The 57,671-nt window shown below is 31.7% G+C and carries 58 protein-coding genes, 2 rRNA genes and 1 pseudogene (2 of these 61 cut by a window edge); 34 read left to right on the forward strand and 27 right to left on the reverse strand.

Features of this window, described 5'->3' with window-relative positions; translation table 11 throughout:
* Together HZC47_03965 and rrf are read left to right on the forward strand one after the other, a co-directional pair.
* Positions 1-164 (forward strand): 23S ribosomal RNA (locus HZC47_03965) (it extends 2,605 nt beyond the left edge of the window).
* 184 nt (positions 165-348) lie between these two features.
* Positions 349-467 (forward strand): 5S ribosomal RNA (gene rrf, locus HZC47_03970).
* Between the two features lie 334 nt (positions 468-801).
* On the opposite strand, the gene HZC47_03975 is transcribed toward rrf, so the two are convergent.
* The 5 genes from HZC47_03975 to HZC47_03995 all read right to left on the reverse strand — a co-directional run bounded on the left by HZC47_03975 (position 802) and on the right by HZC47_03995 (position 6,984).
* A complete protein-coding gene (locus HZC47_03975) occupies positions 802-2,298 on the reverse strand; it encodes a trehalose-6-phosphate synthase (protein ID MBI5680034.1) in 1,497 nt (498 codons plus the stop codon).
* Between the two features lie 61 nt (positions 2,299-2,359).
* Positions 2,360-3,661 (reverse strand): phosphomannomutase, encoded by a 1,302-nt coding sequence (locus HZC47_03980; protein MBI5680035.1) that lies wholly within the window; start codon positions 3,659-3,661, stop codon positions 2,360-2,362.
* Between the two features lie 29 nt (positions 3,662-3,690).
* Complete coding sequence (locus tag HZC47_03985; GenBank protein MBI5680036.1) at positions 3,691-4,845, reverse strand: NDP-sugar synthase; 1,155 nt, start codon at positions 4,843-4,845, stop codon at positions 3,691-3,693.
* Between the two features lie 97 nt (positions 4,846-4,942).
* On the reverse strand, positions 4,943-5,740 hold the full coding sequence (otsB, locus tag HZC47_03990; GenBank protein MBI5680037.1) for a trehalose-phosphatase: 798 nt from the start codon (positions 5,738-5,740) through the stop codon (positions 4,943-4,945).
* A gap of 104 nt (positions 5,741-5,844) precedes the next feature.
* Positions 5,845-6,984 carry a hypothetical protein gene (locus HZC47_03995; protein ID MBI5680038.1) on the reverse strand — a complete coding sequence of 380 codons (1,140 nt, stop codon included), beginning with the start codon at positions 6,982-6,984 and terminating at the stop codon, positions 5,845-5,847.
* Between the two features lie 193 nt (positions 6,985-7,177).
* Between HZC47_03995 and HZC47_04000 the strand changes: the two genes are divergently transcribed.
* A complete protein-coding gene (locus HZC47_04000; protein ID MBI5680039.1) occupies positions 7,178-7,822 on the forward strand; it encodes a VTT domain-containing protein in 645 nt (214 codons plus the stop codon).
* A 38-nt stretch (positions 7,823-7,860) separates the two neighbouring features.
* On the opposite strand, the gene HZC47_04005 is transcribed toward HZC47_04000, so the two are convergent.
* On the reverse strand, positions 7,861-8,337 hold the full coding sequence (locus HZC47_04005; protein ID MBI5680040.1) for a hypothetical protein: 477 nt from the start codon (positions 8,335-8,337) through the stop codon (positions 7,861-7,863).
* 336 nt (positions 8,338-8,673) lie between these two features.
* On the opposite strand from HZC47_04005, the gene HZC47_04010 reads away from it, so the two are divergent.
* Both HZC47_04010 and HZC47_04015 read left to right on the forward strand, forming a co-directional pair.
* Positions 8,674-9,369 carry an FtsX-like permease family protein gene (locus HZC47_04010; GenBank protein MBI5680041.1) on the forward strand — a complete coding sequence of 232 codons (696 nt, stop codon included), beginning with the start codon at positions 8,674-8,676 and terminating at the stop codon, positions 9,367-9,369.
* A complete protein-coding gene (locus HZC47_04015) occupies positions 9,366-10,022 on the forward strand; it encodes an ABC transporter ATP-binding protein (GenBank protein MBI5680042.1) in 657 nt (218 codons plus the stop codon). The genes HZC47_04010 and HZC47_04015 overlap by 4 nt, the downstream gene beginning before the upstream one ends.
* Before the next feature lie 25 nt (positions 10,023-10,047).
* Here the strand turns inward: HZC47_04015 and HZC47_04020 are convergent, their stop codons facing one another.
* Together HZC47_04020 and HZC47_04025 are read right to left on the reverse strand one after the other, a co-directional pair.
* Positions 10,048-10,749: a hypothetical protein gene (locus tag HZC47_04020; GenBank protein MBI5680043.1), complete on the reverse strand. Its 702-nt coding sequence runs from the start codon at positions 10,747-10,749 to the stop codon at positions 10,048-10,050.
* Positions 10,750-10,930: 181 nt separating this feature from the next.
* Positions 10,931-12,826, reverse strand: a complete 1,896-nt coding sequence (locus HZC47_04025) for an endonuclease MutS2 (GenBank protein MBI5680044.1) — start codon at positions 12,824-12,826, stop codon at positions 10,931-10,933.
* Between the two features lie 298 nt (positions 12,827-13,124).
* On the opposite strand from HZC47_04025, the gene HZC47_04030 reads away from it, so the two are divergent.
* Entirely contained in the window at positions 13,125-13,934 is an 810-nt protein-coding gene (locus HZC47_04030) for a sulfite exporter TauE/SafE family protein (GenBank protein ID MBI5680045.1), read from the forward strand.
* Positions 13,935-14,048: 114 nt separating this feature from the next.
* Complete coding sequence (locus HZC47_04035) at positions 14,049-14,477, forward strand: response regulator (protein MBI5680046.1); 429 nt, start codon at positions 14,049-14,051, stop codon at positions 14,475-14,477.
* Between the two features lie 46 nt (positions 14,478-14,523).
* On the opposite strand, the gene HZC47_04040 is transcribed toward HZC47_04035, so the two are convergent.
* Positions 14,524-17,145 (reverse strand): U32 family peptidase, encoded by a 2,622-nt coding sequence (locus HZC47_04040; protein ID MBI5680047.1) that lies wholly within the window; start codon positions 17,143-17,145, stop codon positions 14,524-14,526.
* A 121-nt stretch (positions 17,146-17,266) separates the two neighbouring features.
* Between HZC47_04040 and tmk the strand changes: the two genes are divergently transcribed.
* Positions 17,267-17,842 (forward strand): dTMP kinase, encoded by a 576-nt coding sequence (gene tmk / locus HZC47_04045; protein ID MBI5680048.1) that lies wholly within the window; start codon positions 17,267-17,269, stop codon positions 17,840-17,842.
* Positions 17,843-17,967: 125 nt separating this feature from the next.
* On the opposite strand, the gene HZC47_04050 is transcribed toward tmk, so the two are convergent.
* The 5 genes from HZC47_04050 to HZC47_04070 form a co-directional block, all read right to left on the reverse strand.
* Complete coding sequence (locus HZC47_04050; protein ID MBI5680049.1) at positions 17,968-18,177, reverse strand: hypothetical protein; 210 nt, start codon at positions 18,175-18,177, stop codon at positions 17,968-17,970.
* Positions 18,178-19,137, reverse strand: coding sequence for a tyrosine--tRNA ligase (locus tag HZC47_04055; GenBank protein MBI5680050.1), 960 nt, complete (start codon positions 19,135-19,137; stop codon positions 18,178-18,180).
* Between the two features lie 154 nt (positions 19,138-19,291).
* Positions 19,292-20,347 (reverse strand): NMD protein affecting ribosome stability and mRNA decay, encoded by a 1,056-nt coding sequence (locus HZC47_04060; GenBank protein MBI5680051.1) that lies wholly within the window; start codon positions 20,345-20,347, stop codon positions 19,292-19,294.
* Between the two features lie 52 nt (positions 20,348-20,399).
* A complete protein-coding gene (locus HZC47_04065; protein ID MBI5680052.1) occupies positions 20,400-20,807 on the reverse strand; it encodes a translation initiation factor IF-2 subunit beta in 408 nt (135 codons plus the stop codon).
* Between the two features lie 122 nt (positions 20,808-20,929).
* Positions 20,930-22,930, reverse strand: a complete 2,001-nt coding sequence (locus HZC47_04070; protein MBI5680053.1) for a minichromosome maintenance protein MCM — start codon at positions 22,928-22,930, stop codon at positions 20,930-20,932.
* Between the two features lie 166 nt (positions 22,931-23,096).
* On the opposite strand from HZC47_04070, the gene HZC47_04075 reads away from it, so the two are divergent.
* Complete coding sequence (locus HZC47_04075) at positions 23,097-23,531, forward strand: hypothetical protein (protein ID MBI5680054.1); 435 nt, start codon at positions 23,097-23,099, stop codon at positions 23,529-23,531.
* A 118-nt stretch (positions 23,532-23,649) separates the two neighbouring features.
* Here HZC47_04075 and HZC47_04080 read toward each other — a convergent pair whose 3' ends face one another.
* Complete coding sequence (locus HZC47_04080) at positions 23,650-24,255, reverse strand: 23S rRNA (uridine(2552)-2'-O)-methyltransferase (protein MBI5680055.1); 606 nt, start codon at positions 24,253-24,255, stop codon at positions 23,650-23,652.
* Between the two features lie 33 nt (positions 24,256-24,288).
* Positions 24,289-24,816, reverse strand: a complete 528-nt coding sequence (locus HZC47_04085; protein ID MBI5680056.1) for a metallophosphoesterase — start codon at positions 24,814-24,816, stop codon at positions 24,289-24,291.
* Between the two features lie 382 nt (positions 24,817-25,198).
* Here HZC47_04085 and topA point away from each other — a divergent pair, with 382 nt between their 5' ends.
* The 21 genes from topA to HZC47_04190 all read left to right on the forward strand — a co-directional run bounded on the left by topA (position 25,199) and on the right by HZC47_04190 (position 43,534).
* A complete protein-coding gene (gene topA, locus HZC47_04090; protein ID MBI5680057.1) occupies positions 25,199-27,331 on the forward strand; it encodes a DNA topoisomerase I in 2,133 nt (710 codons plus the stop codon).
* A 154-nt stretch (positions 27,332-27,485) separates the two neighbouring features.
* A complete protein-coding gene (locus tag HZC47_04095) occupies positions 27,486-30,044 on the forward strand; it encodes a peptide transporter (protein ID MBI5680058.1) in 2,559 nt (852 codons plus the stop codon).
* A 348-nt stretch (positions 30,045-30,392) separates the two neighbouring features.
* Entirely contained in the window at positions 30,393-31,487 is a 1,095-nt protein-coding gene (locus tag HZC47_04100; protein ID MBI5680059.1) for a GTP-binding protein, read from the forward strand.
* A gap of 71 nt (positions 31,488-31,558) precedes the next feature.
* Positions 31,559-32,338: a thiazole biosynthesis protein gene (locus tag HZC47_04105; protein ID MBI5680060.1), complete on the forward strand. Its 780-nt coding sequence runs from the start codon at positions 31,559-31,561 to the stop codon at positions 32,336-32,338.
* Between the two features lie 20 nt (positions 32,339-32,358).
* Complete coding sequence (locus HZC47_04110) at positions 32,359-32,901, forward strand: adenylate kinase family protein (protein ID MBI5680061.1); 543 nt, start codon at positions 32,359-32,361, stop codon at positions 32,899-32,901.
* Positions 32,902-33,168: 267 nt separating this feature from the next.
* Positions 33,169-33,540 (forward strand): ribonuclease P, encoded by a 372-nt coding sequence (locus HZC47_04115; GenBank protein ID MBI5680062.1) that lies wholly within the window; start codon positions 33,169-33,171, stop codon positions 33,538-33,540.
* Entirely contained in the window at positions 33,533-33,763 is a 231-nt protein-coding gene (locus HZC47_04120) for a YhbY family RNA-binding protein (protein ID MBI5680063.1), read from the forward strand. Before HZC47_04115 ends, HZC47_04120 begins: the two co-directional genes overlap by 8 nt.
* A gap of 14 nt (positions 33,764-33,777) precedes the next feature.
* The gene (locus tag HZC47_04125) at positions 33,778-34,215 is read left to right on the forward strand and encodes a 30S ribosomal protein S19e (GenBank protein MBI5680064.1); all 438 of its coding nucleotides are present in this window, start codon (positions 33,778-33,780) and stop codon (positions 34,213-34,215) included.
* A 39-nt stretch (positions 34,216-34,254) separates the two neighbouring features.
* A complete protein-coding gene (locus HZC47_04130) occupies positions 34,255-34,590 on the forward strand; it encodes a DNA-binding protein (protein MBI5680065.1) in 336 nt (111 codons plus the stop codon).
* A complete protein-coding gene (locus tag HZC47_04135; GenBank protein ID MBI5680066.1) occupies positions 34,587-35,183 on the forward strand; it encodes a hypothetical protein in 597 nt (198 codons plus the stop codon). Before HZC47_04130 ends, HZC47_04135 begins: the two co-directional genes overlap by 4 nt.
* A 32-nt stretch (positions 35,184-35,215) precedes the next feature.
* Positions 35,216-35,371 (forward strand): 50S ribosomal protein L39e, encoded by a 156-nt coding sequence (locus HZC47_04140; GenBank protein ID MBI5680067.1) that lies wholly within the window; start codon positions 35,216-35,218, stop codon positions 35,369-35,371.
* Between the two features lie 12 nt (positions 35,372-35,383).
* A complete protein-coding gene (locus tag HZC47_04145; GenBank protein MBI5680068.1) occupies positions 35,384-35,629 on the forward strand; it encodes a 50S ribosomal protein L31e in 246 nt (81 codons plus the stop codon).
* A 10-nt stretch (positions 35,630-35,639) separates the two neighbouring features.
* Positions 35,640-36,314 carry a translation initiation factor IF-6 gene (locus HZC47_04150; GenBank protein MBI5680069.1) on the forward strand — a complete coding sequence of 225 codons (675 nt, stop codon included), beginning with the start codon at positions 35,640-35,642 and terminating at the stop codon, positions 36,312-36,314.
* Positions 36,311-36,535 carry a 50S ribosomal protein L18a gene (locus tag HZC47_04155; GenBank protein MBI5680070.1) on the forward strand — a complete coding sequence of 75 codons (225 nt, stop codon included), beginning with the start codon at positions 36,311-36,313 and terminating at the stop codon, positions 36,533-36,535. The genes HZC47_04150 and HZC47_04155 overlap by 4 nt, the downstream gene beginning before the upstream one ends.
* A gap of 12 nt (positions 36,536-36,547) precedes the next feature.
* The gene (pfdA, locus tag HZC47_04160) at positions 36,548-36,982 is read left to right on the forward strand and encodes a prefoldin subunit alpha (GenBank protein MBI5680071.1); all 435 of its coding nucleotides are present in this window, start codon (positions 36,548-36,550) and stop codon (positions 36,980-36,982) included.
* Between the two features lie 65 nt (positions 36,983-37,047).
* On the forward strand, positions 37,048-38,247 hold the full coding sequence (gene ftsY, locus HZC47_04165; GenBank protein ID MBI5680072.1) for a signal recognition particle-docking protein FtsY: 1,200 nt from the start codon (positions 37,048-37,050) through the stop codon (positions 38,245-38,247).
* Positions 38,248-38,312: 65 nt separating this feature from the next.
* Positions 38,313-39,149 carry a UbiA family prenyltransferase gene (locus HZC47_04170; GenBank protein ID MBI5680073.1) on the forward strand — a complete coding sequence of 279 codons (837 nt, stop codon included), beginning with the start codon at positions 38,313-38,315 and terminating at the stop codon, positions 39,147-39,149.
* 41 nt (positions 39,150-39,190) lie between these two features.
* The gene (gene tsaA, locus HZC47_04175) at positions 39,191-39,586 is read left to right on the forward strand and encodes a tRNA (N6-threonylcarbamoyladenosine(37)-N6)-methyltransferase TrmO (GenBank protein ID MBI5680074.1); all 396 of its coding nucleotides are present in this window, start codon (positions 39,191-39,193) and stop codon (positions 39,584-39,586) included.
* A 59-nt stretch (positions 39,587-39,645) separates the two neighbouring features.
* Complete coding sequence (locus HZC47_04180) at positions 39,646-40,365, forward strand: CDGSH iron-sulfur domain-containing protein (GenBank protein ID MBI5680075.1); 720 nt, start codon at positions 39,646-39,648, stop codon at positions 40,363-40,365.
* A 276-nt stretch (positions 40,366-40,641) separates the two neighbouring features.
* A complete protein-coding gene (locus tag HZC47_04185) occupies positions 40,642-42,063 on the forward strand; it encodes a hypothetical protein (GenBank protein ID MBI5680076.1) in 1,422 nt (473 codons plus the stop codon).
* 97 nt (positions 42,064-42,160) lie between these two features.
* On the forward strand, positions 42,161-43,534 hold the full coding sequence (locus HZC47_04190) for a hypothetical protein (GenBank protein MBI5680077.1): 1,374 nt from the start codon (positions 42,161-42,163) through the stop codon (positions 43,532-43,534).
* Positions 43,535-43,631: 97 nt separating this feature from the next.
* On the opposite strand, the gene HZC47_04195 is transcribed toward HZC47_04190, so the two are convergent.
* The 5 genes and pseudogenes from HZC47_04195 to HZC47_04215 form a co-directional block, all read right to left on the reverse strand.
* Positions 43,632-44,123, reverse strand: coding sequence for an HD domain-containing protein (locus HZC47_04195; GenBank protein ID MBI5680078.1), 492 nt, complete (start codon positions 44,121-44,123; stop codon positions 43,632-43,634).
* Between the two features lie 42 nt (positions 44,124-44,165).
* Positions 44,166-44,820 (reverse strand): annotated as a pseudogene (locus tag HZC47_04200) (ABC transporter ATP-binding protein).
* A complete protein-coding gene (locus HZC47_04205; GenBank protein ID MBI5680079.1) occupies positions 44,813-45,901 on the reverse strand; it encodes an ABC transporter permease in 1,089 nt (362 codons plus the stop codon). The pseudogene HZC47_04200 and the gene HZC47_04205 overlap by 8 nt, the downstream one beginning before the upstream one ends.
* Positions 45,902-45,992: 91 nt before the next feature.
* Positions 45,993-46,199: a helix-turn-helix transcriptional regulator gene (locus HZC47_04210; GenBank protein ID MBI5680080.1), complete on the reverse strand. Its 207-nt coding sequence runs from the start codon at positions 46,197-46,199 to the stop codon at positions 45,993-45,995.
* 34 nt (positions 46,200-46,233) lie between these two features.
* The gene (locus HZC47_04215; protein ID MBI5680081.1) at positions 46,234-46,665 is read right to left on the reverse strand and encodes a hypothetical protein; all 432 of its coding nucleotides are present in this window, start codon (positions 46,663-46,665) and stop codon (positions 46,234-46,236) included.
* 201 nt (positions 46,666-46,866) lie between these two features.
* Between HZC47_04215 and HZC47_04220 the strand changes: the two genes are divergently transcribed.
* On the forward strand, positions 46,867-47,784 hold the full coding sequence (locus HZC47_04220; GenBank protein MBI5680082.1) for a DMT family transporter: 918 nt from the start codon (positions 46,867-46,869) through the stop codon (positions 47,782-47,784).
* A gap of 2 nt (positions 47,785-47,786) precedes the next feature.
* Here the strand turns inward: HZC47_04220 and HZC47_04225 are convergent, their stop codons facing one another.
* The 3 genes from HZC47_04225 to HZC47_04235 form a co-directional block, all read right to left on the reverse strand.
* Positions 47,787-48,359, reverse strand: coding sequence for a thymidylate kinase (locus tag HZC47_04225; GenBank protein ID MBI5680083.1), 573 nt, complete (start codon positions 48,357-48,359; stop codon positions 47,787-47,789).
* A gap of 3 nt (positions 48,360-48,362) precedes the next feature.
* Positions 48,363-48,959: a DUF1211 domain-containing protein gene (locus HZC47_04230; GenBank protein ID MBI5680084.1), complete on the reverse strand. Its 597-nt coding sequence runs from the start codon at positions 48,957-48,959 to the stop codon at positions 48,363-48,365.
* A gap of 101 nt (positions 48,960-49,060) precedes the next feature.
* Positions 49,061-49,717 (reverse strand): phosphatidate cytidylyltransferase, encoded by a 657-nt coding sequence (locus HZC47_04235; protein ID MBI5680085.1) that lies wholly within the window; start codon positions 49,715-49,717, stop codon positions 49,061-49,063.
* 106 nt (positions 49,718-49,823) lie between these two features.
* On the opposite strand from HZC47_04235, the gene HZC47_04240 reads away from it, so the two are divergent.
* On the forward strand, positions 49,824-50,312 hold the full coding sequence (locus HZC47_04240) for a trypsin-like peptidase domain-containing protein (GenBank protein ID MBI5680086.1): 489 nt from the start codon (positions 49,824-49,826) through the stop codon (positions 50,310-50,312).
* Between the two features lie 126 nt (positions 50,313-50,438).
* On the opposite strand, the gene HZC47_04245 is transcribed toward HZC47_04240, so the two are convergent.
* A complete protein-coding gene (locus tag HZC47_04245) occupies positions 50,439-51,626 on the reverse strand; it encodes an ATP-binding protein (protein ID MBI5680087.1) in 1,188 nt (395 codons plus the stop codon).
* A gap of 635 nt (positions 51,627-52,261) precedes the next feature.
* Between HZC47_04245 and HZC47_04250 the strand changes: the two genes are divergently transcribed.
* Positions 52,262-53,749, forward strand: coding sequence for an MBL fold metallo-hydrolase (locus HZC47_04250; protein ID MBI5680088.1), 1,488 nt, complete (start codon positions 52,262-52,264; stop codon positions 53,747-53,749).
* 41 nt (positions 53,750-53,790) lie between these two features.
* Positions 53,791-54,696, forward strand: coding sequence for an HD domain-containing protein (locus HZC47_04255; GenBank protein ID MBI5680089.1), 906 nt, complete (start codon positions 53,791-53,793; stop codon positions 54,694-54,696).
* A gap of 84 nt (positions 54,697-54,780) precedes the next feature.
* Here HZC47_04255 and HZC47_04260 read toward each other — a convergent pair whose 3' ends face one another.
* A complete protein-coding gene (locus HZC47_04260; GenBank protein MBI5680090.1) occupies positions 54,781-56,508 on the reverse strand; it encodes an ATP-dependent helicase in 1,728 nt (575 codons plus the stop codon).
* A protein-coding gene (locus HZC47_04265; protein ID MBI5680091.1) for an AAA family ATPase crosses the window boundary here: on the reverse strand, positions 56,495-57,671 show its 3' portion. It continues 845 nt past the right edge of the window; 1,177 of the gene's 2,022 nt are visible here — the last part of the coding sequence; its start codon lies beyond the right edge, outside the window; its stop codon occupies positions 56,495-56,497. The genes HZC47_04260 and HZC47_04265 overlap by 14 nt, the downstream gene beginning before the upstream one ends.

The raw sequence follows: 57,671 nt of genomic DNA on the forward strand, positions 1-57,671 counted from the left end.
ACTAGAAGTGTTGGTTGCTTGAGGGGAAGGTGGCTCCAGTACGAGAGGAACGAGCCGTCGGCGCCACTGGTCTACCGGTTGTCTGACAAGGCACTGCCGGGCAGCTACGCGCTAGATGATAAAGGCTGAAAGCATCTAAGCCTGAGGTATCCCCCGAAAATAAGCAACTTAGGACATGGGTAGAAGACCCGATTGATGGGGTAGGAGTGTAAGCTTCGAGGCTTCGGCCGAGTTGTTCAGCTCGCTATTTCCAACGTCCGTTTGTATGATTTCAATTCTAGTTAGGTGTATTCAGTTAGGGTGAAAAGTGCATGGAAATTAATATTCATTAGATTATCTGATCATTGGCACGGCGACCATAGCGGAGGGGCTACACCTGGACTCGTTTCGATCCCAGAAGTAAAGTCCTCCAGCGATTTGAGCTGTACTATAGTGTTTTCTATGGGAACCTCAAGACGTCGCCGGCCTTTCTACTTATATTATTTATTTTAAATTATATTATAAAATTAGATTTTTGTAATAATTTCACTAAAGTGAGTGTTATAGTGATCTTAATTAACATCTTTCAAATTAAATAACAAAAAAGTTATCTTCATATATTTACAATATAATTATTGTCATATCATTATTTGACTGATGCCTACGGTCCTTCTATGAGGTTGGCTTAGCCTTCTGTGATTAGGAGAAACCCAGCATTGGACAGACTGCCTGCTTCGAGGGTTGCTCGGGGAGGAAAGGGTTATCTACCAGTGAACCAGTGAGTTAGTATGCAGGCAAAATCACTTTTACTATTAAAAAAGGTTATTTGTTATCCATTAATTTTTCAAAATCAGTGAATTGTTCACTAATCCAGTGATATATTGTTCTTTGAGCCGTAATTTCTTTTAAATTCTCTAATCTTTGAGTTCTTTCATTTTTACTCATTTCTATGGCCTGATGATACGCCTCAGCAGTTTGGCTAACATCATAAGGGTTTACAGCCAGAACATGTTCTTTAAGTTCTTCAAAACACCCTGCTTTTTCCGATAAAATTACGGTTCCTTGGCTTTCATTGACTGCGGAAGATTCTTTAGGAACGATATTCATACCATCAGCGATGGGATTTACAATTATACAGTCATAGTTTTTAAAAGCAGCCACTACAAGATTATAATCTGCTTTGAATATCCATTCTATGGGTTTCCAATCATCCGTAGCGTATTTAACATTAATATTTTCTATTATGTCAATAACATCGTAGTAATAATTATGGTACTCTCTAATCTGTTGCCGGGTGGGTTTTCCAGTGGTCAGGAATTTAACTTTTCCGTGATACTGAGGATATTTATGCAAAAAGAGTTCGTAAGCTTCGAATCCCCTAATAATATTTTTACTCAAATCTATCCGGTCGGTACGGTAGAAAAGAAAGTATTCACCCTTTATTTCTTTTATCAATTTTTCTTTTTCTAATACTTTTGGTGAATTTGCAAGTCCTTTAATTCCTTCATGATCTACTGAAATTGGATAGCTCTTTACATGAGTAGCTTGTCCATTGTGCCAGATTATTCCATTATCATAATCCACTTCATCTGTATACTCTTCACAGGTTTGAATGAAGTTAGTTACATATCGAGGAAGATGGAACCCAAGGATGTTAGTGGATAGAAGCCCTTCAATAATTGCTTTTCTCATATATTCAGGTATGATGCTGAAATATTCTGATTGGGGCCATGGTATATGGATAAATTGGCTAAGGAATATGTCTTTCATTTTTTTCCGGATATAGGTAGGACATAAATATAGGTGATAGTCTTGTAGCATTATCAATGGTTCTTTTTCATTTTTTTTACTTTCTGCCACAACCTTTTCAGCGAATTTCTTATTCATATGCACGTAACCGTGTTTCCATGATTGATGGGTTTTATCATCGATAGTTGGAGTATAAGGACTGTTCCACATATAGTGTTGGATGAACCAGAGAAGTGGGTTGCTTATTACACTGTAATAGCATTCATATCGGTCAGAGTCAACCACAACAAAGGGCACCCAAAACTTTGGATCTTCATTTGGAATGGGTACTTTATTATCAGGGAATCGCTTAGCTATTTCCACATCTCCAGGAGTCATAACACTGGCTATCCATATGCCATTCAAATTTTCCATTAATGGTAGTAATGTAGATACAAGACCTCCAGCTCCTCTTTTCATCTCTATTTTGCTATTGTATTTATGGAACTCAACTGGACCTCGGTTGGAAGCTACAATTAAATTTTTATCATTTAAAAACTCTAAAATTTTATTTTGTTGTGGATAACTCATATTATTGCACCTCTAAAAAAAATTCAGGATTTTTATACTAATTTCAAAGGAATTGTAATTACTAAACATTTTCAATCATTTTTTTTACAGATTCTGTTAATTCTTGTAATTTTTGGGCAGATTTAGATTCAATATAGACTCTTATCAGCGGTTCGAAGCGGGAAGGTCTAATTAATATGAAAGAATCTTCTAAACCGACTCTAATACCATCTATGGTGTTAATATTATTTCCGGATTCAAATTTAGTCATGAAAGTTTCTATAACTTCATCTTTTTTCTCATGTTCACATTCTATAGTGAAACCAGTTCTGTTATATTCTTCTATTCCTCCTGCCAGGGTAGATAAAGTGGTATCTTCCTTGGCCAGTATTTCAAGCATTTTCATAACTGCAAAAATAGCATCGAAGCATGTCTGGAATTCAGGGAAAACATACATACCAGGTTCATCTCCTCCGAAAATTGCATTATTAGCATCTATTTCATTCAAAACAGTATCTATAGATGTTTTTATAAGATCTCCACCTTTATCTGACACTATTTCATCCAAAGACTGTGATGCAACTATGGATGAGACTATGGTGCGCCCAGGTTCCTTATTAAGTGCATATTTGGCAAAAATGCTCAATATGGTCTGATCTCGGATAATATTTCCATGCTGGTCAATGAAAACTGCCCTATCACGGTCATTATCCAATACAATACCGATATCAGCACCTAATGCGGTTGTAAGCTCAGATATTAATGATATTCTTTTAGGGCTGGGTTCAGGAAAATCAATATCGCATTCACTATCTTTGCATCGTATAAGAACAGTCTCACAATCAAGTTCATCTAATATTTGGGGGACCAAAGGTATGTTAACACCTTCTTCACAGTCTAAAACCACTAAAAATGCTTTATTTTTTATAATTTCATTATTTATGTGTTTAAGAACGCCTTTTATATAAGGTTCTTGATATTCATGAACATATTTTAATTGACCTATCTGGTTCCAAGGTACTTTTTCAGCATGTCTATGCTCTAAAGGAATTTCATGTTCACTTAATATTTTAATATCAATATCTTCTGGTCTCAGATGGGATTTACTTATTGTAATCATGACACTGGCGTCGTAAAGGCCCATCCCGTAATGTATAACTGGTATTGGCGCAATCCCTAAGTCAATAACATTTACGCCAGATGACATTAAGCCAGTGGTTAAAGATCTTTTGATCATCTGAGAAGGAACATTTAAGTCTCTGCCTACCATAACATTCTTTCCAATACCAACATGATTACCTACTATGGTTCCTAAATGTGATGCAAATTTGTTGGTAATCTCTACGTTTACTACTCCTCTAATGTTTTGGATGTATTTAGACATTTAACTCCTCTAATTTATTAAAAATTGATTTAAGTTACAAAAGGATAATCAGAGTCTACAATGGAGTCAGGTAAAATTACTGCACTGTTGTATATTGTTCTTTTAGATCTTACTCTACTGAATGATCCTAATTGCACGGAACTTCCAAGTATTGCACCTCTTTCAATAAAACTTCCTTTTTCAACACAACATCCTGAATCTACAATGCATTCTTTCAAGCACGAACTAGCTTTTATTGTACTGTCTGGAAAAATAACAGAACCTTTAATTGTTGAACTTTTTTCTAAATATGTATTTTCGCCTATGACTGTATTTTTTCCCAGAGTACATCCTCGTTCTATAACAGAACTATCTCCTATGGCTACAGGTCCGATTATTCTAACTTTTTCATCAATTTCAACATTTTTACCGATCCATATGTCTCCTAATCTTCCAACACCTTCTTTTAGTTTTTTCCCTGAAGGTTCATACCCGGTTTTTTTGTTAAGGACATCATAATTTGCTTGAAGATAAGTTTTAGGTCTTCCCACATCATTCCAATAACTTTTTAGCACGTATCCATATATTCTGGCGTGTTCTTCGATTAATTGAGGAAATACGTCCTGAGAAAAGTCGACTTCGCTTTTTTTAGTATCTATGTAGTCGAATATTTCTGGTTCTAATATATAAGTGCCTGTGTTGGCGATTTTACTAAAAACTTCTTGGGGAGATGGTTTTTCTAAAAATTTAATAATCTGATTATTATCATCAAGAACTGCGATTCCAAAATGGCTGGGGTTATCAACAGGAGTTAGTAGCATAGTGGCAAGGGCTTTATTTTTCTTATGAAAATGTAAGAGTTCATTTAAATCCATGTCAACTAACACATCTCCGCTTAAAACAAAAAAAGTATCATCAATATATTTTCCTGCATTCTTAACGCCCCCTGCAGTTCCCAAGGGCTGTTTTTCTACAGAATAATTTATGTTTAATTCAGGGTAATCTTTTTCAAGCAAGCTTTTAATTTGATTTTTTAAATAACTTAAAGTTACTACTATGTCATTATATCCGCTGATTTTGAGTTTTTCAATTATGTACTCGATCATGGGACGGTTAGCGATAGGAATAAGGGGTTTTGGTCTTGATAATGTTAAAGGACGTATACGATTTCCTTTTCCACCCGCCATTATGATGGCTTTTATCATATTGTATTATAATATAAAGTTTACATTAAATAAAGTTTTTCCTAAAAAATAAATATCTGCCCTTTATTTGTTTATTTAAGTTTTAATTGTTCTTTAATTAGCCTAATAACCATCTAAAGAATTTAAGAACTTCATTTACATTGTACACAAAAAATGATGAACTGTTTTTAACGTAGTTTGGTATTTCTGAGGATAACACAAGTATACTGGTTCCTTGTATTTTACCTTCTTTTTCCAATTCTTTAAGTTTTTTAAAAGCATCAAAATCAGTGATATCATCACCTAAATAAATAACTTTTCTTAAGTTATGGTCTTCAATGATTCTATGAATAATGGTGCCCTTGTCATAACTTGAAGGTGGTTTTAGCTCCACTAGTTTACGACCTTCTGAAATTTGAAGATTTTTTGATTCAGGAGATTTTTTTATAGCATTTATTATTTCTTCACGCACATGCTCTGGTTCATTACACTGTCTAAAATGTATGGAATAGCAAATTTCTTTATCTTCAAATAATATACAGGGAATATTGTACAACTCTTCATTTATTTTTTGAGCGCTCTTTTTGATTTGCGGGAGGTATTTTTTAACTTCATCTGCCACTTGGTACTCTTCATTGAATATATATTCTAAACCATGGTTTCCAACATATAAGATATCTTCAATTCCAACCATTTTTTTAGCGTTATTTGCAGAGCGGCCGCTGATAACTGCCAGCAAACCAAACTTTTCTTTGAGTTTTATAAGTTTTCTGCGCATGGGTTCAGTAACAACTGCTTCTTCAGGAGTAGGGGCGATGGCACTGATAGTACCATCTATATCTGTTATAATTGCCGTGTTATTATCATTTTTGAATTTATTCATGTCTTCTAAATTATCAAAAAGATATTTAACCATGTCAAATCACGTTTAATCATTAAATTATGGATTTAATTTGTTTATTTTTTCAAAATATTTTTATATTTTTCTTTTTTTAAATTTTGAGTCATTAATCTAAAACTTTAGAAATATTCTTTAATGTTATGAATTAAGTTATAGGGATCCTCAGCTATTACTGTACTTCCATAAAGTTCCATACCGCCAATATCTGCAGTGGGTTTAAGAATAGTTCCTCTATCAACAATTTTTATTAAATAGGGAAAGTAAGAGTTATTGTTTAAAGGAGGGCAATATATGGCCATGTTATAACTATGTACTCCTAAGGCATCAATGAAATATCTAAGAATATTAAAAATAACTTTTTTTGCATTTTTACTGGTGAAAGGTGATTCTAATGGGTTAATTATAATTTCTTTTTCTTTAGTAGGAGTAATAGGAGCATATAGTTTTACATCACCTATTTCATGGACAAGACCTAGAGAATCATGAATTTTGTATATATCCTGGAAATAATCTGTGTTGTTCTTGTTTTGATATGTTTCATGGGTTTTTTTCATAGATTCTGTTTTAGCGTAAGAAATGTCTTTACTCATAAGTATTTGGGCGTGGCCGTGTATCTGGGATGCACCTGCTTTGTAGAGGCAATTCCAAACAAAAAAAGGAAATTTATACTCTTCATTTTCTAAAAACACTTTTTCAAACCATTTAAAACCAGTATTAATATAATCACTTAGCTCTTCTAAATTAAATTCAAGAGGATTATGGTTATTAAAAACCACTAAACTGCTCCATACATCATATTTAGCAATATTAGCTGCAGTTACAGAATGTTCTCCTATAACTCTGCCGAAAACATCTTCTGGTGTGTATTTTTCCGCGTTACAAAAATCGCAGTTTGCTTTAGAATCAATAATTAATTTATTAATTTGATCTTTTTGGGTTTTAATATCTAATTTGTCCATACCTGGCCGTTGAGTACGTATATGATTGAAAAGAGCCCCTTCACCGCTCCACTTATTAAAGATTTTCACTATTTTCTGGTTTTCAATTCTATTTACTACTTGATCTATGGTTTCAATAAATTCTCCAGACTCATTTTTTTGGCCAAAATATCCTAAAATCTTATTTTTCATTCCATCAGGAATTTTCATAGTCCCAGTTTCAAAATAAACTTTATAAACTCTCTTAAAAAGCTTATATGATTGAGAGTCATGTTCCTTTAAATATTTTATGCGATCTCCCAGTTCTATTATGGAAGCCATAAATATTCACCTCTAATTAATATTTAGTTTCGGAATATTTATATTGACCGAATTGAATTATTTGACTTTAACTCAGTGAATAATCTGATTCAGTTAATTTAATTTGATGATCAAATGAAAAAATATAAGAGAAAAAGAAGACTAATTTTTAAGAGATCAATATAATAAATAATATATTCAAATAAGGAGCATTATGTCGATAATGTCTATTATTGAAGGATTTTTCCTAAATTATGGCTTGTTAGGAGTTTTCTTGGGTTCTATTACTGAACAGGTAATTGCACCTATTCCATCAAGCATCGTTGTTTTGGGTTCAAGTTTCATAGTTATGAAAGGAACCTCTTTAGCTTTAGGAAGTTTAAGCACATTATTTTTTATAGTTTCGATTCCTGCAGCTGCAGGAGTAACAATAGGGTCATTAGTATATTATTTTATTTCTTATAAAGTGGGAATGCCCTTTGTAGAGCGTGCAGGGAAATATTTAGGAGTTTCTGTTGAAGATATTCAGAATGTAGAAAAAAGAGTTAAAGAAAGTCGTTATGATCATTTTTTCCTTTTTGGAGCTCGTTGTTTGCCAATAATTCCAAGTATTGCCGTAAACCTTTTTTGCGGTTTAATAAAATATCCTCTTAGAAATTATTTAGTTATAACATTTTTTGGAGCATTGATACAGGCAACTATTCTTGGAATTGTCGGATGGCAGGTTGGGAATTTTTACATAAGCTTGGCAGATAATATATCCTTTTTAAATGATATAATAGCAATATTAATCGTTTTAATTGTTGTATTGTATGTTATTAAGAAGAGAAGAGAAAAAGGGAGTAAAAAAGAGGAATGATTGTTTATTAGTATGCATTTTACCGGTTTTTAGATTTACTAAGTATTAGCGCGTGTTAGTCCTTCCTGATTTATAGCTTCATCTAACTCTTTTTTCATTTCGGGTTTAAATCCAGGTAGATTAATAACCCAGTCCATCCATCCATATCTATAGTTAGTATAACTATAGGAACCTGCAGTTCTGGTGCCATTTGCAATTGCTGGAATGTTATAATGTCCTGCTATTGTTTTTTCTGGCCAGTATACTACCCAAACTGAAGTATTACTTGGAACCATAATGACACTATATGTATTTGTGCCACTGTAAACAAGCCCAGTAGATTTTTCGTTGTTTAAAATATAGAATATGGTGATGTTTTCATTTCTGGGAAAGTATTTCTGTGAAAAATATTTGATCCCAGTAAAATCATCTAAAGCACTTACAAAAAGTACATGATTTCCTTTTATGGGGATAGCCTCATTTTCAGGCGCATTTAATGCTTGTTCTGTTAATTTTGCTCCAGTAGCTGGACTCATGTGACTATTGCTACTTGAAGGAAAATCATTTATTAACGGTGAAGTTTCATTAATTATTTCTAAAGCTGAAATATCTGAATCTGAGGAAAATCATTGCACCCGCTTATTGATAAGATTATAATAAGTACAAATATTGTTCCAAAATGCCCAATAAACTCAATTTTTTTCAATTAAACACCTTTATATGGTTTTTATATTTGACTTAATTTGTGAATATATAAATATTTGTACATTTAATGAAATATTATCCTTTTTAAAAATAGAAAAGATATTAATAAAGTGGGCTAATACTTTCAATATAAATTATTATGTTTCAACAGTAATTGATGGGTAATTATGGCTATTTACAGTCTTTCCTACAAAAATTTACGTAGAAATTGGTGGAGAAACACTTCTACAGTTTTAAGAATAGCATTTGGAGTAATTGTACTTTTAATACTGATTAGTTCTGGCATTGGGATCACTACCGTCCTTGGTCAAACCACAGGGTCTAGTGGAAATGAAACTTCCAATTTGACAGATAGTGGAAATATGGGATTTAATAATTTCATAAATTCACTAAATGATTATGTAAATTCACTATTAGGTTCAAATACTTCTAATTCACAATTAATAAAGGGAGTAAGGTCTATTTTAGGAAGTATTATCTCTTTTTTAGATATAATAGCAAGTATTGTGTTTTTAGTGGGGATTTTTGGAATTACATATGCTATGGATCTTAATTTACTTGAAAGAAGAAGAGAAATAGGTTTATTAAAGTCTTTGGGTTTTACAGAGCTCCAGATAATGTTCAGCCTTCTTTTGGAGGCAGGTTTATTAGGTTTTATCGGAGCTATGATTGGCACAGTACTTGTGGTCATTGGAATAACTATTTTATCCAGTGTGATTAACATAGCACTTTTTTCTATTGTTATGCCAGTTTGGTTGCCTTTTTGGGCGATATTTATAACTACTATATTAAGTGCTTTGATTGCAGCATTTTCCATATGGTATTATGTTAAAAAGGATCCTGTGGAGGCTTTAAGAATATGAATGCTCCTATTTTGGAATTTCAGGATGTATGGAAAACATTTGGAAATGATAAAACAAAATTAGATGCATTGAAGGAGATTGATCTTGAAATTGAAGAGAACTCGGTAAATCTTATTTTAGGCCCATCAGGCTCGGGTAAAAGTACTTTATTAAATCTTATAAGCTTAATGGATACTCCAACAAAAGGAAAAATATTTATAAAAGGAAAAAACACTTTAAACATGTCTAAATCTGAAAGGAGCAAATTCAGAAGGGATGAGATAGGGATTATTTACCAGCGAGATAATCTTTTCCCATATTTAAACATTCTTGAAAATGTTATGGTTCCAATGATAGTCAAAGACAAGGAAAAAGCAATTAAACTACTCAAAATTGCAGGTTTAACTAAGATAACTGAATTTCCAGATGAAATTCATATAGTGGAACAACAACAAACTGCTCTTGTGAGGGCTGCAATTAATAATCCTTCTATTTTAATAGCGGATGAACCTACTGGGGAATTAAATTTAGAGGCTGCAGATAAACTTATGAACTTAATAAAATCTGTTGGAAATAAGTCTACAGTTCTAATTGCTTCAAATAATCAGGATTTAGATAAATACTGTGATAATATATTCTATATTAAAGAGGGGATGATATTGGAAAATAAATAAGATTAAAAAAGGATTTGGGGAGTATTTACTTTATCAATTCTCCAACTTCGTCAGCTACTTTCCAGTGGCTACCTCTCTTTTCGTTTCTACGAATTAACAATACTCCAAGTGCTGCACCAACAATACCTCCAGCAGTATCTGTGAATAGATCATTCATTGTATCATCTAAAGGATCTTGAGTTGGAGAGCCTTGCATTTGGGTGTTACCTGTAATTTGTCCTAAAGGACCTTTTGATAAATATGTATCATAGGTGTATTCTCCCATTTCAAGCATACCTCCAAATCCAATAGTTACTATTACAATAAGCACTGCCATGGTGGTATATGATGCTTTCAATTTACCATAGAAATACATTGTGTAAACAACCATCATTCCTATTAAAGCAATGTATAGAGGGAGCATGAAATGCATGAAATTGTCGTAATGAGGAAGTTTGACATATAAGCCAAGGGCATCTCCACCAACCAATTCGAAAAGCACCATTGCTAAAAGCAAAAGCTCAATTTCCACAGGGAGTGCATGTATTCTACCTTTAGTAAAAAATGCTGGAGCATTAATTATGGCTAATGCTATTAAAATCAATATTCCAAAAATCCTTTCAGCACCATTAGCTCCACCAAAAATAGTAATGTAAATACCAGCAATCAAAAGAAAAATCCTTAATACTCTGAGCAAATTTCTTTGTAATGGGCTCATTTTTTCCTTATCTGGGTTTAGATAGCTCATTTTTATCACCAAAATCTTTAAATTAATTTATGATTTATTTAAATATCTAATAACAGATTTAGAGTAATTATTATAAATAATTTACTGAAAAGTTACATTTCAAGCTTACAAAGTGAATAATAATGGATAAATTAAGAAACCATTTATTTATCAAGAAAAATCTATTTATTAAAAATCAGTTTTAAAATTTCTCAAGCATCTGTCCATAAATTTCCTTTAATTTCCCATCAGACTTCTCATAAATCATTCTTAGAATCAACTCAGGGGTACTTTTTGCCAGATAATTCATTTTAGGAGTTCTATCAACTAAGAGGTTATAATCGTCATCCAGGCCTTTAGCTTCAATTCCATCCACTCTAACCTGGGTGAATTTCATTAGTTCCCGTGCCATGTGGGTTACAATAACTGCATAGGAATCAGAATCTTTTAGGAGGTCTATAAAGCTTGCTATTATTTTTACTGCAGCTTCAAGTTCAGTTATGGCTTCTAATTCATCTAATAAAACTAATTTATGAGTATCTGTAGTTACTACTGGCATGAATGTGTTAAGGAATGATTCAAACGCTCCAGCATCAAGTGATCTCTTCTTTGAGAAGAAATATACTTCATCTACTAACTTTACAGTTGCTTCACTAGCACAAACAGGAAGCCCCATCTGTGTCATTACTGAAATTTGGGCTAAAGTTTCAAGCAATGTTGTTTTACCTCCACTATTTGCCCCAGTCAGAAGAGCAACATTTTCAGGTGTTTTAAGGGAATAATCAATTTTTTGAATATTAAAATTATTTTCTAATGCTAAATTAAGGTGAATTCCTTCCTTGAAATTGAATTCATCTCCTATTTGTGGCGGATTTAGGTCATAGTAATATGCAAAGCATCCTAATGCAAATTCATAATCAAATTCTAATATTTCATGAATTTCAGATTCAGTCATTTCTTTAAGGCTTGAAAGTCGGGAGGCAGCAATTACCTTTTTATCAAATGCCTTTAAGTGTTGTTTTGAAATTTCCTGCCTTTTTACCCTTTCAAATTCATGATAATCTATTTCTATGGGATATTTTGGTATAAATGGGTCAAATACGCAGCCTGTTTTGTCTTTGATTTCATTTATAGCTTCTTTTATTACTCCATCAAATATTTTCTGTATTTTAGCAGGCATTCCTTCATTCATCAATGCTAAAACTTCATCGCCTTTAAGATCAACCTTTTTAATGCTTTCTTTAAGCTTTAAATCAGCATGGGTTTTGGCATCTTCAACAGCATCATTAAACATGCTTTCATCAACTTTAGCTGATTCCAGAGAGTCAAGAATTTCAAGTACTTCAGGAATTACTGATTCACGTCCTAATATGTCTTTAATTTTTAAAATATTCCCTAAAAGATCGTAGTTTGTGTAGAAGTATGATAAAACTGTTTCTGGAACTATTTCGTATTCTGTAGAATCGCTTGTTACCATAGCAACATTATAGGTATCATCAATCTCGATTTGCCCTGTAGAATAAATATAAACTACAAATTCATAATCTTCAAGACTTTCAAGCTCTTCAGTTGTCATGATGGTACAATACTTGTTTAAATCCATATCCAATAATTGGTTGTAATCTTCTCTCGATTCAACGAGTAATGCCCTTGTTGGATCGTATTTGGGCTTGTTTTCCCATGATGGATTTACTTTTTTAAGCAGATTTTTAATTTCATCTATAGGGAGGTTGGATATGGCCTTTTTTGAATTCATTACAAAATCTAAATTTTCCTGAATCTTCGAGACATCTTTTGTGGGGCTGATTAGAAGAATACGGTTTTTTCCATATTTTGTATGAGCATAACTAAGAATTCTAGCAATTACATCATTATAAATTTGAATAGTTCGCCCTGTTTTTAAAAATTCTTCTTTAGGATTGCCTAAAGCAGCATTTATTATTTCTATGGCTTTAGATTGACTTACACCTTCAATTCTTGAAAGTTTATCCACTTCAAAGTTTCCAATCGCTGATTCTAATGCTTCGTGGCTTCCAAAACTGTCAACAATCTTTTTAGCCAGCTTTTCACCTATACCTCTAATTTTTGTTAAATCCAAGTTATATCACCAATAAAAATTCTAATCACTTAATTTCAGATTTTAATTATATAAAAAGCATTTATTAAGATTATTTATCTTAATTTAAATCATATTAATCTTTTATTATACATATTGATTTGTTCAATCATTGCAAAATCATTTTAGGAATTTTTCATATAATAGTATATCCTATATTTAAATATAGTTTCTTAGACAGTAAAAATATTTTCAAAGAAAGATAATATAATTAAACTAACTTCGAACGATTATTTTTCCAAGAAACTGTTAACAAGATATAATTTAAAGGAACAAAATCATGGAATCTTATATATTTTACATATTAATACTTATAATCACTGGTGCAGGGATAGGATTTTTATCAGGGCTTTTAGGAGTTGGCGGAGGTTTTATAATGGTTCCAATCCAATTCTGGCTCCTTACATCAATGGGTGTTGATCCTACAGTTGCAATCAGAATTTCTTTAGGCACAAGTCTTGCAGTCATACTTCCAACAGCCATAAGTGGAGCATATGGTCATTACAGAAAGAATGCAGTTTTAATTAAACCTACAGCATTTTTAGCGGTAACTGGTATGATGGGAGGTATTTTGGGAGGGATTATAGCTACAAATATTTCTGGTGATGTTTTACAGATTATTTTCGGTTTAGCAGCATTAATAGTGGCTTTCAAGATGCTTGTAATGAAATATCCAGAGATTAATGAAAAACCAATTGACAAAACTATTTACTACATTTTCGGAGGCCTTTTTGTTGGAATAATGTCAGGTCTTCTTGGAGTGGGTGGCGGATTTATTGTAGTTCCATTTATGGTTATTTTAATGAGATACGATATACACAAAGCTATTGGGACCTCAACAGCAGTAATCGTGTTTACCTCCATTGGAGGAATAATATCTTATATATTTAATGGGTGGGGTATGCAAGGGTTGCCTCAATATTCTTTAGGGTATGTTAATTTACTTCAGTTGGTGCTTTTAGCAGGTGCAAGTATTCCTATGGCCCAGATTGGTGTAAAAACAGCTCATAAACTTTCTTCACGAAAATTGAATTATATATTTGTAGGTTTAATGATTTTAATAGGTTTAAAAATGATTGGAGTTATTTAACAAAAAATGTTTATTAATGTAATGGTTATAATTAAACTCAGTGATAGATTTATAGCTAAATAAAGACTTTAAATTGGTTGAAATAAAATATGGATAATAGCTGGGGGAATAAATATAACAAAAAATGTTGTTCTCGTCGTTGAGGATGAGAGAGTTGTGGCGATGGATATTGTTTCTCGTTTAGAAAATATGGGTTATGAAGTACCAAAACCTGCTTCAACTGGTAAAGATGCTATTAAATTAGCATTAGAGGTTAAACCGGACATAATACTCATGGATATTGTTATTAAGGGATCTATTGATGGTATTGAAGCTGCAAAACGGATAAATAATCTTTTTGATATTCCTATAATATTTGTTACGGCTTATTCTGATGATGAAATCATTCAAAGAGCCAAAAAAACAGTTCCCTATGGGTATATTATAAAACCTTTTGAAGATAGGGATTTATACAGTATGATCGAAGTTTCAATATATAAGCATGAAAAAGATAGAAAATCAAAGAAAAATAAGGAAAAAGAGTCTGAAGCTCAAAGTTCATGAAACAATCGTTTTTTTATATAGAAACAATATTATATAGAAACGAGGATTATAAAATAAATTTATTCTTTTCTACTCCTCTAATGAAATTTCCTGTTGTAATTCCGCCTAAAGAAATCTTTTTAACTTCATTTTTTAAATTTTTTAAATGCCCTTTTTTATTTTTAGCATAATTTTCTATTTCAATGGCCTGCTTATAAATAAAACATATTTTGTTTGTATATTCTGCTGTACGCCCTCGTGAATCAATTATAACAGTATCAATACCCATATTATTGATTTGAGGCATATAATCAATTAAAGATAGTTCTACGGAATTTAGGATATATGTGTTACATTTTGTGTCAAATCTTAAGGGGAATAAATGATTTTTACTATCTAAAAGTCCCCAGAACATTTTTGTGAATGTATCAATGTCATTTTCTTCAATAGAAATTATATGATCTTTAGAAACTATAGATTCAAGGTTTCCTTGCACTAAAAGTTCAAGTTTGCCTTTAATTTTTCCTTCACGCACATTAAATAGCAATACTTTAATTTCATCTCTTGAAAGCTCAGGAGAAATGGTAAAACTTTTAAATATACAATTTAATTCCATTATCGACTGGTGATTCCATATATTTAGCCCGGAAGATCCATATAACTTTATTTTGGGATTCAATTTTAAAATAAATTGGGCAGCCCCAATTCCATCAACCATAACTCCTTTAATTCCATCAGCAAATGATTGAGTTAATATTGGTTTAATTTCATTTAAAAAATAATCTGAAGTGATTTTAGGTAATTTTAAACATATTTTAGTGTTATTGTCTTTACAGATAGAAATAGCTTCCATAATTCTGCTATAAAATTCCTCAACATCGATTTTAGAGTTATTTTTACAATTTAAAGGAAAATTTATGGTGAATGGATCAAAATAAACCATGTCCACCCATTTTACGGCACTATTTAAAGTATCTAAACTGTCTACATAAACTGCTAAATCAACAGGCTTTTTATTTTCACTAATATTTTCAATAGATTTATTCAAAAGCTTATTAAGGTTATTTAGATTTTTATAAGCTTTTTCTATTTTATTTTCATTTGGAAGATAGGTTGAAATTATTTTTTTCTCTATTTTATCAAATAATTCTCTTCGAAGTTGGTTAATCTTGCTAATTGGTGTAAAAAAACATCCAGTATATTTTATTTGGATATTATTAATATGAAAAGGTGTTCCTCCTGTTTTAAGAAACTGATTTTCGATTGTTTCAGCGTTTAATGGTTTATTAATTGCTTTTTCCATTTTAAAATCAGCAGACATTTCTAATTGTACAGCACTCTTCGGACCATTAAATTTACTTTTAAGTGTTATTGATCCATCTTTTTCTACAGATACATATAAATCAATAAAAATGGCGTTTTTTAACTTATCTGGAGGATAATTAATTATTTTTTGGGTTTTCTCTCCAAATGATTTACTTTTGGTTAAATAAACAGAATTTCCTGGCTTTAAATTATGTTGAACTTTTAATTTCATCTTATTTTTTTTAATATATGGGATTTCATGTATTCCCATACCATATTCTCTTTCATTCTTGTTAGATGGTATAAATGCGATACCATCGCCTTTTTGAGGAATTAAATCTCCCATAAGTTCTATAAGGACTTCCTTACTTTTCATGTTATAACTGGAGACGGTTCCAATGTAAATGCCACGATTTCCAGGACGATTACGTCCCATTACTTTATTTTTATTATCTTCTAATAGATATCCGCCAGTAAAATCCCTATTAAAAGCTAATTTAAGGTGATTTATGTCTTTTTTATTTGCTTTCCATTTTCCTTTTGCAATTGAATCCAGAGCTTTGCGGTATATGCTTACAACAATTGCAACATATTCTGGTGATCTCATCCGTCCTTCAATTTTAATAGAATTAATAGATGATTTAAAAATAAGCTCTAAATTTTCGTAGATAGATAAATCACGTGTTGATAAAAGGTATTTCTCATTTATTTTTGTTTTATTCAGTTTAACTGGTCTTCCATATTTATCTTCCGCGCTATAGGCTAATTCGTAGGTTTTCCTGCATGGTTGGGCACACATTCCTCTATTTCCGCTCCGACCACCAATTAATGACGATAAAAGACATTGGCCAGAGTAAGAGTAACAAAGAGCGCCATGGGCAAAAATTTCAATCTCAATTTCACATGATTTAAGATTTTCACTGATTTTTTTTATTTGAGATAATTCCATTTCCCTTGCAAGTACCACACGTTTAAATCCAAATTCTGATGCCCATTTAACACCTTCAAGATTATGTATTGTCATTTGTGTTGATGCATGAAGATTTAAATCAGGAACCAGTTCTTTTGCTAATTTTGCAACACCAACATCTTGAACTAAAATTGCATCAATGCCTATTTTGTAGAGAAAAATGAGATATTCGGCTAATTTTTTAAGTTCATAATCGTTAACCAGTGTATTAACAGTTACATGGATTTTAACTCCTCTTAAATGAGCATAACAGGTAGCTTCTTTTAATTCTTCATTACTAAAATTAGATGCATAATGACGTGCTCCAAATTGCTTCCCTGCAATATAAACAGCATCTGCACCAGCATTTACAGCTGCTTTTAGTGCATCCATAGAGCCGGCTGGTGCTAATAGTTCAGGTATCTTTATTTCCATTATAATTCTCCAATTAAACGTAAAATTGACAATTTCCTATTAAAAAATGAATTATATCCTATGATGAAATAATGTTTATTTTTCGATAATTATATTTTTAATGTAATAAATAGAAGATGATATGTATATTTGTTTAGAAGGTATTGATGGCTCAGGAAAATCAACGCAGATAAAACTTCTTGAAAAATGGCTTAAAGATTATGGATATGATGTTATGCGAATTTTTGAGCCTACAAATTCATCTGTTGGTAAATTAATAAGAGAAATGCTTAGAGATCCTGATGCTACACTGGAAAACTTCCAAAAAACCCTTGCACTTCTATTTGCTGCAGATCGCATGATTCTTATGGATGAAATTGAGGCTGCAGAAGAAAAGGGAAAGGCAGTAATAAGTGATAGATGTTTCTATTCAAGTATTGCCTATCAAAATGATCCATTATGGACATTTGAATTAAATAAATTCGTTAAAAAACCAAATATAGTAATATTGCTGGATTTGGATGTTGAAACTGCCCTTGAAAGATGTGATGGTAAGGATAGTTTTGAAAATAAAGCTTTTCTTGAAAAAATAAGGGAAAATTATCTTAAACTTGCTGGGGAAAATGATTTCTTTGTTTTAAATGCAAACAATGGAGTTAACAAGATTCATGAAGATATAAAAAGAGTTATTTCCCCAAAAATAGGTAGATGCATCTAATTTTTCATTTAATCAATTTCATGCACTGGGGGCGATCAAAACAGCATTGAAGATATGCTTTAAAATAAAACCCTCAAACACGGAGTGTTTGGGGCGCCAAAAATTCTTTGAATTTTTGAGCGAATTTATTTTTTATTTTCTAACTCTTTTATTCTCTCATTCAGCCCATTAATGATTATATCCTGTGCATTTTCAAGTACTTCTTTTTCACCATAAAGCATAGGACCATACTCGGTTTGTTTTACTTCTAAATCAAGTTTTTCCAATACTTCAGCCATTACTTGTCCTGGAACTCCTGGAGGTAGTTTCATTTCATATTTCATAATAATCACCATTTACTTTTTAAGATATTCTCTTACTGGTTCTAAAATTTTAACTAAATTAGATGTTACGGCATTTTTAAGGTCTAATGGATGTAATCTGTTGTTACTATAAGATTCAATGAGTTCGTCATAAGTTAATTCAAGATTTCCTCCAAATTTAGGAGGTCTTTCAATTAACAAAGTCTCTTGTTTATCATATATAAAATGTTTTGCAATCTCCACAACAGGATTTCCTTCAATCTCTCCTGCAGGGCAGAAACTATTCTTTATCTTCTTTTCAATGTCTTTAGGAGAATCATCAATTGCTATGAAATTCTCTTTACTTGAAGACATCTTTTCACCGCCATCAGTCCCATGTAGAAGTGGTGTGTGGATACATACTGGTGCAGAAGAACCTACTTTAGGTAAATTTTCTCTTGCAAGCATATGGATCTTTCTTTGTTCCATTCCACCTACTGCAACATCAGTATCTAAAAATAACATATCAATAACTTGCATTATGGGATATATTACCTCAGCAACTTTATGATCTTCTTCATCTCGTGTTATTTGAGCCATACTTCTCCTTGCACGTGTCAAGGTTGTTGAAAGAGCAAGCTCATAAACTTTTAATGTGTAACTATCATCTGTCTGGAAAGAAGAACCTAAAATAAATTCAGTGTCTTCACTAAGTCCAAAAGCCAGGAAACATTTCTTCATATATTCTGAAATTTCTTTAATCTCTTCAAGACTACCTTTACCATTTAAATAAGCATGGAGATCTGCAAGAAGAATCTTTATTTTAAAACCTGCCTTTTGCAGGTCAATCATCTTTTTTACAGTGATTGCATGTCCCAGATGGACTTTTCCAGAAGGTTCATAACCAATATAAGCTACAGGAGAATCCTTTTCAATCTTTTCTTTAAGTTCATCTGGAGTTATTATTTCAAGCGTTCCTCTTTTTATCATATCTATCTTGCTATCAATGTCCATCATATCACCGTAAATTATCTAAAATTTGTTATATCGAGTAATTTTAAGAATTAGATAATTAATAATAATTTAAATCTTTAATTAAATTATGTTTTATACAATTTAAATATTGTTAAAAATCTTTGAATATAAGTAAGCTTCTTTTTAAAATATATCAATTGCATGTATTTTTTAGGATGTAGATATTTTCATCTATTTCTATTACATGTATCTGCATGCCAATTTCAATATCTTCAGTTTCAGAGTTTATTTCTAGATCTATTGGTTCATATGAAACTGGATGGAGGATTTGAATTGAATTAGGGGTTTTTGAAGTTACTGTTGTTTCTTTAACATCCTCTTTTTTGGCAACAGTCTCAATTTTATCGTAATCTCTCCACTGAACAGAAATATACTTTCTTGAAATTAAATCTTTAATAAGCACCTTTTTACCATCTATTCCCATAATTTGGCCTGGAACGTTTTCATATTTAATGAAGTCATGAAATCTAAAATAAGGTAACCTAACTGAAATCCATATCCTATAAAGGTCTTTCCCTGCTGATTTATCCCGACCCATAAGTCGCGGAGATTCCTTGACAACACCCCCAACACTGTCCTTTATGGTGTTAGATAACCGTTTTGCAACCTTATACGTGCCCACATAATAATCAATCCCTTCTTTAAGCACAGCACGCTCTGAAATATATGCCATTTTATTCTTTTTAGAGATTTTATTGATATTATCTGCAATAATGCCATCAACTACTGCAATTTCATCATCATCTGGAATTCTTTTATCTGCCCTTAATTGGATTACAGCTTCAAAATATCCTGATTGAAACTTACTGCATTCTGGGCATACCATTCTTTTAATTTTAAAATTTATTTTATACTCCTGTTCAACAATTTCCCCTAAAACATCCCCCTTAACATGAACAATACAATCAATATTTGATCCTCGTGCCAGAATTGTTTCTGCACCAATTTCAGCGTTTTCAACGTATTCGCTGAGATTAATATGTTTATTTAAGGTATTTAGCATGATTTCTTTATCAGAAAGTTCTAGTTCATGCCATCTTCCACTTACAAGACGTGACTGGCAATGTGCACAGACAGTTATCTCCAGTTCAGAGGGAATTTCAGCTAAAACAACTTCTTTTAGAAAACAGGATTTACAAACGCCATCAAAGATTTTTTCATCTGTTTTTCCGCATTTTGGACAGAACATGATATCAATCTATTTAATTTAAAAACAGAATACATAATGGATTTTTAATCCATTATAATGTTTTAAGTGGAGCTTTAGCACCACATGCTTCGCATTTTAATAAAAATATACGATCTTCTCTGATTATTTTGGTATCTGGCCGGTTACACTCATGGCACATGATAAATCTGTCTACATACTCTTGTATTCGTTCATTTATCAAATAATGGGTGAATTTTCCCTGCATAATGGCTCTGCTTCCTTCTAAATTCCCTGCAGTACCTAATTCTCTAAGTAAAAATTTAAGTAAGTGTTGAGGGTCCCTATTAAATGCATCTGCAATTTCTCTGAAGTTTTGAATCATTGTTCGGTTTCCTTGAATCACAGAATATGCTTTGGGAACATTAAATCTTGTTGTTTCAAAAACTTTTTGTGGTAATTGGTCTATAGCCCGGTCTAATAATTTATCGTAATCGCTCATTTTTTATCCTCCAAAAATTAAAAATTTATGTAAGCTTGATAACTAATATTTTAGAATCTATAATATAATATATATGCATTTTTAAGCTTAAAAAGGTAGGTGATAGAATTAGTGTAAATCTATCACACTGTTTTAAGGTATCCTTGTGTAGGTTCAAAAACAAGTCCTTGCTGCTTTAATTTTGTTATTATTTGATCTACTTTATCTTCACTCATATCAGCTCTATCGGACATTTCCTCTTTAAGTATGCTGCTTGGAACCCTACCGCCATATTCTTCACTTAATTCTTTAATAACATCAAGAAGAATTCTGGCTTTGTCACGATCTGATTTAGGAGTACGTCCTTCTACTTTGTCAATATCAACTTTACCGGTTTCTGGATCGTATCCAACTTGTTTTAAACATTCTTGTTGTAATTTAATGGCTCTTTTTGCGTCTTCTGCAGTAACTTCTTTTCCTAGACGTATTTTACAGTTAGCTTCAGATAAACGCACTAAGGCTTCAAGTTGACGGGCTGTGATTGGGACAGGGGAGTCTTCATCTTCAGCACCAACTCTCATTCCCACATAAAATTCTTGAAGCACTTCAATTGCTCCTTGGGTGAGTTTTGGATGAACTTCCTTTCTTGCATAAGCAATATATTTCCTTAAAAGTTCAGGATCAATTTCAAAAGGTATGGACTGGTTTTTGTGTATGTTTAGAATGTGTTTTGCAAGTTTTTTATCTTTTTCAGCGTTTGGTTTATCTTCCACAACAAATATAAGATCAAATCTTGAAAGAATAGGGGCTGGAAGATTTATTTGCTCAGCAATAGATTTATAACGGTCAAATCTTCCGAACTTGGGGTTTGCAGCAGCAAGCATAGCACATCTTGCATTTAATGTGGCCATAATTCCTGCTTTAGCAATACTGATGGTCTGTTGTTCAAGAGCTTCGTGAATAGCAGACCGATCTTCAGACCGCATCTTGTCAAGCTCGTCTACACAAACATTACCTCTATCTCCTAAGACCAGAGCACCGGCTTCAAGTGACCATCCTCCAAGATCGTCTTTTACAGCAGCAGCAGTAAGTCCAACACCACTTGTACCTTTACCGCTTGTATAAATTCCACGTGGTGCCAGTTTTGAAACATATTTAAGCATCTGTGATTTACCAATACCTGGATCGCCCACGATTAATATGTGAATATCTCCTCTGATTCTGGTTTTATCTTCAAGCTCCTTAGCAGAGCCTCCAAATAGTTGGATGGCTATAGCTTCTTTTACTTCTCTGTAACCTTGAATTGAAGGTGCAGTGGAGTTAATAATTTTATTATAAACGTCAGGGTCTTTTGCAAGCTCTATTATCTTGGCTTTATCTTCTTCACTTATTTGAAGTTCTTCAAATTCCTGTTCAAGAGGCTCAATATAATTACAATAAATATAATTTTTAAAACGCTTGGTTTTATCATCCCGAACAGTTTTTAAAGTTCCTGTAATCCGAATTATGTCTCCAGGAGTAATCTCATCCACAAGATCATCTTCAAGAACTACATGAATTTGTCTGGGCTGTTCTCCTCCAGACAGATTTTCTAAAGGCTCTTGAAGCTTAGTAGTTTGAGTATCAACAAATTCAGACTCTTCTTGAAGTAATCTAAAGGATCTACCTCCACAGTCATTACAAAGAGCAGGTTCACTGATTAGATTACTTGTTTGAGGAACTTCATGAAGTCTCATGCAGCTTCTGCACTCAAACATTGCATTAACTATTCGGGGGCGGATTTCATCAGCTTTTCTAACAATTCCATCTACTGCCACAAAATTTCCAATGTATTTACTTCGAAGTTCTCTTAAAGGAACATTATTAGTTAGATTTTCAAATCTAACCTGTAAATCTGCATTTTTTTGGGAAGTGTCAATATTTTTAATTGCCTTTTGAGAAGCCATTATTACTTCTTCTGGTTTGTCTATTAACAAATCTGCAAGATCAGGGTCAAACATTTCCAGTCTAAGGTAATCTACCACTATTGATCGTTTATCAGGGTAATTAGAAAAGGCTTCTATAACATCTTCTTTGTATTCTGTACTAAAGAAGTCTTCAAACTTAGCTACTGATGTTTTTGATTTTTCGATTATTGTGTCCATCAATTAAAATATATCCGCATACATTTATAATATCCTTTACTGTATAATAAAAATAAATATATAAAATTAATATAATAGCTTTATAAATAAGTTGAAACTATTTAGATGGTTCTTATGAAAATATTATGAATAATCAAGTTTAAAAAGTCTTTAATGGTGATATTAAATGAAAAGATCAAGGTTAAATATATTTAAGGCAACATCAATGACCATATCAATCCTGGGAGTACTACTAATAATTGTAGTAATAGGTCTTTTTGCTTATTTAGGTATTTCAGCGCTTTCTGGCATGCTTTCAGGTAATGTAGATAATGGGGAGGCATATGACAAACTTTCTTCTCTAAAAGCAGAGTATTCTAATTTAAACTCCCAATTTGAACAGCTTAAAAATAAGGCTAATGCATCGGGGAATAAAAAAATTAAAAAAGACTCGGTAAATACGCAGCTTGAGCTTGTAAAGGCAAATTCTGCAATTACAGATGTTGAAAGTGCATTAGCAACGAATTTACCTATAGACGAGGTTAATAAGCGTATAAGTATAGCAACAAATCAATTACAAACTGCTAAATCAAGCTTGACAACATTAGATGCAGAAGTTTAAATTTATAAAAAAGGACCAATTAGATTTGGTCCAAAGTCATTAAATTGACATCTAATTTAAAAAAACCGTATTTAATGTTTAGAAATGTTTTAATTCAATGAAAAAGAATTAAAACAAATTATTTCTTTTTCATAGCGATTATGTACATTTCAGTGCTTCCTTTTTTTGAAGAAGGAGGTTTAGTAGTTTTTACATTATTGAACTTCTTTTTAACTTTCTTAAGAAACTCTTCAAATCCTTCTCCTTGGAATAATTTAATAATAAAGTTCCCACCGATTTTTAAAATAGAATCAGAAATCTTTAAAGCATTTTCTGCAATATCAACAGATTTAAGCTGGTCAATATCGGTTATTCCTGTTAATTTTGGAGCAGCATCTGATAAAAGCACATCTGCATTCCATTCAAGTGTTTCTTCTATTTTATCAATGGTTTCTTTCTCTGTAAAATCTCCAGTAATCTGAACAAAATTAGTCTGTTCAAAAGGCCGAATTCTCTGTAGATCCACAGCAATAACCATGCCCTCTTCTCCAATTAAGTCAAGGGCAACCTGGGACCATCCTCCAGGCGCAGCACCTAAATCAACCACATAATCACGTGGCTTTATAATCTTAAATTTTTTATTAAGCTGTAAAAGTTTATAAGATGCTCTGGATCGATATTTTTCTTTCTTTGCCATTTTATAATAATGTTCTTTTTTCTTTTCAACTTCCCATCTTTTACCCATTTTAAACCTCTCAAAAAACGATTTTTATATAATTTAGTCAGTTTTACCTTCAAAGTTCAATGCCTTACAAACAGGATCTCCAATTTTAATTATTTCAGCATCAACTGTACTGTCTTTAATTTCCAGGAGCATAACTGATGGATCTGATAATCGAGGCACATTAGGGCTACCAGGATTTAAAAGAAGCACATCTCCAACCTCTTTTATGAAAGGCCAGTGAGCATGTCCAGTAATAAGAACTTCAACACCCATCTCCATTGCAATATACTTCAATTGTTGAGTATCACCTCTTGGATAAACTTCACCATGGTTTAAACCTACTGTTACACCTTCAATTTCAAACGAAACACTTTTTGGGAGTTTAAAACCATAAGCTCTGTCCATATTTCCCTGAGAGCATTTAGTAGGGGCTATCTTTTCAAGTTCATCCAGCACCTCTTTTGAAACCAGATCACCAGCATGCAAAATCATATCTACGCCAGCAAATATCTTAAAAACGATTTCAGGAATTTTTGAAGCCCTCTCAGGAATATGTGTATCAGATATGACACCAATTAACATTTTAATCTCCTTTTATATTTTAAATCATGATTAATTCTACATTAACTTGATAATAGAATATCGATGAAAATACTTCTAAAACATAATAATTTAACAGCTGTAATCTTTGTTTATATGAATTTGAGTTAATTTTATTGTATTTGATTTATTTCAAATGTTTTCTAATTATAAATTAATATATGTATTTTTTAGATTTTATATGGTAATTATTAAAATAAGTAAATTGATCTTTATTCTATAACTTTAAATATACAAAGGTAATTATAAAATTATAATTTATTAAATGTAACAATAGATATTATCATATACTGCCACATAATTATTAATATGGAATGAAAATAATAATAATTTAAAGTTTTTTTATATTATTTTGAGTGATAACATGCATGAAGTAATAATCTGTGAAAAGCCAAAGTCATCAGAAAAAATAGCTAAAGCTTTGTCTAAAAATTCAAAGAAAAACAGCTATAAAAAAGTCCCATACTATGAATTTGAGGAAAATGGGAAAAAAACCACAGTATTAGCTGCTGTTGGTCATTTATATTCACTTTCACCTACAACTTCTAAACAGGACAAAATTTTTGATATAGAATGGGTTCCTCTTTACCAAAAAGATAAAAAGAAAAAATATGTCAAAGGATATATAGATGCCATAAAAAAACTTTCTAAAGGCGCAGACACATTTATTCATGCATGCGATTATGATATAGAAGGAACATTAATAGGTTATCATGCATTAAAGTATGGTTGTGGTGAAGATAGTTTAAATAACTCTTCAAGGATGAAATTTTCAACACTTACCAAAGAAGATATCTTGATGGCTTATGAAAACCAGATCCCTGTTGATTTCAGGCAAGTTGACAGTGGTATTGCAAGACATGTACTTGATTTCCTATTTGGAGTCAACATATCTAAATATCTCACTGATTCTATCAGGGCAGCTACATCCAGATATGTTCAGCTTTCTGCAGGAAGAGTACAAACACCAACACTTTCTATATTGGTTGATAGGGAAAAAAAGATTAAAAAATTCATACCTGTTCCTTACTGGCTTATAAAAGCAGCTCTTCAAGATGATATAATTGCAGATCATAAATCTGGAAAAATATTTGAAAAGAAGGACACAGAAAAAATACTTGCAGACTGTAAAGGCAAAGATGCAACTGTAAAAGATGTTATTTTAAGAGAAAATAAGAAAACACCGCCATTCCCATTTGATCTGGGAAGTCTCCAATCAGAAGCTTATGGGGTGTTTGGATTCAGCCCTAAAAGGACCCAACAAATTGCTCAGAACTTATATACTGAAGGTTATACTTCTTATCCTCGTACTTCTTCACAGAAGCTTCCAAAGAGTATTGGATATGATAAGATACTCAAAAAACTAAGTAAAAATGCAGCATTCAAAAAACATGTTTCTGCGCTTAAAACACCTTTAAAACCAAATGAAGGTAAAAAAACAGATGAAGCACACCCTGCAATTCATCCAACAGGTACTTTACCAAAAGAATTAGAAACGGATGAACAAAAACTCTATGAACTTATAACTTATAGATTTATATCTGTATTTGGGGAAGATGGAATTCAAGAATCCATGAAAACGGATTTAGAGATTAATTCACAGGAATTTACTTTCAGCAGAAAAAGAATGGCTAAAATGGGATGGCTTGATCATTATCCCTTTAGAAAAATTGAAAATGAAAAGTTCCCTGAAATTAAAAAAGGAGATATTTTAAAGGTTAAAGAGATAACATGTGATGAAAAAGAAACTAAACCTCCTGCAAGGTATAATCAGGCATCTTTAATAAGGGAACTTGAAAAAAGAGGTCTTGGTACTAAATCTACAAGAGCAAACATAATCTCTATTTTGTATGATAGAAAATATATTGAAGGGCAGAAAATAAAAGTTAATGAGCTTGGCGAACATCTTATAGATACTTTAAAAGAATATTCTAACAAAATAACCAGTGAAGAACTTACAAGACAGTTTGAAATGGAACTTGAAGGTATCATGGAAGATAAAATAACAAAAGATAAGGTTATAGATGAAGCCAAAGTAGAAGTAACTTCAATTCTTGATGATATCCAGGAAAATAAATTAAAAATTGGTGAAAAGCTTTATGATGCTTATCAAGAAAGCAGAATTGTGGGGAAATGTAAATGTGGAGGAAACCTGGTTTTAAAATACTCTCCACGAACAAAAGGAACATTTGTGGGATGTTCTGCATATCCGGAGTGTAAAGAAACTTATCCTATACCTCGAGGTACTAATGTTTTAAAAAGTAAATGTGAAAAGTGCGGCCTTCCAATGATTTCATTTGGAAAACCACGCCAAAGAGCATGCCTTGACCCTAAATGTGGTAGAGATGGTAAAGAACCTACAAATGAGGTTGTCGGTGTTTGTCCACAGTGTGGTAATCAGCTCATTAAAAGGATGGGGCGATACGGCGAGTTTGTTGGTTGCAGTGGATTTCCAAAATGCAGGTTTACTAAGTCAGTTGATGAACTGGCTAAATAATTATTTTTTTTAATTTTCTAAATTGAATCTATCCCGATTATGATTTATTTTAATAATAATATTAATTGAGCTTCATTTTTATAAAATTTTAAATACTTTTAAAATAAATTCCTCATAAAATAAGAGTAATTTAAATAAATAATGAGGATTCCTTATGAATGCAAAAGAAGTTTTATCTAAATATAAACCAATAATTATCATAATTTTACTGTTTTCTCTGGTATTCTTCCTAAGAGCACAAGCAGTATACTTATCTGACGTACCTGCTGACATGAAACCATTATATGAAGATCAAACGGGACTTCCCTACTTCAGTGAAATGGATTCATATTATAATTATAGGATGACGCAAGATTACATTAATCACGGTTATTTAGGAGATACTATAATAAATGGAACGCAATGGGATTTGCATTCATCGTACCCTGCTGGAAGATCAGCAGAATATCCTCCGCTAATTGTTTACGTTACTGCGTTTGTTTACAAATTTGTTAATTTGTTTAAAAATATGCCTTTGGCTGCAGTTTGCTACTGGATAGCTCCATTTATAGCATCACTTTCTGTTATTCCAGCATATCTCTTTATAAGAAGGTTAACAAATGATTATGGGGGAATAGCTGCAGGATTATTGGTAGGTACAGCTCCTTCATACTTTTCACACACATTTGCAGGTTTCTTTGATACCGATATGTTCAACATGCTTCTCCCAATTCTTGTTGTGTGGTTATTTGTTGAAAGCATACGTGCAAATAACATTAAAAGCAAATCCATTTTTGCAGTATTATCAGCACTTTTCATGCTCATTTTTGCAATGGCATGGGAAGGATGGTGGTACATATTCTATCTATTGATAGGTACGGCGGTTTTATATCTCTTAACTTCTAAATACTTACTTAAAGAGAAAAATAAATCATTTAAAAGATATTCAAGCAAGATGGAGTGGTTATTGGATCAGCCAGCACTATTTTCGTTAATTGTGTTTGTAGCTCTAAGTGCCATTTTAATTATCCTTTATTCTGGTATTTCAGGGTTTGTTGGAACAATAGCAAGTTCAGTAGGTTACAGTAACCTTCAATCACTTGTTCAGGCAACTTCATATCCAAATGTATATGTATCAGTATCTGAACTTCAAATACCTAATGTTGGGGAGATATTATATGGTGTTGGTGGAATGGGTGCCATTGGAATTTTGCCATTTTTATTCGGTATTTTAAGCATTCCTCTACTCATCAAGAAATTAATGCCAGAGAAACCTGAGGCAGAAAAGGAAGATACAAAACCAAAACGGAAAACTAAACCACGAAGAAAGGGGAAAAGAACCAAAACAGAAGTAATTGAAGAAAAAACAATAAAGACTCAGGCAGTTATAGATCCAAAGATAATTGAAAATAAGAAAAATTATCTTTTGTACCTGATTTTATTTACATTATGGCTTTTAATTACAGGATATGCAATGACAAAGGGTTCCAGATTCATTGCTACATTCTCCCTTCCAATAGCATTGGGTGCAGGAATGACTATAGGCTTAATATTGCCTAATGTCAAGGAATATATAAAGAATTCTACTTATTACTCTTCAATTGCATTTGCAACAGTATTTTTTGTCGGGTTCTGTTTATTAGCTATAAATCTGAGTTTTACTCTGCTCATGGCAGTGTTAATAGCAGCAGTCATTGGTATAATTGCAGCATGGGCTGTAAGATACTTGAAAGATATTAAATATCAAACCGTGCTTACAATGCTTTTGATAGTTTCGGCTGTTGTTATTTCACCGGTAGCTACAGTATATGAAGTTTCTTCATCAGTAACTCCAGGGACTGATGATTACATGTACACTTCATTAGATTGGATTAAAAATAACACACCTCAAAACACGGTTATAACGTCCTGGTGGGACTTTGGACATTTATTTGCAGTAGCAGCTGATCGACCTGTTACATTTGACGGAGGATCTCAAAACACGCCACGTGCATATTGGGTTGGAAAAGCGTTATTTACAAGTGATGAGAATTTATCTGCAGGAATACTTCGAATGCTAACTTCAAGCGGTGATCAGGGCTCCTTAACTCTTGAAAATTACACAAAAAACACAGGTAAAAGTGTTGAGATATTAAACAAGATTTTACCAGTTGATAAAGCAAAAGCACAAGCAATACTCATTAATGAGTATAAGTTAACTCCAGATCAAACCCAAAATGTCTTAAAATACACTCATCCAGATAATCCAAGCCCTCATGTATTTATAACCAGTAGTGACATGCTTGGAAAAGCAGCATGGTGGTCTTACTTTGGAAGTTGGAATTTCCAAAACAGCACAGGCCAGCACTATATTTATTCTGCAGGGGTTGCTACTACGCAGCAGATCAATGGTACAACAGTCATCGCGGCTGAAAATGGTGTTGTTGCGCAGATAAATGGAACTCAATTAATTGCAGGCCTTAAATATTCTCAAGGAAATGAAACACAGATTATAGCGCCACATAAACTCATTTTCATTCAGAATAATAAAGTTATGTTGAACCAAATAGTTTCCAATGACAGCCCAATAAGTATAATCCTTATAAAAGAAGACAAAACTTATTTAGGCGTTGTAATGCATAAAGAACTTGAGGATTCCATGTTTACTCGGTTATTCTTTATGAATGCTACAGGTTTAACTAAATTCAAGCTTGCATATGAACAACCAGGTGTAAAGGTTTGGAATGTGAATTAATTTAATAGATTCCTGATGGGATCTATTAAATTACTTATTTTGTATTTTATTTTATATTCAAATGAATGATTCACAGAATTTCATTTATTTAATAAACTAAAAACATTTTTAAGTTGAAAAAATTAATAGTATTTACATCTATATTAATGGATGAATAAAGAGATGAAGTTTTAAACTAATACGTTATTGTAGTATATTTACGTTATTAAATTGGTGAGTTATAAATAATTTCGAAATAAGATTGTTTCTACATTTTAAAATAGTAGAATAAGTTCTAAATAGCGTAAATTTAGATTTAATATGGGAATTACAATTTTTAAATTTTAAACTAATTTTTATGTGAGAATTATGGCTTTAGAAGACAGAATAAAACAAATTGAGGATGAAATTAAAAAAACGCCATATAATAAGGCAACCTCGCATCACATAGGTAAACTTAAAGCTAAATTATCCAAGCTTAAAGAAGAATCATTACAAAGAAGTAGTAAGGGAACCAAAGGAAAAGGGTTTCATGTAAAAAAAAGTGGAGATTCCACTGTTGTACTTGTGGGATTTCCCTCAGTTGGAAAGTCAACACTCCTAAATGACCTTACAAATGCTGAATCTAAAATTGGAGAATATGAATTTACAACCCTTGAAATAATTCCTGGAATTATGGAATATGAAGGGGCTAAAATCCAGATATTAGACATTCCAGGGATAATTACAGGAGCTTCTAAAGGTAAGGGGCGTGGAAGAGAAATTTTATCAGTTGCAAGAAACGCTGATTTAATATTAATCATTCTTGATGTATTTAATCCTCAACATTTCCATGTTATAATTGATGAGCTAAAAAATATAGGGATCCGGCCTAATGAGGAGCGTCCAGATGTCACTGTTAAGCAAAAAAAGATTGGTGGACTTAAAATTTCATCTACTGTGGAACTTACAAATATCACTGAAAAAACAATAAGATCAGTACTTAATGAATATGGAATACACAGTGCTGATGTCCTCATACGGGATGATGTGACTGTAGATCAGTTTATTGATAGTTTAGATGTGAGTTGTAAGTATACTCCAACTTTAAAGGTTTTAAATAAAATAGATCTTGTTGATGAAGAATATCTTAATGAAATTAAATCTAAAATGCCTGATGCAATGTTTATATCTGCAAATAAACAAATTAATGTTGAAGAGCTAAAAAAAGAAACGTTTAATAAATTAGAATTAATAAGAATCTATTTAAAACCACAGGGTAGGAAAGCAGATTTAGATGAACCATTAATAATAAGAAAGAATTCTACAGTTAGGGATGTGGCTAATAAACTCCATCGTGATTTTGTTAGGAATTTCAGGCATGCTAAGGTCTGGGGATCTTCAGTAAAATTTGGGGGTCAAAAAGCAGGCTTAGACCATGTTTTAAATGATGGGGATATTTTAAGGATAATAGTTAAAAAATAACAATAGTGATATAAAATTAAAGACAAAAAATTTAATATAATTTCAATAGCTAAAATAAAAATGGTGAAAAAATGAAATTAGATGACGTAGTTATATCTAAAGCGATAATTGAAAGTTTTATGGAAGATTTTATAGATTATACTGATATGGATGTTGCAATTGGAGGAGGAGGTCCAGCAGGACTTACAGCCGGATATTATCTTGCAAAAGCAGGACTAAAAGTTGCATTATTCGAAAGAAAATTAAGTATCGGCGGCGGCATGTGGGGCGGCGGCATGATGTTTAATAAAATAGTTGTTCAAGAAGAAAGTAGAAGAATTTTAGATGAATTCGGCATTAAAACCAAAAAATACGAAGAAGATTATTATATAGCGGATTCCGTTGAATCAACTTCAACATTATGTTCTAAAGCTACCCAAGCAGGTCTAAAAATCTTTAATTTAATGAGTATTGAGGATGTAATGCTTCAAGAAAGCGACGATGTCACAGGACTGGTTTTAAACTGGAGTGCAGTGGAAATGGGCGGATTACATGTAGATCCGTTAACTGTAAGAACTAAAGCAGTTGTTGATGCAACAGGACATGACTGTGAGGTTGTTAAAGTTGTACAACGAAAAGTTGGACCTAAACTTAACACTGAAACTGGTAAAATCATGGGAGAAAAACCAATGTGGGCAGAAGTTGGAGAAAAAGCACTTATGGATAATACTAAGGAAGTATACCCTGGATTATATGTTGCAGGAATGTCAGCAAACGCAGTTTATGGATCACCACGTATGGGTCCAATATTTGGGGGGATGCTCTTATCTGGAGAGCGAATAGCTCAAATACTCATTGAAAAATTAAAATAATAAAAAATTAGTTCAAAAAGATGATAATTTTAATTACAGGAACACCTGGAGTTGGAAAAACCACAGTATCTAAAATACTTGCAGAAAAAATAGGTGCACATATTATCCATATAAATGAGCTTGTAAATGAAAAAAACATTTATACGGGCATTGATGAAGAAAAGGGATATAAAATAGTAAATTTAGATGCTCTCTTTAATGAACTGGATGAGATTACAGAAAAAATTGATAAATCTCGTTGTATTATTGTTGAAGGTCATCTTTCTCATCTTTTCGAAAAATCTGATATTGTAATGGTTTTAAGAGCTAACCCTCACGTTTTAAGAGATCGTATGATGTCAAAAGGTTGGAAGGAATCTAAAATATGTGAAAATATTGAAGCTGAAATCATTGATTTATGTTCATATGAATCATTTGAAATTCATGAAAATAAGGTTAATGAAATAGATACAAGTGATATCTCGCCCCAAAAGGTTGCCGATTCAATTATTGGCGTGGTAAATGGTAGTAAAAAGTTCCCTGTAGGTAATGTGGATTTCCTGGATTATTTAAATGGAATTTAATTGAATTATTTAATGTTAAAAAGTTGAAAATTCTAAAATTTTCGATTTTGAATGTTTAATAGAAAAGCTTTTTAAATAGAATATTATATAAATTACAATATTATTCTTAAGTATATTGTATATTATATTGAGGATTATTGATAATGCTGATTCAATCATAAAAATACTGTGTTAAAACATGATTCAGCAGTTCAACCTGGCGATAAGAGCTTAAGATCCATTTCTATGTTTTGAGAGTTGCACTAATGATCGATTTGAGGCCATAATTTGAGAAGGGGAAGAAGACCAAAATGGATGTTAAAGATAGCAAGTGAAAGAATAGATATTCTTTTTAAACTTGCAGAAGAATCATTTGAAAAACGTCCAGATAGGTCTGATCGTTATGTAGAAATGGCAAAAAATATTGTAACCAAATATAATTTAAGAATGCCTAGAATCTGGAAAAGAAGATTCTGTAAAAACTGTAATAAATTCTTAAAACCTGGAAGCAACTGTCAAATCAGGTTAAAAGATTCATCTGTTACTATAAAATGCCTTGAATGTGGGAATATAGTTAATATTCCATATATAAAGGAGAAGAAATATAAAAGGAGGCAAACTATTGAATCATACATCATCAAAAAAGGAATTAATGAATAAATCACTTTCAACAATCACCATGAATATTGGAAAATCTGGAATAAATGAAAATGTTATAGATGAAATAAAAAGACAACTTAAAGCTAATGAAGTAATAAAATTAAAATTTGCAAAAAATATATCTTCACAAAAACAAAGTTATATAAACAAGATCATCGAAAAATCAAATGCTAAACTAATTGATTTAAGAGGTAATGTTGCTGTAATATTTAAAAAAAGGTAATTAGGAGGATAAATATGACTACAGTTTATGATGTTCCTGCAGATTTGCTTATAAGTGCAATTGCGAAGGATTTAAATGAAAATAAAAAAGTAGAATCGCCAGAATGGGCTAAATTCGTTAAAACCGGAGTTCACAAAGAAAGAAGACCTGAAGATATGGATTGGTGGTACACAAGATGTGCATCAATCTTAAGAAGAGTGTACATGGATGGTCCTGTTGGAATGAACAGTTTAAGATCATACTATGGTGGAAAGAAGGATAACGGTACCAGTCCTGAAAAATTTGCAAAAGGAAGCGGTTCTGTAATAAGAACAGCATTGCATCAGCTTGAAGAGGCAGGATACATCTCCAAAATTAAAGAAGGAAGAATAATAACTCCTGCAGGTAAATCGTTCCTTGACAATACCTCAAACAGTGTTAAAAAAGAAGTTCCAGAACTTGCTAACTATTAAGCTGTTGATCATTGAATAAATAGTGTGGAGGGTCAAATTTTGAGCGATATCGAAGAATTAAGGCGTAAAAGGATGCAAGAGTTACAGCAGCAAGCTGCAACACAACAAATGGCATCCCATGAAGAAGAACAAGCTCGTCAGCAATTAGATGCTCAAAAAAAACAGGCTATGATGCAAATTCTAACTCCTGAAGCCAGGGGAAGACTTGCAAACATCAGGCTAACCAAACCAGAAATGGTTGATCAGATTGAACTTCAACTTATTCAACTTGCACAGGCAGGTCGAGTTAGATCAAAAATAACTGATGATCAGCTTAAACATCTCCTTAAACAAGTTGCAGGCCAAAAAAGAGAGATTAATATTACAAGAAGATGAAGGCATGTGTTCTTTACAGCGGAGGGAAGGATAGCTCCCTTATGGCTGTGATTCTTGAAAAATTAGGTTATGATGTTGAACTTGTAACTCTAAATTTTGAGATATTTGATTCCTTTAAACCAGCAGAAGAATCTGCTTCATCCATTGGGTTTAAACATAGTGTTTTAAAAGCGGATAGGTCCATAATCCAAAATGCAACCAATATTATCATTGATGATCAGTTTCCAAACAATGGAATAAATTACATTCATAAAGAGGCATTGAATCTGGCCTCAAAAAATTATGATGTGGTTGCAGATGGGACAAGAAGGGATGACAGAACCCCTAAGCTTAATCAAAGAGAAATCAACAGCCTTGAAAGCCGAAGAAATGTTGAATATTTAACTCTTCGAGGATTTGGACATAAAACCATAAATAATCTTGTAGATACGCTCTTTGAAGTTAAAAAAGAGCAAACAAAAATGGAAAATAACTCTGATTATGAGATTGAAATCAGATGTCTCCTAAATGAGATTGAAGGAGAGGAAGCTGCCAGCAACATATTTCCAAGCCATATTCAATCCAGAGTGATTGGATGGAAAAATAAATTTTAATGTATTAATCATAAAATTAACGTGGTGAAAAAATGAGTAGAAATAGGCCATTAGCTAAGAAATTAAGGCTTGCTAAAGCCAATAAACAAAATAGGCGTGTACCTTTATGGGTTATGCTTAAAACCAATAGAAAAGTAAGGACTCATCCGAAGATGAGACACTGGAGAAGGAATAGTTTAAAAGTGTAAGGGGATTCAATTATGGAAAGAGTCTATGTTATACCATTAAGAAAAGTAAAAAATGTTCCAAGGACTATCAGGTCACCCAGAGCAATTCGTTACGTACAAGAATTCGTAAAAAAACACATGAAAACAGAAGATGTAAAAATAGATGCATCTGTAAACGAAAAAATATGGGAAAGAGGAATCCAAAAAATACCTCCTAAGATTAAAATAAAAGCTGTAAAAGATGAAGATGGTTCTGTAGCAGTCACCTTAGTTGAATAGGTGAAATTGTATGATAAGAAGAACTAATTTAAATGGGAACCCCAATCTGGGAGTTGCAATCTGTTCCACAGATAAAGCAGCGATAGTTCCCTCTAATCTATCAGAATCAATGGAACATTTGATTTTTGACACTTTAGGGGTGCCTTTAATCAAAACTCCAATCAGTGGAAGTAACCTTGCAGGAGCACTTGCAACTGGAAATTCAAACGGATTCATAGTATCTCCATATGCTCTTGACAGTGAAATAGAAGCTATCAAGGAGCTTGACATGGAAGTAGGGCGAATCCCTGGTAAATTCACAGCTGTAGGAAATATTGTGCTTGCAAATGATAAAGGTGCAATTGTAAATCCTCTGCTTTCTGATAAATCATTAGAGCTAATTGAAGATGTTTTAAACGTTGAAGTTGAACGTGGAAGTATAGCTAAATTTAAAATCACAGGATCTGTTGCAATAGCCACAAACAAGGGAGTGCTAGCACATCCATCTGCAACAGAAGAAGAACTAGCACTTGTAGAAGGTGTATTAAAAACACCTGCAGATATTGGAACTGTAAACAAAGGCATAAGGCTTGTTGGAGCATGTGCTGTTGCTAATTCCAATGGAGTTATTGTGGGATCAGATAGTACAGGTCCTGAACTTGCAAGAATAGAGGAAGCATTAGGTTTTCTTGAGGGATATGAATGAAAACAAAAATATTTAGAATTCAAGGTAAATTTATGATGGGAAATAGTTTAAAACCTTTTATGAAGGAATTAAAAGCTATTTCTGAAGAAAATATACACGAAAAAATTTATTCCGATTTTGGAAGCAAACATGGAATTAAACGAAGCAAAATAATCATAGAAGAAATTAAAGAAATTTCAAAAGACGAAATCCAGGACCCAGTACTTAAATCATTATTTTAAGCGGTGATTTTTATGGATGATAGACAAAGACTCGAACAGATGGTAAATGAAATAAATATGTACCAGAGTCAATTAGATGTTTTAAATCAGCAAATGGAAACAGTTAAAGCTACCATGGCTGAATTAACATCTGCAGAAGATACTTTAAATGCTGTTGAAGGAAAAGAAGGTACAGAAACATTTGTACCAATAGGTGCAGGTTCTTTTATAATAACTGAACTTAAAAATACAGATGAAGTTATAATGGGACTTGGTGCTGGAGCTGCTGCTAAAAAAAGCCTTCCTGAAGCAAAAGAAAATATATCTACCCAAAAAAAGGAATTAGAACAACTAATGAATAAAATGATGGGCGATATGAAAAAACTTACAGAAGTAATAGTAAAAATGAGTCCTGAAGCTGAAGCACTGCTTAAAAAAGTGGAAACTGAAGAAGCGGGGCATCAATAAACTTCTTTTTTTATAAATTAATTTTGAATTTTAGCTACTGGAAATCTAAGAAGGATGTGAATATTTTGTTTGAATCACTTAAAAAGAAATTTAACGGCACTATTGGGAAAATAAGTGATAAAATTTCAGATGAAGAAGAAAAAACTCCTTTAGATGATATTTCAGAAGAAAAAAAAGAGAAAACTACTTCCAAAAAAAGTGAATCCTTTGAAAAACTGGAAAAAATTGAAGAACCTGTTCTTGAAAAGGAAAAAGAAGAAACAGGGGTCAGAGAAAAATTATCTGGAATTTTTTCCAAAAAAGAAGAAAAGGCTGATGAAAAAACTGTTGAAAACTCAAAAAAAACAGAAGTAGTTCATAAAAAGCATGAAGATGAGGCAGATGAAGAAAAATCTGGAATGTTTTCATTTGTAACTCAAAAAACAATATCTGAGAATGATATTGATGATATACTCTTTGAACTTGAAATGTCACTTTTAGAAAGCGATGTGGCTTTGGAAGTCGCTGAAAAAATCATTAATTCTGTAAAAGAAGATCTTATTGGTAAAAAAATAAGAAGAAGAAGCGACGTTGCAGAATTTACTCGTGTAGCTCTTAGAAAAGCAGTATCTGAAATACTTGGTGTTGAAACCAAGGATCTAAAAGAAATGGCTAAAAATGCTCAAAAAACAGGCGAACCATTAAAAATAATGTTTGTGGGAATAAATGGAACTGGAAAAACAACAAGCATAGCTAAAATAGCCACTTATTTTATAAATGAAGGATACACACCAGTTATCGCTGCTTCAGATACTTTTAGGGCAGGCGCTATTGAACAAATAAGTTATCATGCTGAAAAGATAGGAATTAAGATTATAAAGCATAAAAAAGGCGCTGATCCTGCAGCAGTTGCTTATGATGCCGTTGAACATGCAAAGGCAAAAGGAAAAGAAGTGGTTTTAATTGACACTGCTGGTAGAATGCAGACTAATGTGAACCTCATGGATGAGATGAAGAAAATTAAGCGTGTTGTAAAGCCAGATATCATAGTTTATGTGGGGGATGCATTAACTGGAAACGATGCAGTTGAACAGGCCTCAAAATTTGATGATGCTGTTGGTGTTGATGGAATAGTTCTTACCAAGGCTGATGCAGACGCAAAAGGTGGAGCCGCACTTTCAATTGGATACGTGATTAATAAGCCAATACTATTTTTAGGTGTTGGTCAATCTTATGAGGATATATTGGAATTTAAAGCTGAATGGATGGTTGAACAGCTTATTTAATTTTATTTTAAAGCAATTAGTTTAATTAATAATTCAAAAAATGTAATATTCATTGCAGTGGTTCCATGAACGCATATATAGAAATTTTAAGGCCGGCAAATGCAGTAATGGCGGTAATAGCTGTGTTTTTAGTCATGCTTATAAGTGGACATTTTACATTAAATGCATTTTTAGCATGTTTTGTGGTATTTATAGTCACAGGGGGCGGAAATGCCATAAATGATTATTTTGATTATAAAATAGATGATATTAACAAGCCCAAACGGCCAATTCCATCTGGAAGAATTTCCCTTAAGGCCGCAGGAATTTATTCGCTGATTCTTTTTGTAATTGGAACTATAGCTGCATTTACCATTAATTATTTAGTAGGTATGATAGCACTTTTAAGCTCTCTTTTAATGATTTATTATGCTTACAGTCTAAAAACCAAATGTTTAATTGGGAATTTAAGTGTTTCATTTCTTACAGGTCTTTGTTTTGTTTTTGGAGGAATTGCAGTAGGTGAAATCATGACATCTGTTTATTTGGGTGTTTTTGCATTTCTTATGACCATGGCCAGAGAAATTGTAAAAGATATGGAAGATATGGAAGGAGATAAAAAAGAAGGAGCAAAAACACTACCTATTTCTTATGGAATGAAAACATCATCAATCCTTGCAGCATCCTTCATGATAATTGCAAGTATTGCCAGCCCAGTGCTTTATTTTATAGGTATCTTCAATATACTTTATCTTGCTGTACTTTCTGTAGCTATTTTAGTATTCCTGATAGGTGCAGTATCAATATTAAATGATCAATCAGTTGAAAATTCTGCAAAAGTATCTAAAAGAATTAAAATTGGTATGGGAGTGATATTTCTGGCTTTTGCGGTTGGTTCACCATTTTTAGCTTCTCTTTTTTAAAAACATAAATTTTAACTATTTTGTAAACCATACTTTTCTACATGAAATTAAAGCCCATTGGAATAATTAACTCTCCATATAAAAAAAGGGAAGATGCACCCAGACAGGGCAGATATTCTGATGAAATCAGTGAAATCACAGTTTTTGATGAATATGTGGAGGGTTTACAGGATATTGAACATAAAAAACATTATTATATTTTCTACTGGTTAGATAAAGCTGATCGTGATAAGCTTAAAGAAATTCCTCCAGGAAAAACAGAAGAAAAGGGTGTTTTTTCTATTAGATCGCCAGTTCGACCAAATCCAATTGCAATGTGTCTAGTGGAGATTGTTAAAATAGAAGGAAATAAATTAACTGTTAAATGGCTTGATGCCCTTGATGGATCGCCTCTTATTGATATTAAGCCATTTTGGGCTGAAACAGATTGTATATAATGTACTATTATTATAATTTAAGTTCAAAAGAAGTTAGAAAATAAAGGGGAGAAATGAAAATGGCAACCAAAAAAGATGGGATGAAAATCAAAATAATGAAAAACGGTCCTTATTTAGTTTCAGGAGGATTACCGCTTCTTGAACAGGTAATCACTACAGATGATGCAGGCCATACTCGTGAACTCCAAAATGTCCGTGAATATCCACTTAAAGAAAAATATATTCTATGTAGATGTGGTGCATCAAAAAAGAAACCCTACTGCGATGGAACTCATAACAAAATTGATTTTGACGGTACAGAAACAGCCAGTAGGAAACCATACATCGAAAAAGCAGATGTATTCGAAGGAAAGGACTTGAAATTAACTGATGCACATGAATTCTGTGATCATTCACGTTTTTGTTTGCGTGCAGGTGGAATAAGGGATTTAATACAAAAATCAGATGATCCCGAGGCCAGAAATACAGCTATTGAAGAAGCAATGATATGTCCATCTGGAAGGCTGGTTTTATGGGATAAAAAGACAGGTAAGCCATTTGAAAAAGAATTTGAACCGTCAATTGTAATGGTCCACGACAAGCAAAAAAATTGCGAAGGTCCCATATGGGTAAGGGGACGTATTCCAGTTGAATCTTCTGATGGGTCTGTTTATGAAGTTCGTAATCGAGTTACACTTTGTAGATGTGGTAAATCGCAAAATAAGCCATATTGTGATGGTAGCCACTGGATGAACAGTGAGCAAAAATTGAAATTCCGCAAAAAATGGGGCTTAGATTAAAAATAAATAAAAAAGGAGATTCATTGATTAATTTTTTTTGAGCATAAATTACTCCTAATTTATTATTCTTTTTACATTATTTCCCTCTATGAGATAGGTTCTAAAAATTAATTTTCTGAAAAATAAACCCATAACTGGTATTAAACAGTGAAAGATAAAATATTAATTATAGAAAATAAATATTAATTTGTGAGTAAAAGGATAGTAATTCAATATTACTATGTTTCGTTTTTTAATACAAAATAAAATGAATGGGATAGATTCTGGGGGAAGTACATGGAGTCAAATGAGCTTGATGAAGAGGATGTCAAAAAAGATTTTAAAGTTCACCAATTGGATCGACATGCCAAATCAAGTAAACAGGTAATTGGTATAAACTATTATGAGAAAGCAGGTGAAATATATACCAAGGATATTAAGAGACTTTACTCTGTAACTCTAGGCCAGGTCTTAAAACCTGCCGATGAACGCCCTTCCTCCGGGTCTACGATAATACTCCCCGATCAGGAAATTACTTCATTGTTACAGGTTTTAATCGCCAATCAGCTGATTTATTTCGAACACTCTAAAGTGTCAATTGATTTTTATGTTTCAGAGTCTAAAGCAATTGTAGATCGAGAACAAGAAATTGAAAAAGATCGTGCCATAAATTTGCGACTTTACCCTACACCGATTAGCAGTGAATTAATGTACGACAGTGTTATCTATAATCAAGAAACATCTGTTGAATTATTTTTCCGTATAAATATCATAGATCAACAATTAAACCAAATTGACCTTAATGAATATAGTGAAGGAGTATTGAATACATTTAATCCATTGGTATTGTTCTTAGTATTCTATCCTTCCTTAAAAAATAAACTGGAAATGCTTAAACCAGAAAAAAGGGAGCATTTTGATTCAGTTTTAAAATTTGTGGCCTCCAGAAGTAGGGATGCACAGGAAAAATTCGCCAAAGATAAGGACACCCTGATTGAATACGTAACTATGGGATTCTTACATGAAATTGTACATGCATTAATCACCCATCTTCCTGATAAGGATATATCAGGTGTTAGCGAAGAAGAAAATGCAAGAAGGGCACAATTTTCTTTTTCCAAATATAGAGAAAAATTGATCCATGATGAAGATCTGGTTAAAAGTACTGTCTATTATAAAAATGCGATCAAAGCGTTGAGTAAAGCTCGTTTAAAAAATCCTGATTATGATGTTGATATTTCGCTCACTGTTGAAATGTTCTGTGATCGCTTCAGTATGTTTCTTTATGAAAATTATTTAAAGATTCTCGCATGTCAAACCGCATTTCAAGAAACTTATCCTGATAATCTAGTTCATACAAAAGTTATATTCGCTTTAAAAAAAGCCATGATTAATGATTCATTAGAAAATAATGCTTATCCAGAAATTTATCCAGAATTAAACCAATTTAGACTCTCTTCAGAACAGTTTGAAACCATTACAACAGAATTTAAAAAAGCAGAACACGCACATGTTTATATAAACAAATTTGGCGATCCTGAATTAAAGGAATGGGAGTATGAATTTTTTGAGAAATTTTTAGGATTGCTGCAAAAGTTGGATGAGGAAAAGAAAACATGCCAATACTCAGAAGACCATTGGAAGTCAAGCCATGCGATCGATTCCGGCGAAATTACTAAAGGTGAAGTAATTCTTGAAGGAAGATTTTCGGACTATTGATCGTCTTTATGTATAAAAATCATTAGAATCTCTCTGAGATAAATTATTTGACCAATAAATAGTAAAATCACAATGAAATGTAAATGGGGCGAGGTTTGTGGAATTAAACAAAAATAGTGAGATAGAATCTAATTTAAAAGTTCCAATCTTTCAAAGAAATAAAAAAAGATTTTTCATGGATTATTTAAATTGGAAAAAAGATATTTATAATAGTGAATCAATGGAAGAATACGGATTAGAAATTTCAGAAAACCAAAAAAGACCCATACCGGGGACTTATGCCATTGTAACCAACGAATGGATTGATTTAATAGTTGATATTGAAAAAGTTCTCGGACTTCCTCAATTTACAGCAAAATATTTGAATGTAGGTATTTATGAACATGAAATTGCGCCAAAAATTGAAAAAATGTACAATGAGGAGGGTATTGGTCAAATAGAACTTTTATTCTATCCGATACCGATTAACTGTGAAGTATATTTTAATGATAAACTGGACCCTGTCCAGTTAATATACATCTTAAATCTCCTTGATCCTAAGATTTCAGAAAAAGAAAAAGAAAAATATGCCCGAGGCATCTGCAATTGGATGAATCCTTTAATCCTTTTTCGTGCGAGCCAGGGTAAACTAACAGAGAGATTAGATTTATTACCCTCCAATGCGAAGGACTATTTTAGTGCCATACTACTTGCAGGTGCTAATAAAGCAAAGAAAGAAAAAATACCTAATGACTGGGATGCGATGCTGGAATTTATTCGTGTAGTTGGTGTACTTCATGAACATGGACATGCTCTTTTAACACATATCCCCAACACCTCCCCGCCAACACAAGATAATAATGATAATACAAAACAGTTTGATTATCAAACTTATTTAAAAATAGTAAATAATTTACTAAATACAAATTCTGATTTTAGGACGAGTAAATTTATATTTAAGAATTTAGCTACAGCAATATCAGGCGCTCGTGAAGATGAAAAGCTGATCTATGGAGATATAGTAGCAGGATTGATGATGGAAACTGCTTGTGATCGTTTTGGAATGTATAGGTGGGAAACCTATTTCAAAATTCAGGCATGTAAACCCTATTTCTCCGAATATTTTGATGATAAACCCATTTCAACTGATTTTTTATTTAAACTGGAAAATGCCCGAATAAAAACCGAAGAAAATCCAGATTTGTTTATTAACTTATGTAAAAAGTTTGGTAATGAAAACATTACTAATGAAGATATCCAGAAATTAACTGAAGAGCTTGAAAACGCGGAAAGATCACATGCATATATTAATGTATTTAGAGATCCGGAATTATTTATAGAAGAAAGAGAATATTTCCGAAAACTCCTCATTTTTTTACAAGAGCTTGATCGAGAAGGAAAGATTGGGAAATTTAACCACAAACATTACAAGGAGAGCCAAATTATAATTAACACACGCAGCAATATTAAAACTTCTAATGCTCCGCAATAAATTAAAACAACATAAATAAAGCACAAAACATTCTTTAAAGTGGCTTTTTTATGGAAATCAATGATTTACAGAAAACATAGACACATTCTAATTAAAACTAGTTTTCATTTAAATACATGGTCATAATTAACTTCTTTCCAGTTCCTGTTTTAAAAATACGGTTTTCAATGTTTTTTATTGCATTTTTGCCCATATTTTCTTCAAATATGTTAACTAGAAAGTCAGCTTCTACAACTACCTGAAAATCAATACCTTTCATTTTTGTATAGGAATGATGGTTCCCGATTATTGTGCAAACTCGATTTATAATTTCTTCTGATATTTTTAAATCCGAAAGCATTTCACGTGCTATGGGCGGACCTTCAATTTCTTGATATTTTCCTATAGAAGAATCATATTTCTTTTCTGCTTCTTTAATACCAATATCATGAAGAATGGCTGCATAAATAATGATTTCTTTGGTTTTTTCCTCAAGAGACAGATCATAACTAATGATTTGTGCAAAATTAAACACTTTTAGCGCGTGATTGATTCTTTTTACATCATTTTGGAAGTATTCAATCATTTTTTGTATTATGTAATTTTTCATAATTTTCTTCCATTGTTTGAAAAATAAAAAAAGGATGATGGATTAAATTATATTTCCATCCAACATTTTAATTATTTCTTTTGCAAATTCTGCAGATAAGGGATTGTGTGTTACAGCTACAATGGTTAAACCATCCTTTTCATTTAACTCCTTAAGCAATTTCATTATTAATTTAGTGTTTTCAGTGTCAAGCTCCCCTGTTGGTTCATCTGCAAGTAGAATAGATGGATCATTTGCAAGTGCACGTGCTATGGCCACTCTTTGCTGTTCTCCACCTGAAAGCTGATTTTGGAATCTATAATATTTATCAGACAAACCTACTTTATCTAAAAGCTTTTTAGCTTTCTCTTCATCGGCTGATATCATAGGTAACATCACATTTTCAAGTGCAGTAAGTTGTGGAAGTAAATTAAACCTTTGGAATATGAATCCAATGCTTTTTCTTCTAAGTAAGGCCTGTTCTTTCTGTGATAGTTTTTTGGTTTCTTTTCCATCCATCAGTACAGTTCCATTTGTGGGCATGTCAAGAATTCCTGCCAAATGGAGTAACGTGGATTTTTCCTGACCCTGAAGGCCCCATTATGGCCATAAAATCGCCATTTTCAATAGTTAGGTTTACTCCACGAACTGCTTTTACTTCAGATGACCCCATCTTATAAGTTTTCCAAACATCTTTAAATTCAACAATATTATTCATATCTAAGCGCCTCCACAACATTTAGTCTTGAAGCTCTCCATGCAGGATATAAACCTGCTAAAACACTTAAAAATGTTGATCCACCAATTACACCGAGAATTAACCATAATGGAAGCATTGACATTAATTGAATGTCTTCCATTCCCAATTGACTTGCAAATAAGATGATTCCTATTTGCATGAGGATTGCTGCAACAATCACGCCTAATATGGAAGCTATGAAACCTAAAATAGCTGCTTCTGCAAGTATACTTCCCAATACTTCTCTGTTTGTAAATCCTATTGCTTTTAAAACCCCAATTTCTCTTGTTCTCTCTGAAACATTAACTAACATTATATTTATAATACTTATAACTCCTACAAGCAGCGCAATACTTGCAATTAGACCTACAAATAGCATCAATCCATTCATCATTGTGTCAATTTGGCTTGAAAAATCAGATTTTGTCATGGCACTAACACCACTAATTTGAGCTTCAATCTCTTTTTTAGTGTCATTAGGATTTACTTTAGAATTTGCGCTAACCATTGATACTTTGTATTCATTTAGAGGTAAAGCTTTATCAACGTTTAAATAGACTATTCCCATTCCCATAGCTTTTTCTTTTGTAATTCCAGTTATCACGAAATCTTTGTCTTTGATGGTTATATTGTCTCCAATTTTATAACCAAACCTGTCTACAAGTGCATCATTAATTACAACTCCGGGAGTTCCATTCATCTTCACCTGACTCCAGTCGCTTATTCCCACTACATATATTGGCGTATTTTTAATACTGCTACTAAATTGTGTCTCCTCTTTAATATTGTAGAGTTGTGGCATACTCTTTATTTTGTTTACAGTTGTGTTTTTTAAGTAGTAATCACCTGAAGATCCCATATACGATGCTGCAGAGCTGTTCATTATGGTAATATCTCCCATCATGGATTCTGTTTGCGTTGTTGCGTATGTTTTTATTCCTGAGCCGAGACCCATTAAAACTACAAGTGCAGTTACTCCGATTATTATTCCGAGCATGGTTAGGGCACTTCTAAGTTTTCTTCTTTTAAAATTTTTAAATGATAATTTGTAAATACTCATTATATTCCTCCAAACTGATAGTAAATCAAGTTGTGTCTTTTTATTATATAAATATTCTTTTTTATTTAATAATTTATTACATGATTAATTATTATAATTCTATATCATCTAATTCAAACACTTCTTCAATATACCTCCTTTTTAAAGCTTTAGATATTTTATAGGCAAGAATAAGAGAAGGATTGTATCGTCCCTGTTCTAAAGCTATAATTGTCTGTCTTGTAACATCTACAGCTTCTGCTAACTCTTCTTGGGTTATTTTAAGCTCTTTTCGATATTCCTTAATATTTGTTTTCATGGTTCCATCTTAGTTTACCCAATTTTAATTTATTCTAATCCTCTTTATCCATTTTATAATTGGTTATGGCTTTTATTATTACTCCTACAACTAAAGCAGTTACGATAAATGGATCTACATATATTCGCTCTTGTAGAGAATTATATATAAGCTCGAAAGTTAGCCCAACTACTAAAACAATTATCATGCCCCATGCAGCATTTCTTTCAGCTATTGCTTCGTGCATATATTCTCTTTCATCTTTTTTAAGTTTCCACATGACATCTATTAGGTCTACAAAATAAAATATGGCCCAAATGCCTGTTAAAACATATCGAATCTCTGTGGATAAGTTGGGAGTGATTATTATCAAGATCATTATTAGGATCATCACTCCAATGTAGACATAACCTTGCCATGTTTTTATGTTTACTCCCCATCCTGTGTATTTTCTTCTTGTAAACCATTCTGGTTTTGCTATAATCATAAAATCACCTCATGTAAAAAATATTTTACATCTAATGTAAAGAATAGATTACATTTTATATAAATGTTTTGATTTTGTAAAAAATAGATTACATTTTTTGGGAAATTAGATTAACCATAGCATATAATAGAATGGCAAAGATTTACTAAAATAAAAAAACAGAACTAAAAATTCAATTCAATAAAGATAGGAAGCTAAAAAATGAAAATCTGGGGATATTTAAGTGCATTAACAGTTGCAATCCTATTTGGGGTCTGGTTTTCCCTGGATAAAACATTACTTGGATACTTACATCCAATTGTCCTTGCATCAGCCACTTATTTAATAGCAAGCTGTTTTCTTTTTATAATCAACTTTTCACCCTTAAAAAAGAAGATACTTAAAATTATAAACAGTAAAAGTAAAGTTGAAGATTTTATAACAAAAAAAGAGTATGGAATATTATTTTTAACAGCAATTTTTGGCTCAGTAATTGCTCCAGCAATATATTTAAATGGGCTAAACAGGATAACAGCAGTAAACGCCGCTCTTTTGGCGAATGTGGAAATTTTATTTATTATCCTCATTGGAGTATTCTTCTTAAAGGAACATGTAAAAAGAAAAGATATTGTGGGGTTTGTATTTTTATTAATTGGGGCTATCTTTTTAAGCACTAATAACCTTCAAAACATTCATTTTGATGCTAGTCTATTTGGAAGCATCCTTGTTATCGTATCCTGTTTTTTCTGGAGTATGGATACGAGTTTAAGCAAATTTTTAAGCCATAAAAGCAATATAATATATATTACGGCACTAAAATGTGCAATAGGTGGTTTAATACTACTTTTAATTTCGATAAGTTTGGGATTAAGCTTTTCATTGCCTTTGGATAAGCTACCATTGTTACTTTTTATTGGGCTTGTTTGCTTGAGCATTTCACTGCCACTAATCTATTTTGCAATAAGGATCATTGGATCAACACGCACAGGATCAATATTTGCCCTTAGCTCATTATTTGGAGCTATAACTGCATTTTTAGTACTTGGCGAACCATTAACCGTTACGCAATTATCATTCGGAGTTTTAATGATTATTGGGGTTTACATTCTCTATATGGGGGATAATGATCAAAATGTTTGAATTTATTTATTTTGTTTATCTAAATTATCTAAAATAGAGTTTATTTGCATTTGAACATCCTCAATACTATGGTTTCCATTGATAATATGCCAGTTATTAATTAATTTCAAAGCTTTTCCACGTACCTTAATTAGATCATCTAAATTTTCAAATATTTCTTCGTTATCTCTTGTTTTCACACGTTTAAAAGCTTCTTCTGGTTTTACATCTAAAAAAAACATATATTCTGAGGTTGGCACCATTCTTTTAAAAATTATATACAATATTTTAGCAAGTGGAAATGGTAAATAAGCCACCCCAACAAGATAACGCACAAAAATAACAGTATCTGCTTTTTTATAGTATAATCTAACGGATCTAATAACATCAAAGGCATAATAAATGGAAGATTTAATTTTGTTTATTTTTCCCCTTCCAAGAAGGGCTTTTTTAGCCTTTCTACCATATTTATTATCTTTTTCGGGATGTATCCGTAAAATGACACTGTCTCCATTTTCTGTGTACTTTTTTTGTATCAGATTGGCCTGGGTATCTTTTCCAGATCCGTCCAGTCCATCAATTATTATAAATCTCATTGTTTAGTCCTTCAACCGGATTATAAGTGGTATGAATAGTATTAAAAAGACATACTGGCTGTGATGGGGACTTATAAAGGATATGCCAATAGCTATTGCAGCACTTAATGGAATCAATAAATCTCTCCATTTCCTATATCTTTCTTCTTTTAAATTAACATCTTCACTCATGTCTTTTGCCAGTAGATCCCGGTTTACATAAAATAAAAGCCCGATGATAAGGATATTAATGTCAAAAAATACATTAGCTATTTGTAAACTACCGTATTCTGTCATTACCAGTGTTGAAAAAGGTATAAGCACTATAAAGAAGAATTTAAGCATGGTTGTCCAGAATATTCGGGCGTTAACATATTTTAAGTGGTTGAAATAATCATGAAGATTAAGGAAAAAAGATGCAATAATGAAGAAACTTATGGTATAACCTAGAAATTGGGGCCATAAACTCATTAAAAAGTCTATTAACACTATATTTGTTTCTTTTAATGCTGGAACAGTAAAATTTAATACTAATAATGTAATAGCGACTGCAAACACATTATTGGTGAATGAAGTAAGCTGTTCTTTGCTTATACTGTATTCTTCATGTGTATCGTCCATAAACTAATCTCCACATCCATGTTTTGCAAATATTTATCTTAATAAATGATTTAACTTGTTCCTTTTATATATTGTAATTTTATTGTCTTTTTGGTAAAAATTTATAATGTAAGTATAAGATAAGCTCCTACAGCCCCAAAACATGCAGTTAAATTATCAAGTCCTTTTGGAGTAATTCCCTCAAGAATTGTTGCAACAAGTGCTACAACAGGTATTATTAACAAATTAGCAGGTAAAACATTGTAATACAGTAAAACTATCCCTAAAGTTATAATCAACACTAAAAACATGGCGAGAGAACCTTCAACACTTTTTGTATCTCCAAAGAAGTTGTATTGGTGTTTCCCGAATCTTTCACCTGCAAGGGATGCTATTCCGTCTCCATAAGACATTGCTGCAATTCCAACAGCAATTATCCACGGTTGGTTAAAGAAGAGCAGTGCGAGAACTGTCCATGAAATCGAATAATAAACTAAACCCAAACCATGGCCAGATTCAGATAACCTGTCTTTTACGGCTTTTATTGGGGAATGGGGACTCATTAAAAATGTTAAAACAATAAAAGGAGCTGCAACAAGGAGTGACATAACCCACCATGTGTTAAATAATGGTAAAATAAAGAGAATGTTTCCAACCATGATGTGTAGAAATTTTCTGCTGAATTTAGGGTGTTTTTTTAATATTTTTTCAGATATTATAAGTAGGATTGCCACATATCCATATACAAATGCCAGTCCAATGAAGTCACCAGTTGTCATAAATCTATAGTAGTTTTTTTGGATATAAATGAATTTTGATAAATTTTTTGTGAATATGTAGAGTTTTAAATAATTTATTAAATAGAAATATTCAATGTTGTTTAAAATGAAGCCAGAAAAAATAACTGCAGGTGGAACATTTAAATGCAACGAAAAAGAGGGCATTATAGGTGTAGTTATCAAATATAAGGATATAAACTGCATTTTAACAGCTTTCCATATTCTAAAAGCAGGTAAATGTGGTTTAGAGGATAAAGTAGATATAAATGGGTTTGAAGGCTGTATAATAGAGATATTGATTGATTATGATCTTGCCGTAATTGAGATTTCAGCCCCTGATAATATATTAGAATTTTCAAGTATAGGTAAACCCGAAATAGGGCAGGCATATGCACTTAAAGGGAAATCAAAAAATTATTGCAATATCATGACCCTTGGAAAGACCTACCATTACGTATCATTTTCATTTGCAGAGATTCCGCTTCCTGGTGATAGCGGATCGCCCATAATTCAAAATGGGAAGGTAGTGGGGATATTAGCGTCTGTATTTTACACCAATGCCAATGCAATTGTGATATCTCTTGAAACGTTTTAGGATAAATATGAATAGATTTTAAAAAATACTATGAAAAATGCTGAAAATATGGGTTTAAAGTAGTTTATGCAGATAATGATGGATTTTTTTTATCTGTAATTGTCATGTTTGTATATTAGCAATGAATTAAGGGGGATAAAACCCATCTTGCTCTTTTTTATATTTAATCCATGCTGATAACATGTGGTCATCAATTTTATAGAGTTTGTCTGAATGGGATAGTATCCCTTTATTTTTAAGTTTTATAAGATTTTTATTAAGTGTTCCATCTGAAAAATCAACCTTTTTTAGCAATTCATTCCATTTAAGAGGTCCATTTTCAATAATAGTGCTTACTATGCACTTTTCATGGTTTGAAAGTGATGACCATGTGGTTATCCATTTAACTGCCACTTGTTCTAGTTTCCCGTAAAATTCATCGATGACTTCCTTTTCGCTATAAATGATATCTGCAGACATAATATTACAAAAACTGTTGATATATGCAGGATATCCTCTTGTGCAATTATAAAATCTTTCTAATCCACTATCAGTAAATTGAATTTCAGGCACTTTTTCTTTAAGATAACTTTTTGTATCTTTTTTTGTAAAGGGGTCAACATTGAATTGTATCATTCTATTTCCAAATGCTCCATTAATTCCATTAATTTTATCCACTATTTCGCTTGTTGTAGATGTAGAACCAGTAAAAATATAGCTCACATTGTCCTGTTCCTGTGTGGAGCTTCTAAATAACCAAAGAAATGCTTCTGGAGAGTTTAGTGTGCCTATAAATTGAAATTCGTCGATTACTATTACAAAGCCATTAATCTGTCCATCTGATTTATCCACTATTTTTTGAGGGTATTCCATTACAAATTTGCTTAGTTTTTGATAATTGTCATTAATATCTGGAATTGCAATTCCTAAAATGCTTCCTGCTTCTTTAAAATCATAATTTTTCTTCCTTATTTTCCATAGAAGGTCTTTAACAGCATTATATGATTTTTTTAGTATATCGTCTTCATCTCTAATTGCATTGTTCATTTCTTCAAGAAGCACTTGCATTATTTGTTCTTCTCGTAGATTTCCTTTTTGAGTTCCATATATATGGGATATGTCTATATATGCAGTTAAAATGTTATCGGGGATGTCTTTAATAAATTTTTTTAGAAGAAAAGATTTACCAACTCCTCTGTATCCTGTAACAAGGATTTGGTTAGCTACATTTTGGTTTAATGTATTTATGAATGAATTTAGGCTTATTAACTCTTTTTTTCGGTTATAAAAATATGGATCAATATCTGAAGGAACTCCTAAAGGTAGGCTGGGCATGTTTTCACCTTAGTTATTTGCTGTGCCTTATTTTTGTTACTTGTGGTATATAACCTTAATTATTTACGGTACATTATTTTTGTTAGGTCAATATTGTAACATGAATTTATTACTGTACAATAATTTTTTACGGTTAAATAACTAACCGTAACCAAATACGGTAAAATATTTTAGGAAATTTCATGACCCCTGGAAAGACATATCATTATGTTTTATTTTCATTTGAGAGATTCTGCTTCTGATGACAGTGGATCGCCTATAATTTGAAATGGGAAGGTGGTAGGGATATTGGCGTCTGAATTTTACACCAATGCAATTGTAATATCTTTAGAAGAGATGTTTTAGAATAAATGGATATGAATAAGTTTAAAGTATGCTATGGAAAAAGCTGAAGATTTTGGGTTTAAAGTGGTTTATGCTGATACTGATAGGTTTTTTGTTACATTAAAATGAAAAACTAAGGAATTTTTTAAATGTGAAACATGAATGTAGGAGTTTTAAGCTTGATGGTTTGGGAGTATTGTATTTAAATAAGAAATGGAAAAGTAGAATTTAGATTTACAGATTTGAATGGTAGAATACATTGAAAAAAAGAATGAAAAATTAAATGAATAATGACAATTAAATCCAGACATATGATAAAAATCGATTTTTATGGTGGAGTAGATGAAATCGGTGGAAATAAAATACTAATTAATGATAATAAAACTTCATTTTTCTTAGATTTTGGTATGAGTTTTTCAAAATCTAAAAAATTTTTTTGGGAATTTATGCAACCCCGAAAAGCTAATGGATTATTAGACTTCTTTGAATTAGGACTTTTACCAAAAATAGAAGGAATTTATAGAGAAGATTATTTAAGACATTCTGGAATGGAATTTACACCAAAACCTTCTGTAGATGGTTTTTTTATCACTCACGCACATATGGATCATTCCGTTTATATTCAGCATTTAAGGGAAGATGTTCCAATATACATGACAGAAGAGACGAAATTAATCTTAGAAGTTGTAGAAAATACCAGTAAAGTCCTTTTTGCGGATTTAATTAATTTAAAAAAAGATTTCCATTTTATTCCAAAAAAAAGAATAGAAGGCTATAAACGGCTTTATGGAGAATCAGCTAAAGTTGAAAGAAATATAAATGTCTTGGATCCTTACAAAAAACAAGAAATTGGTAACTTTAAAATTGAAAGTGTGCCCGTTGACCATTCACTTCCAGGAGCCACAGGGTTCATAGTTGAAGGAGATGAAGATACTATTGCATACACTGGAGATTTAAGATTTAATGGAAGAAATCCAGATCTTACCCAAAAATTTGTTAAAAAATGCAAAAAAGCTAATCCAACAGTTATGATTTCTGAAGGAACAAGAATAGATGAGGAAGAAAAAACTATAACAGAAAATGAAGTTGAGCAAAAAATTATTAGACATATAGGTGATTATAAAGGATTTATAATGGTCGATTATCCCATAAGAGACCTCGATCGGCTTTTAAGTTTTTATAATGCTGCTAAAGAGGCAGATAGGACTCTTGTTGTTAATTTAAAACAAGCCTATATGTTAAAATTGTTTGAAGGACGGGACTATCCAGAAATTGGCGATGTTGCAATTTATATCCCCAAAAGAGGTTGGGGATTATATGGAGAAGAATCATTCGCATGCTTTGGAGATGAATGGAGATGTGCCTCCGATATTGAACCTTATCACGTGAAAACTGACTACGAATATTGGGAAAGAGAAATTATGGATTGGGATAACACCATAACTTATAAAGAACTTAAAGAAAACCCTGAAGAATATATATTTAGATGTGATTTTTTCGAATTAAGAGAATTAATTGATATTAAACATGAAGAGGGACTTTTCATACGATCACTAACTGAACCATTTGACGAAGAAACAGAAATTGACTTTGGTAAAGCTCAAAATTGGATAAACCACTTTAATCTTGAAATGCACCAAATACACGCTTCAGGACATGCCAATGGGCCTGAAATATTGGATATGATAAAAGAAATAGAACCTGAGAAAGTATATCCAGTGCATACTGTTAAAAAAGAAAAATTTGATATATTAAACGAATATGGAATAGACGTTATTTACCCCAAACTAACCAAGTAGATATTTATTTGATTTATACAATATTAATTAAGGATGATAAAATGTTTAAAAAGAATGATGAGGACTATGTAAAAAACCTTGATTCAAAAAGGAGAATAAGAACACAATTCGTAGTTGCCGATAAAGTAGAAAAAAGGGCTAAAAGTGGTAAAAAATACATAGATTTTACACTTTCAGATAAAACAGGGCAAATAATTGGTAGAAAATTTTCGGACGTTAATATAAATGAAATTTTTGATAAAACTGAAATTGGAAAAATTCATAGGGTGTTAGGAGATTTAAACGAGTTTCCAAGAGGATCTGGTAAATATAATATAATAATAGATACTATAACTGAATTAAATGAAAATGAATATGATATTAACGATTTTATAAAAACTTCAGAAAAAAATAGGGACAAACTAATGTTAGAGATCTATTCAACAATAGAAGAAATGGAAAATGTATATTTCATAAAGCTCTTAAATTCGTTCTTTTTTGATGAAAAATTTAAAAAGAAATTCTTTGATTCTCCATCTGCAAAAATGCATCACCACAATTACATTGGTGGTTTATTAGAACACAGCGTAGAAGTGCTAGAAATATGCAAATTTACCTGTAAAATATTTCCAGAACTGGATAAAGATCTTTTACATACTGGAGCAATATTACATGATATAGGCAAAATTAAGACCTATACTTATGATTTAGTGAGTATAGACTTCTCAGAAGAAGGTAGATTGCTTGATCATTTATTTATATCTTGCGATATGGTGAAAGAAAAAATTAATGAAATAGAAATGCCTGAAGAACTTTCAAACCAGATTTTACATTTAATATTAAGCCATCATGGAGACGTTAGGAATGGTTGGGGTTCTCCCGTAAATCCTCTGACTCCTGAAGCTGTAGCACTCCATCATGCAGACAATTTAGATGCAAAAGTTAAAGGAATGCTTCAAAACAAATAATTCAACAATGTATCCTTAAGATACGAGAAATGAATTAAATTGAACAATATTAATTTTTAATATGTTCATTTCTTTTTTTAAAAATTATATTTGATTTAAGTATTTATAAAATGGGCTTAAAACACATGAAGAGTGTTTAGGATAGTACCAACTATTCTTTTGAGAACTAGAAAGATATAAACATTTTTTTCCTCTTGAAACTCCCACATTCAATAATTTAAGGTTTTTCATTTGTTTTAATCCATCAAAAGTACCATGACATGTTTTGCATGTACTATAATTAGGTAAAGACCCTTCTTGAAGACCACAAACAAAAACTGTCTCAAATTCTAGTCCTTTAGCACTATGAATTGTAGAAAGAAACACCTTATTTTTAACTTGTTTTTTGAGAATTTTTCCCCAATCAACTTCCAATAGGGTTTCATTTGTAAAATGCTGTACCTTTTCAAATAATGTTTTCGAAAAAAATCTTTTTGCATCGTATTTCTTTGATTCAGTTAATAAAATTTTTATTATTTCATCATTTGCATCTATTCCATTATCTCTACAAATCTTTTCTATAATGCTATTTAACTTACCTTTTTCTTCAATAGAGACCTCTCTTAAACTTTTAAAGAGGGGTTGATATTTTTTCTCAATTTCGGGACCCCTAAAATCTGGAACAAACACAAATTTATTTTTTCCAAGTTTTTCTTTTATTTCCTCAAAATCAGCTCTTTGTGGAGCTAATATAGCTATCTCATGGAGTTTTTCATTATTTTTTTCTAAATCATCAATTTTATTAGTGATAAAATCTGCTTCAGCTCTTTTATTTGAAAAAACAGAGTAGTAAGGTGAATATTCAGAAATTTCTAAATCCTTGTCTGTGCAATCATCAATATAATTAGAAATTGCATTTGCCAATATCTTTATTCCTTTACCTTCAGGTTTAAATCTATGATCTTTTTTGAGTTTTATTTTTTCACAATTAAATTTATCCTTAGCTAAAGTAACATTTTCAGGTTCTGCACCTTGAAATTCATATATACCCTGATTTGGATCAGCTAAAATGAAAACAGGAGATTTTTCATACTTATTTCGATTTCCTCCATTAGCTATAATTTCTAAGATTGCGAATTGTAGGGGGTTTGTATCCTGAAACTCATCTACAAGAATGTACTTAAAAACAGATCTATAATAATTAAGCACAGAATCATTGTTTCTTAGTAATTTAACGGCATAATAAAGGATATGATCAAAATCTATCATATTTTGATTTTTTAATTCAGTTCTAAATGATACTAAACCTTTTTCAAATAGTTCATTATAATTTGGATCTTCATGATCATCATTCATTTTTAAAATACGTTCAGTTTTCCATTCTTTATATTTATAAAAGCATTCTTCAGCTTTTTTTCTTCTAGAGTCATATTTATGTTTAAAATATTTAGATATTCCAAGAACTTCTTTTATCAATTCATCACTTTGAAGTTCCCCAATGACAAAAAAATCCCTTTTTAAATCAACACAATTACCATAAGCTTTTAATATGGAATATGCAAAGGAATGAAAGTTAGTTATATGAACCAAATCTTTTGCTAAAGGAACTTCTTTGGTTACCCTATCCTTCATTTCATCTGCGGCAGCATTTGAAAATGTTAAACCTAAGATTTTAAATGGATTTCTAATTGCACCACCATTAATTAAATATTCGATCCTTTTAGCCATTACCAAAGTTTTTCCTGATCCTGGAGGTGCTAAAACTAGAATAGATGAGTTTTCATCCGAATAAACTGCTTCTTTCTGTTCATCATCTAGTTTAATCTGTTTCATCTTTAATGCCTCTTGATAAACCTATTGATTTTTCTAAAGCATCAGCAAATACCTTTGGAATTTCGTTTTTATCTAAATTTTCTGCTAAAGTTCTACCAAAAAATAATCCTTTCTCATCTGACATCCAAGATAGCATAAAACGAATATATTCTTTATTTTTTCTGTTTTCTTCATTTAAATGACTATGAACATCTTCTAATTGCTCAATATTTTCACTTTTTAAATGTGGAAAAATCCCTTTGAGGTTCCCTATTCTCTTTGAAATACTTTGAGGTGCTTTTAATTCTAATGAATGGAGTATTTTATTATGGGGAGAATTAAAAAGAATTTCTAATTCAAAAGCACCCTTTTTCTTATATTCATCCGTATATACATTCCCAATTAAAAATACATTATCGTAATCTTCATATTTTTCTTTTTTATCCGAATCAACAATTAAAACAGTAGGTATTTCTAATTTATAGAATAAATGAGCATAATACTTTAAATTACCTTCACCTTCGACTTGTAAAAAAGATACACCAAATTTATCAAGATCTTTTCCTATTTTATTTCCAAATATAGGCATTGCTCCTTTTTCTGTGGGTCCTTCACCCAATATTACACACTTACTGAAAAAAACATCAGAATAATAATAGAATAAGGTTTCAAGCTCTTTATTTATAGCCCTAACCTTTTTGTTTCTATCTGATCCATCTTCTGAGCGCAATTCATCAAATATTTCTTCAGCAACATTACTTTTTAGTTTAATAGAATTTGTGATTTCTCCTGTTTTTCTAAGAAAATTTAAATTTAGAAATTCTAAGGGTGATATAATAAACGGAGAATGGGTTGATAAAATAAATTGAAAATTTAATCCTTCTTTTAGAAAGTTACTTTGAATATTTTTAAGAGTTTTAATCAAATTTCGCTGCATATGGGGATGTAAATGACTTTCAGGCTCTTCAATCACGATAACAAAACTTCTAAAATCCGTTTCATCCATATTTTTTAGCTTAACAGCTTTTAATAGTTTTATTAGCAAATCTATTATATTTTGGTACCCATCACCTTGTACTAATGCGGAATATTCATCAATTTCTAAAGTTACATTCTTTAGGAAATCTTCGTCAGCTACAGGGATTAAATTAAGACCAATTTTTTCTTCTAATAAAATTTCAGAA

This window comes from Methanobacterium sp. (assembly GCA_016222945.1).
Lineage (GTDB): Archaea > Methanobacteriota > Methanobacteria > Methanobacteriales > Methanobacteriaceae > Methanobacterium_D.

Bases quoted from the DNA above. Each gene is read 5' to 3' on its own strand.
- HZC47_04180 (MBI5680075.1), top strand. From the start codon at position 39,646: ATGGCAACCAAAAAAGATGGGATGAAAATCAAAATAATGAAAAACGGT.
- HZC47_04005 (MBI5680040.1), bottom strand. From the start codon at position 8,337: ATGAGTCCAGCTACTGGAGCAAAATTAACAGAACAAGCATTAAATGCG.
- HZC47_04100 (MBI5680059.1), top strand. From the start codon at position 30,393: ATGGCTTTAGAAGACAGAATAAAACAAATTGAGGATGAAATTAAAAAA.
- HZC47_04220 (MBI5680082.1), top strand. From the start codon at position 46,867: ATGAAAATCTGGGGATATTTAAGTGCATTAACAGTTGCAATCCTATTT.
- tmk (MBI5680048.1), top strand. From the start codon at position 17,267: ATGTATATTTGTTTAGAAGGTATTGATGGCTCAGGAAAATCAACGCAG.
- HZC47_04010 (MBI5680041.1), top strand. From the start codon at position 8,674: ATGGCTATTTACAGTCTTTCCTACAAAAATTTACGTAGAAATTGGTGG.
- HZC47_03985 (MBI5680036.1), bottom strand. From the start codon at position 4,845: ATGATAAAAGCCATCATAATGGCGGGTGGAAAAGGAAATCGTATACGT.
- HZC47_04020 (MBI5680043.1), bottom strand. From the start codon at position 10,749: ATGAGCTATCTAAACCCAGATAAGGAAAAAATGAGCCCATTACAAAGA.
- topA (MBI5680057.1), top strand. From the start codon at position 25,199: ATGCATGAAGTAATAATCTGTGAAAAGCCAAAGTCATCAGAAAAAATA.
- HZC47_04095 (MBI5680058.1), top strand. From the start codon at position 27,486: ATGAATGCAAAAGAAGTTTTATCTAAATATAAACCAATAATTATCATA.
- HZC47_04040 (MBI5680047.1), bottom strand. From the start codon at position 17,145: ATGGAAATAAAGATACCTGAACTATTAGCACCAGCCGGCTCTATGGAT.
- HZC47_04065 (MBI5680052.1), bottom strand. From the start codon at position 20,807: ATGAGCGATTACGATAAATTATTAGACCGGGCTATAGACCAATTACCA.
- HZC47_04195 (MBI5680078.1), bottom strand. From the start codon at position 44,123: ATGAAAAATTACATAATACAAAAAATGATTGAATACTTCCAAAATGAT.
- HZC47_04205 (MBI5680079.1), bottom strand. From the start codon at position 45,901: ATGAGTATTTACAAATTATCATTTAAAAATTTTAAAAGAAGAAAACTT.
- HZC47_04255 (MBI5680089.1), top strand. From the start codon at position 53,791: ATGTTTAAAAAGAATGATGAGGACTATGTAAAAAACCTTGATTCAAAA.
- HZC47_04235 (MBI5680085.1), bottom strand. From the start codon at position 49,717: ATGACAACTGGTGACTTCATTGGACTGGCATTTGTATATGGATATGTG.
- HZC47_04085 (MBI5680056.1), bottom strand. From the start codon at position 24,816: ATGTTAATTGGTGTCATATCTGATACACATATTCCTGAGAGGGCTTCA.
- HZC47_04075 (MBI5680054.1), top strand. From the start codon at position 23,097: ATGAAAAGATCAAGGTTAAATATATTTAAGGCAACATCAATGACCATA.
- HZC47_04185 (MBI5680076.1), top strand. From the start codon at position 40,642: ATGGAGTCAAATGAGCTTGATGAAGAGGATGTCAAAAAAGATTTTAAA.
- HZC47_04070 (MBI5680053.1), bottom strand. From the start codon at position 22,930: ATGGACACAATAATCGAAAAATCAAAAACATCAGTAGCTAAGTTTGAA.
- HZC47_04080 (MBI5680055.1), bottom strand. From the start codon at position 24,255: ATGGGTAAAAGATGGGAAGTTGAAAAGAAAAAAGAACATTATTATAAA.
- HZC47_04230 (MBI5680084.1), bottom strand. From the start codon at position 48,959: ATGGACGATACACATGAAGAATACAGTATAAGCAAAGAACAGCTTACT.
- HZC47_04140 (MBI5680067.1), top strand. From the start codon at position 35,216: ATGAGTAGAAATAGGCCATTAGCTAAGAAATTAAGGCTTGCTAAAGCC.
- HZC47_04050 (MBI5680049.1), bottom strand. From the start codon at position 18,177: ATGGTGATTATTATGAAATATGAAATGAAACTACCTCCAGGAGTTCCA.
- HZC47_04240 (MBI5680086.1), top strand. From the start codon at position 49,824: ATGAAGCCAGAAAAAATAACTGCAGGTGGAACATTTAAATGCAACGAA.
- HZC47_04260 (MBI5680090.1), bottom strand. From the start codon at position 56,508: ATGAAACAGATTAAACTAGATGATGAACAGAAAGAAGCAGTTTATTCG.
- HZC47_04000 (MBI5680039.1), top strand. From the start codon at position 7,178: ATGTCGATAATGTCTATTATTGAAGGATTTTTCCTAAATTATGGCTTG.
- HZC47_04170 (MBI5680073.1), top strand. From the start codon at position 38,313: ATGAACGCATATATAGAAATTTTAAGGCCGGCAAATGCAGTAATGGCG.
- tsaA (MBI5680074.1), top strand. From the start codon at position 39,191: ATGAAATTAAAGCCCATTGGAATAATTAACTCTCCATATAAAAAAAGG.
- HZC47_04055 (MBI5680050.1), bottom strand. From the start codon at position 19,137: ATGGACATTGATAGCAAGATAGATATGATAAAAAGAGGAACGCTTGAA.
- HZC47_03980 (MBI5680035.1), bottom strand. From the start codon at position 3,661: ATGTCTAAATACATCCAAAACATTAGAGGAGTAGTAAACGTAGAGATT.
- HZC47_04150 (MBI5680069.1), top strand. From the start codon at position 35,640: ATGATAAGAAGAACTAATTTAAATGGGAACCCCAATCTGGGAGTTGCA.
- HZC47_04145 (MBI5680068.1), top strand. From the start codon at position 35,384: ATGGAAAGAGTCTATGTTATACCATTAAGAAAAGTAAAAAATGTTCCA.
- HZC47_04110 (MBI5680061.1), top strand. From the start codon at position 32,359: ATGATAATTTTAATTACAGGAACACCTGGAGTTGGAAAAACCACAGTA.
- HZC47_04060 (MBI5680051.1), bottom strand. From the start codon at position 20,347: ATGTTCTGTCCAAAATGCGGAAAAACAGATGAAAAAATCTTTGATGGC.
- HZC47_04120 (MBI5680063.1), top strand. From the start codon at position 33,533: ATGAATAAATCACTTTCAACAATCACCATGAATATTGGAAAATCTGGA.
- HZC47_03995 (MBI5680038.1), bottom strand. From the start codon at position 6,984: ATGGCTTCCATAATAGAACTGGGAGATCGCATAAAATATTTAAAGGAA.
- HZC47_04210 (MBI5680080.1), bottom strand. From the start codon at position 46,199: ATGAAAACAAATATTAAGGAATATCGAAAAGAGCTTAAAATAACCCAA.
- HZC47_03975 (MBI5680034.1), bottom strand. From the start codon at position 2,298: ATGAGTTATCCACAACAAAATAAAATTTTAGAGTTTTTAAATGATAAA.
- HZC47_04015 (MBI5680042.1), top strand. From the start codon at position 9,366: ATGAATGCTCCTATTTTGGAATTTCAGGATGTATGGAAAACATTTGGA.
- otsB (MBI5680037.1), bottom strand. From the start codon at position 5,740: ATGGTTAAATATCTTTTTGATAATTTAGAAGACATGAATAAATTCAAA.
- HZC47_04030 (MBI5680045.1), top strand. From the start codon at position 13,125: ATGGAATCTTATATATTTTACATATTAATACTTATAATCACTGGTGCA.
- HZC47_04215 (MBI5680081.1), bottom strand. From the start codon at position 46,665: ATGATTATAGCAAAACCAGAATGGTTTACAAGAAGAAAATACACAGGA.
- HZC47_04155 (MBI5680070.1), top strand. From the start codon at position 36,311: ATGAAAACAAAAATATTTAGAATTCAAGGTAAATTTATGATGGGAAAT.
- HZC47_04245 (MBI5680087.1), bottom strand. From the start codon at position 51,626: ATGCCCAGCCTACCTTTAGGAGTTCCTTCAGATATTGATCCATATTTT.
- HZC47_04135 (MBI5680066.1), top strand. From the start codon at position 34,587: ATGAAGGCATGTGTTCTTTACAGCGGAGGGAAGGATAGCTCCCTTATG.
- pfdA (MBI5680071.1), top strand. From the start codon at position 36,548: ATGGATGATAGACAAAGACTCGAACAGATGGTAAATGAAATAAATATG.
- HZC47_04250 (MBI5680088.1), top strand. From the start codon at position 52,262: ATGATAAAAATCGATTTTTATGGTGGAGTAGATGAAATCGGTGGAAAT.
- HZC47_04105 (MBI5680060.1), top strand. From the start codon at position 31,559: ATGAAATTAGATGACGTAGTTATATCTAAAGCGATAATTGAAAGTTTT.
- HZC47_04225 (MBI5680083.1), bottom strand. From the start codon at position 48,359: ATGAGATTTATAATAATTGATGGACTGGACGGATCTGGAAAAGATACC.
- HZC47_04125 (MBI5680064.1), top strand. From the start codon at position 33,778: ATGACTACAGTTTATGATGTTCCTGCAGATTTGCTTATAAGTGCAATT.